Below are 55,258 nucleotides of genomic sequence, written 5' to 3'. Positions count from 1 at the left end.
GACGTGATGCGGCCAGGACCCCTTCTGTACGGACGCGCGCACGTGGACCTTCTGCGGACCGCCAGCGCCTGCTGTCCCAGCGTGTGAGCAGCGACGACACCACCGCTGCCGGCAGCCGCGCGGCTGCCGTCGGCTCTGCCACCGCTCGTACACCACAGAAGGACAACTCCATGACGGCCTCGCCCGACCTCGGCACGCCTCGCACCGCCACGCCCGAACTGCTGCGCTCCGTCTTCCGGCAGCACGCCGCCGGCGTCGCGGTGATCACCGCGCACGGCTCCCGTCCCGTCGGCTTCACCGCCACCTCCCTGACCTCCGTCGCCGCGGAACCCCCGCTGCTCTCGTTCGGTATCGGCACCGGCGCCTCCAGCTGGCCCGCCGTCGCGGCGGCCGAGCACATCGGCGTCCACATACTCGGCGAGCACCAGCAGGAGCTCGCGGCCACCTTCGCCCGCAGCGGCGCGGACCGCTTCGGCCCCGGAACCTCCTGGCGCACCGGCCCCGAGGGCGTGCCCCTCCTGGACGGTGTGCTGGCGTGGCTGGTGTGCAGGGTGGTGGCCAAGGTCCCGGCCGGCGACCACCGCCTCGTGCTCGCCCAGCCGGTCGTCGGCGACCCCGCCGGCCCCGGCCGTCCGCTCCTCTACCACCAGGGCCGCTTCAACGCGCTGCGGGACTGACGGGTTCCCGTACGGCTTCGTCATCATCCGGTCAGGGCCGTTGGCAACGTCACATTTCAACGGCCTTGATTCGGGGCACCAGACTGTATGTACTGGCGAGTAATATGAGGGTCGGCGCGGGGATCCGTATCCGACCCGGAGCCGCCCCAACAGGCGCCTATGCTGCCAGCACAAGGCAGTTCTGAAGAGACGAAGCAGGTAGGAGAGCCGGCGTGAGCTTGAGGATCGTTGTCTGTGTGAAGTACGTGCCCGACGCCACCGGCGACCGGCACTTCGCCGAGGACCTGACCGTCGACCGCGACGACGTGGACGGTCTGCTCTCGGAGCTCGACGAGTACGCCGTCGAGCAGGCCCTGCAGATCAAGGAAGCCGCCGACGACGCGGAGATCACGGTCCTGACCGTCGGCCCCGAGGACGCCAACGACGCCCTGCGCAAGGCGCTGTCGATGGGCGCCGACAAGGGTGTCCACGTCGAGGACGACGACCTGCACGGCACCGACGCGCTGGGCACCTCGCTCGTGCTCGCCAAGGCCATCGAGAAGACCGGCTACGACCTGGTCGTCTGCGGTATGGCCTCCACCGACGGCACGATGGGTGTGCTGCCCGCGCTCCTCGCCGAGCGGCTCGACGTCCCGCAGGTGACCCAGCTCTCCGAGGTCGCGGTGGCCGACGGCAAGGTGACCGGTCGCCGTGACGGCGACACCGCCAGCGAGCAGCTGGAGGCCGCGCTGCCGGCCGTCGTCTCCGTCACCGACCAGTCGGGCGAGGCGCGTTACCCCTCCTTCAAGGGCATCATGGCCGCCAAGAAGAAGCCGGTGGAGTCCCTGGACCTGGAGGACCTGGAGATCGAGGCGGACGAGGTCGGTCTCGAAGGCGCCTGGACCAAGGTCGAGGACGCCTCCGAGCGCCCGGCGCGCACGGCGGGCACCATCGTCAAGGACGAGGGCGAGGGCGGCAAGCAGCTCGCCGAGTTCCTCGCGGGCCAGAAGTTCATCTGAGCCGCGCCGTCACGCCAACCGCCGTCATTCTTCCCGCAGGAGAGCAATCCCATGGCTGAAGTTCTTGTCTACGTCGACCACGTGGACGGTGCCGTCCGCAAGCCCACCCTCGAGCTGCTCACCCTCGCCCGCCGCATCGGCGAGCCGGTGGCCGTCCACCTCGGTGCGAACGCCGAGGAGGCCGCGAAGGTCCTCGCCGAGCACGGCGCCGTGAAGGTGCTGGCCGCCGACGCGCCCGAGTTCGCCGAGTACCTCGTCGCCCCCAAGGTCGACGCGCTGCAGGCCGCCTACGACGCGGTCTCGCCGGCCGCCGTGCTGCTGCCGTCCTCCGCCGAGGGCAAGGAGATCGCGGCCCGCCTGGCGCTGCGCATCGGCTCCGGCATCATCACCGACGCCGTCGACGTCGAGGCCGGCGACGAGGGCCCGGTGGCCACCCAGTCCGTCTTCGCGGCGTCCTTCACCACCAAGTCCCGGATCAGCAAGGGCACCCCGGTCATCACCGTCAAGCCCAACTCCGCCGCCCCGGAGGCCGCGCCGGCCGCCGGCACGGTCGAGCAGCTCACGGTGACCGTCGCGGACTCCTCCAAGGGCACCAAGATCGTCTCGCGTACCCCGCGCGAGTCGACCGGCCGCCCGGACCTGACCGAGGCCGCGATCGTGGTTTCCGGTGGTCGCGGCGTCAACGGCGCCGAGAACTTCCCGGTCATCGAGGCGCTCGCCGACTCGCTCGGTGCGGCCGTCGGCGCCTCGCGTGCCGCCGTGGACGCGGGCTGGTACCCGCACACCAACCAGGTCGGCCAGACCGGTAAGTCCGTTTCGCCGCAGCTGTACATCGCGGCGGGCATCTCCGGCGCGATCCAGCACCGCGCCGGCATGCAGACCTCGAAGACCATCGTCGCCATCAACAAGGACTCCGAGGCGCCGATCTTCGATCTGGTCGACTACGGCGTGGTCGGCGACCTCTTCGACGTCGTCCCGGCGCTCACCGACGAGGTCAAGACCCGCAAGGGCTGAGCCCGTCGGTCCCGCCGCGCCCGTCCCGCGGCAGGGCCACGAGGCCCCGTACGCGTGCCGCGTACGGGGCCTCGGCCGTTCTCGGCGCCTCCCGGTCAGTCGCCCGTCGCGCCGTCGATCCGCTCGCGCAGCAGATCCGCGTGACCGTTGTGGCGCGCGTACTCCTCGATGAGGTGGACGTACGCCCAGCGCAGGTTCAGTGTGCGGCCGCGGGGTGCCAGGAAGGTCTCGTCCAGGCTGCGGCCCTTGACCGCCGCGTCGACGGTCTCGATCTCGGCGCGGAAGGTGGCGAAGTCCGTCTCCGCCCCGGCGGGGTCGGCGTCGTCGAAGTCGGCGTCCTCGTTCCGTTCGAGGTCGTAGAGATCCTCGAGCCGCTCACCGGCGAAGCGCTCGCGGAACCAGGAGCGCTCGACCAGTGTCATGTGGCGCACCAGGCCGAGCAGGGTGAGGGTGGAGGGCGGGGTGCTCGCCTCGACGAGCTGCTCCGGAGTGAGTCCGGTGCACTTGCCGAGCAGTGTGTCGCGGTGCCAGTCGAGCCAGCCCTGCAGCATGTCCCGTTCGCCGGCGGCGGTGGGCATCTCCCGGCGGGTGATCTGTGGTGCGGTCCAAGTCATGGGGGAATTCTGGCGTGGGCGGCGCCGCGGTGCCACAGGGTTATGGGAGCCGCGTGGGCCCGTGACCTGCGTCGGCGCCGGCGGGGGTGTTGACCTCGATACCCACCCCCGATAACTTCACTATACGGATTATTGATTCCGTTAAGCGGAAAGTGCTCGACCGTTGAGGTCGGGCTCACATATCGGGAGGGCAACGAATGGGGCAGCAGGAGACCGCGGCGACGAGCCTCGCGCACACCGTACGCGAGGAGATCGGCGCTTCCCTCGCCGCGGTGGACGCCGATCTGGCACGGCGCTACCCAGGCGACCCCGGCACCCGCCAGCCCGTCCACACGGTCTACGTCCCCGGCGACGCCTTCGCCGCCGACACCCTGCGCTCCTGGGGCGACCAGGCGCTCGCCGCCCTCGACGCGCACGCCCCGGACGCCGACGCACTCGCCGCCGTCCTCGGCATCCCCGACGAGCTCGCCGGCGACGTCCACGAGCGGGTGCGCGCGAAGCTGGAGCGCGAGCCGATCGAGGACCTGCGCATCGACTTCGAGGACGGCTACGGCCCCCGCCCGGACGCCGAGGAGGACGCGGCCGCCGCCCGCGCCGCCGCCCTCGTCGCCGCCGCCTACCAGGACGGCACGGCCGCGCCGTACATGGGCATCCGGATGAAGTGCATGGAGGCCGCCGTCCGCGACCGCGGCATCCGCACCCTGGACATCTTCCTCACCGGCCTGATGGAGGCCGGCGGACTGCCCGACGGCCTGGTCCTCACACTGCCCAAGGTGACCTATGCCGAGCAGGTCACCGCCATGGTCCGGCTGCTGGAGAGCTTCGAGAGGACCCGCGGCCTGGAGAGCGGCCGGATCGGCTTCGAGATCCAGATCGAGACCACCCAGTCGATCCTGGGGGCCGACGGCCGTGCCACCGTCGCCAGGATGATCGAGGCCGCCGAAGGGCGCGCCACCTCTCTGCACTACGGCACCTTCGACTACAGCGCCTCCTGCGGCGTCAGTGCCGCCCACCAGTCGCTCGACCACCCGGTGGCCGACCACGCCAAGGCCGTGATGCAGGTGGCCGCCGCGGGCACCGGAGTGCGCCTCTCGGACGGCTCGACCAACGTCCTCCCGGTCGGTTCCACGGACCGCGTGCACGACGCCTGGCGGCTGCACCACGGCCTCGTCCGGCGCTCGCTGGCCCGCGCCTACTACCAGGGCTGGGACATGCACCCCGCGCACCTCCCGACCCGCTACGCCGCGGTCTACGCCTTCTACCGCGAGGGCCTGGAGCAGGCCGCGGCCCGGCTCGCGGCGTATGTCGCCAAGGCCGGCGGCGACGTCATGGACGAGCCCGCGACCGCGAAGGCGCTCAGCGGCTACCTGCTGCGCGGCCTGGACTGCGGCGCCGTCGACACCGCCGAGGTCGCCCGACTGACCGGCCTGACCCGCGCCGACCTCGACGCCCTCGCGGGCCGCCCGGCGAAGACCGCCTGACCCGCGTCGCACGCCACGGGAGCGTTCCGGCCACACCGGCCGGAACGCTCCCGCTCGGCTTCCGCCCGCCGCCGCGAACTCCCGGCCGCGGGGACCGGTCAGCTGCCGTCCGGCCGGATCTCCCCCGTACCGCGGGCTATCAGGCGGGTGGGCACGACCACCTGCCGTGGCGGCTCGTCGATGCCGTCCAGGCGACGGAAGAGCAGCCCGGCGGCGGTCCGACCCAGCCGCGCCGCGTCCTGGGCGACGACGGTGATCGCGGGCCGTATGAGATCGGCCAGCTCGAAGTCGTCGAAGCCGACCAGGGCGACCGGGCGCGGGCGTTCGCCCAGCACGCGCACCGCGGTGACGGTGACCCGGTTGTTGCCCGCGAACAGCGCGGTGACCGGCTCGGGGGCGTCCAGCATGGCGGTGGCCGCGGCACGCACCCGCTCGGGGGCGGTGGAGCCCAGCGCCACCCAGGACTCGTCGACCGGCAGCCCGGCGGCGGCCATCGCGGTGCGGTAGCCGCGCAGCCGCTCCTTCGCGGTGTGGATCCGCGGCTGGTCACCGATGAAGCCGATCCGGCGGTGGCCGTGCGCGATGAGATGGGCGACCGCGTCCCGGGATCCGCCGAAGCTGTCGGAGAGCACCGCATCCGCGTCGATCCTGCCCGCCGGGCGGTCCACGAAGACCGTCGCGATGCCGGCCGCGATCTCCGGCTCCAGATAGCGGTGGTCGTCACCGGCCGGGATCACGACCAGCCCGTCCACCCGCCGCGCGCACAGCGCGAGCACCAACTCCTGCTCCCGCGCCGGGTCCTCGGCGCTGGAGCCGTTGATCAGCAGCGCGCCGTGGTCGCGGGCGACCTCTTCCACGGCGCGGTTGAGGGGCCCGTAGAAGGGGTCGGCGAGATCCTCCAGGACCAGGCCGATGCTGGCCGTCCGGCCCTTGCGCAGGACGCGGGCGGAGTCGTTGCGGCGGAACCCCAGGGCGGTGATGGCCTCCTGGACCCGTCGCTCGGTGTCCGGTGTGACCCCCGGTTCGCCGTTGACCACGCGGGAGACCGTCTTGAGGCCGACCCCGGCACGTGCCGCGACATCCTTCATCGTGGGCCGGGTGCCGTAGCGACGGGAGGTGCCCCGGGCGGTGTCGGTCACGGTGCGCGGTCCTGATTCTCTGGGGGGCGGTGGGTGCCGACGAGCATAGCCTCTGGACAACGTTGTCAGCTGCGGGAAGACTGGCGTTCTCACGCCCGGCCGACCTCCCCCTTGGCCCCGGTCCCACCAGGAGATTCGACACCGATGCAGACCGACCTCAGCGCAGCGCTCGACATTGGCGGCACCAAGATCGCCGGTGCTCTGGTGGACGGGCGCGGCAGGCTGATCGTACGGGCCGCCCGGCCCACCCCCGCCGACCAGGACGGGGCGACCGTCATGCGCGCGGTCGCCGAGGTGGTCCGGGAGCTGGCGGCGGGGCCCGAGTGGGCGCGGGTGGCGGCCGTGGGCATCGGCAGCGCGGGCCCGGTGGACGCCTCGGCGGGCACCGTCAGCCCCGTCAACATCCCCGGCTGGCGCGACTTCCCGCTGGTCGCCGGGGTGCGGGCGCTGGTCGGAGAGCGGCCGGTGGTGCTGGTCGGCGACGGTGTCGCGATGACCGCGGCCGAGCACTGGCAGGGCGCCGCGCGCGGGCACGCCAACGCCCTGTGCATGGTGGTCTCCACCGGAGTCGGCGGCGGACTCGTCCTGGACGGCCGCCTGCACACGGGCCCCACCGGCAACGCCGGACACATCGGCCACATCAGCGTCGACCTCGACGGCGATCCCTGCCCGTGCGGCGCCCGCGGCTGCGTCGAACGCATCGCCAGCGGACCGAACATCGCCCGCCGGGCGCTTGCCGACGGCTGGCTGCCGGGCCACGGTGACACCAGCGCCGCCGCCGTCGCCGCTTCGGCGCGCGCCGGAGACCCCGTCGCCGTACGGTCCTTCGAGCGTGCCGCCCAAGCGCTGGCCGCCGGGATCGCCGCCACCGCGACGCTGGTCGAGATCGACATCGCGGTCATCGGCGGGGGAGTGGCGGGCGCCGGGGACGTCCTGTTCGTCCCGTTGCGCAAGGCCCTGCGCGACTATGCGACGCTGTCGTTCGTCAGGGGCCTGACGGTCGTGCCCGCCCAAACGGGAACGGACGCCGGGGTGGTGGGTGCCGCCGCGGCCGCCGCGCAACAGTCCCGTCTCGATGCCTTCGTTCCCCTGCCCTGAAGCCACCACCCGCCCCCGCGCGCCCCTTAGTCTGTTGGCGACCGCGCCGGGCGCCGCGAGACATGCGGCGGACGGGCAGACGCACGGGTATCGAGGGGATCGGCGACGATGACACCGGGGGAGCGTGAGCTGCGCGGACCGGACGAACCGGGGGAGCCCAGCGGGGCGAGCGGCGAGGCGGCCGCGGCGCCGCCCGGCAACGGCGCATCCGGCCATGGAGCGCCCGGCGGCGCCGCATCCGCGGACGGCACGCCGGGCAACGGAGCCGACGGAGCGCCGGCCGCGGCCGCGAAGAGCGGCCCCCGGCGCGGCACGGACGCGGATCTGACCGGCCGGCTGCTCGGCGGCCGCTACCGCGTCACCGGCCGGCTCGGCCGCGGCGGCATGGGCGTGGTCTGCCGGGCCGTCGACGAGGTGCTGGGCCGCGAGGTCGCCGTCAAGGTCCTGCGCGCGTACACCGACGCCTCCGCCCCGGAGCTCGCCGATCTGCGCACCCGCATGCAGCGCGAGGCGCGGGCCGCCGCTCGTATCCGGCACTCCGGCGTGGTCACCGTCCATGACGTCATCGACGAGGACGGCCGCCCCGTCATCGTGATGGAACTGGTCGACGGACCTTCCCTGGACGACGCCATCCAGCAGCAGGGCGGCCTCGACCCCCGGGAGATGGCCCGCATCGGCGCCCAGGTGATGGACGCCCTGGACGCCGCCCACCAGGTGGGAGTCCTGCACCGCGACGTGAAGCCCGGCAACGTGCTGCTGGATCGCACCGGCCGGGTGGTGCTCACCGACTTCGGTATCGCCAGCATCGAGGCCCCGGGCGACGGCGCCACCACCAACATCACCCGCAGCGGCGAGCTGGTCGGCTCGCTCGACTACCTGCCGCCCGAGCGGGCCCAGGGCCAGGACCCCACCCCCGCCTCGGACATCTGGTCGCTGGGGATGACGCTGTACGCGGCCGTCGAGGGCAGCGGCGCGCCGTTCCGCCGGACGTCGGTCTGGTCCACGCTCACCGCGATCGTCACCGAGCCGCTCCCGGAGCCGCAGCGGGCCGGGCCGCTCACGCCCGTACTGCACGCCCTGATGGCCAAGAACCCTGCCGACCGGCCGTCCGCCGCCCAGGCGCGGAGCATGCTGAAGGCGGTGGCCGACGGGCAGGAACCGGGGACGGTGCCGACGCCCGGTGCGCCGCACCTGCCGACCGCGACGGACATCCGGGCGGTCCCACCGCCCCCTCCGCCCCAGGACTTCGGGCCGGCGGCGGCCGGCCAGGGCGGCGCCGCCCCCGTCGGAGCGGCCAACGCCGGTTCCCCGCCCGCCAGTTGGCTGGCCGGGGGCCCGGGTGCGGCGAACGCCGCCGCACCCCCCGGTGCGCACGACGTTCCCACGTCCGCCTCCGCCATCGGCCCCGGCTTCGACCCGCCCGGGGTGGTGAGCGGCCCGGCCGTCGGCAGCACGGGTACCCAACCGCATCTGGCGAACCCGTCGCAGGCGGACACCGAGCGGCTGCCCGCCCGGCGTCGCCGCCGGGTGCTGCTCACCGTGGCGGCCGTGCTCGCGGTGCTCGCCACCGGTGGCGGCGTGACCTACGCACTGGTCGGCGGCGGGCCGAGCGACACCGTCGCGGGCGGCGGGCGGCAGTCGGCGGCACCGGCCGGGAAGCCGGGCCCGGCCGCCGACCCGAGCCCGGCCGGCAGCGAGGACGCCGGCAAGGGCGAGGGCAAGGGTGAGAGCAAGGGCAAGGGGAAGGGCGAGAGCGAGGGGAAGGGCGCGGGCAAGGGCGGAGATCCGTCGGCGCCGGCCTCCGAGGACCCCTCCGGCGGCCCGACCAGGACTCCCGAGCCCGGTGCCGCGGGCGGGAGTTCGGGCGATCAGACCGCCGGCGGGGCCACCGGGGGCGGTGGCGGCGGCACCGACGGTGGCGGCGGCACCTCCGGGACGTCCGGTGGCGGCGGTGGCGGTGGCCACACCTCGGGGCCGGCGTGCACGGCCGCCGGCGGCGGCAAGGCCAACTGCGACGTCTGGCGCACCGCCACCTCGTACACCGCCTCCTTCCAGCAGGCCGGCACGCTCAACATGGGCACCAACTACTTCTACTGCCAGGCGAAGCTGGGCCGCCGCGAGACGTACGGGAAGTGGACGAACGTCTGGTGGGCGAAGACCGATGACGACAGCGGGAACACCGGGGTCTACGTCAGCGTCGTCTACCTCACGGGCGGCGAGAACGACCAGCCGGTGCCGGGGCTGCCCACCTGCTGATGCCCTTCGGGCGGTGCTTCAGCTCCGGTCGACGGAGATGCGGTAGACGGTGGTGCCGTGGGCCGGGACGGTCGCCGAGACGGTGCCGGTGGTGCGGGAGTCGCGGTGCTGCCACAGGTCGCGCAGGACGTAGCCGTCCGCCTGGGGCAGGCCGGCGTCCCGGGCGCTGGTGGTGATCTGCTGAGGTCGGTCGGTCTCGTTGAAGAGGGCGACCGCGCGGTCACCGTCGGCGAGCTCCTTGACCAGCGTCCAGCGCCCGGAGTCGGAGTGCAGCACGGTGGCCTGTTTGCCCAGCGCGTCCTGGTCGAGGGCGATCACGTCCTTGTTGTCGAGGATCGTGAAGGTCTCCTCCGTCGCCTTGCGCAGATCGGAGCCGATCAGCAGCGGGGCCGACATCATCGACCAGAGGGAGAAGTGGCTGCGGTATTCGGTGTCCGTCATACCGCCGTTGCCGACCTCCAGCATGTCCGGATCGTTCCAGTGGCCGGGGCCCGCGTACGGGGCCAGGGGCAGATTCTGCTTGACGATCCCGAGCATGCTCGACCAGCTGTCGTTGATGTCCCCCGTGGTCCGCCACAGATGCCCTACGTCCGATGCCCACTCCCAGGGCTTGTTCTCGCCCCATTCGCAGATGCTGTAGACGATGGGGCGCCCGGTGGCCTTGAGCGCGTCCCGCATCGTGCGGTAGCGCTGTTCGGCGTCCGTCCCTTGGTTGTTGCAGTTGTCGTACTTGAGGTAGTCCACGCCCCAGTCCGCGAACTGCTGCGCGTCGGACGCCTCGTGTCCGAGGCCGCCCGGGAACCCGTTGTCGTTGCAGGTCTTGGTACCCGCGCTGGTGTAGATGCCGAACTTCAGCCCCTTGGCGTGGACGTGGTCCGCGACGGCCTTGATGCCGTGGGGGAAGCGCTGGGGGTCCGGCACGAGCTTGCCGTTCGCGTCCCGCTCGGGCAGCGCCCAGCAGTCGTCGAGATTGACGTACCGGTAGCCCGCGTCTTTGAGGCCCTTGGTGACGAAGAGGTCGGCGATGCGCTCGACCATCTCCTCGTTGAACTCCGCGCGGCAGTTGGTGGAGTTCCAGTTGTTGAAGCCCATCGGGGGCGTTTTGGCGAGCCCGTCGGGGAGCCGCGGGGCGGGCGTGTCGGCCGCGGCCGGCGGGGCACCCAGCGCCGCCGCACAGAGCAGCGCGGCGGACAGCGCTCCGACGATTCTTCCGTGACCGTGACCGTGACCGTGACTGCTGCCGTGACCTCGGCTGTGCCGGTGGGTGGTGCGGATGTCGTGCATGCGCATGGTTCGCGTCCTCCGTCTTCGGGCGGGTGGGGGGTGTGCGAGCGTCATGTATCCGTCACTGGCGAGCCCTTACGGTAGAGCTTGTTGGAGTATGTTGAAAGAGGGTGGTGTGGGTTGCTCGGTTTCCCTCAACTCTCCGAGGAGAGGCCAAGGTTCGGGGGTGCGGTCCCCTCATCGACGTTCGTTTCTGTTTGGTTCCTTACTCGGCCACCGAAGCGGTTCCCGACGCCGAAAGCGAAGGTCGGGCGCCTCCTCCGACGGGTCCGAAGCGAGGCGGAGCGGCCGGGCGTCTCCTGGCACCACTCGCCCGTGCCGACGGCTCGTTCACCTCTTCCGCCGCCGTACGAAGGGACCGCGGAATACGGGCATTCACCGGCGCCGCCACTTCCTCGCATCGCGGTATTTCCCTCGAGCGGCAACGAACTCCCGTCACTTCGATCCCCGGCAATCCGCGTGGCCGGTTCTCCGCCGACCCCACCTGCTCTCCTCACCGACTCCCGTCCTCCGTGCACTCCGCGCGCCGCGGTGAATCCCGCTTCCGCAGGGGAATTTCCTCGCCGACCTACCGGGACGGGGCGGGGAAGGCATGGCGCAACAGGCGGAGGGAGGTGACGAGAACCGGCCGCGGGCCGCTCGATGGGCCGCCGTCATATGCGCCAGGGGCCGCTGTCCAGGTGAGGGTTTCGGTACTGGAGGGGCGGGGGAGCGCTTGTTTGCCGGGGGCTTCGCGGCGGGGGATGCGGTGACCGGCATCCGCCTTCCCGAGCGTTTCCGTGGCAGGGTGTTGCGGGCAACTCACCTGGGTCTAGGGAAGAGGGGAAACCGTGATCGTCTGGCTGAACGGCACGTTCGGTGCGGGCAAGACCACTGCGGCTCAAGAATTGCTCGACCTGCTTCCCGGAAGCACGCTCTACGACCCCGAACTTCTCGGCAGCGGACTGCGGTTGATGCTGCCGGCCAAACGGTTCGAGGAGATCGACGACTATCAGGACCTGCCGGCCTGGCGGCGGATGGTCGTGGACACCGCGGCGGCGCTGCTCACCGAAGTGCCGGGCCCGCTGGTGACGCCGATGACGCTGCTGCGCCAGGAATACCGCGATGAGATCTTCGGCTCCCTCGCAGCCCGCCGGATTCCCGTGCGGCATGTTCTGCTGCATGCGGAGGAAACGATCCTGCGCGAGCGCATAGCCCAGCGCACGGAGCCGGGGAACGTCCCCGAGGCCGACGCGTCCGTACGCCACTGGTGTCTGGAGCACCTCGGCCCGTACGCCCGTGCGCTGAACTGGATCGAAGGTGACGCGCACGTCGTCGACACCACTCGGCTCACCCCCCGGCAGACCGCCGAACGGGTCGCCGAGGCGGTCCGCACCGGAGCCGGCGCCTGCGACATCGTGCAGACCCCGGAGCCCAGCGCCGAGACTCTCGCGGCCGGGGTGCTGCTCTTCGACGACCAGGACCGGGTGCTGCTCGTCGACCCGACCTACAAGCCCGGCTGGGAATTCCCCGGCGGCGTCGTCGAACCGGGCGAGGCGCCCGCACACGCCGGAGTGCGCGAGGTCGCCGAGGAATTGGGCCTCCAGCTGTCCCGCGCGCTCCGGCTGCTGGTGGTGGACTGGGAGGCGCCCAAGCCGCCGGGGTTCGGCGGTATGCGGCTGCTCTTCGACGGCGGCACGCTCACCGACGAACGGATACGGCAACTGCTGCTGCCCGGCGCCGAGCTGCGCGACTGGCGCTTCGCCACCGAGGCCGAGGCCGAGACGATGCTGCCGCCGGTGCGCTGGAACCGGCTGCGCTGGGCGCTGCGCGCCCGTGAGCGCGGCCGTCCGCTCCACCTGGAGGCGGGCGTCCCGATGGGCTGAGGGTCACGAGCGGAGCGCCGCCGGCGGGCGGCGCCCCCTCGTCTCAGGCCCCTCGTCTCAGGCCCCCTCGCCTCGGGCCCGGTCGTCTCAGGCCCGGCCCGCCGCGTACTTCTGCAGGAACAGCGCCTCGGCCAGCGACAGCCGCTCCAGCTCCTGAGGCGAGACGCTCTCGTTGACCGCGTGGATCTGGGCCTCCGGCTCGCTCAGCCCGATCAGCAGGATCTCCGCCTCCGGGTAGAGCCCGGCCAGGGCGTTGCACAGCGGGATCGAGCCGCCCATGCCGGAGGTCTGCATCTCCTGACCGTCGTACGCCTCCCGCATCGCCGCGGCCATCGACGCGTACGCCGGGCTGCCGGTGTCCGCCCGGAACGGCTGACCCTGGCCGATCTGCTCGACCGAGACCCGTGCACCCCACGGAGCGGCGCCCTCCAGATGTGCGGCGAGCAGCTTCGTCGCCTCCACCGCGTCCGTGCCCGGCGGCACCCGGAGGCTCACCAGCGCCCGCGCGCCCGCATGGACGGACGGGGTGGCGCCGATCACCGGCGGGCAGTCGATGCCGAGAACGGTGACGGCGGGACGCGCCCAGACCCGGTCCGCGACCGTGCCGTTGCCGATCAGCCCGACGCCGTCCAGGACCCTTGCGTCCTTGCGGAAGTCCTCCTCCGGGTACTGCAGGCCCTCCCAGCTCGCGTCCGAGGCCAGCCCCTGGACGGTCGTCGAGCCGTCCTCGGCGCGCAGCGAGTCCAGGATCCGGATCAGCGCGGCCAGCGCGTCCGGGGCCGCGCCGCCGAACTGGCCGGAGTGCAGGTTGCCTTCCAGCGCGTCGACCCGCACCCGTACCAGCGTCATCCCGCGCAGCGTGGCGGTCACCGTCGGCAGCCCCACCCGGAAGTTGCCCGTGTCGCCGATGACGATGGCGTCGGCGGCCAGCAGCTCCGGGTGCGCCTCGGCGTACCGCTCCAGGCCACCCGTGCCCTGCTCCTCGGAACCCTCCACGATCACCTTGACGTTGACCGGCAGGCCGCCGTGCTCCTTCAGGGCGCGCAGCGCCGTCAGATGCATGACCAGGCCGCCCTTGCAGTCCGCGGCGCCGCGCCCGTACCAGCGTCCGTCGCGCTCGGTCAGCTCGAACGGCGGCGAGACCCAGGCGGTCTCGTCCAGCGGCGGCTGCACGTCGTAGTGCGCATACAGCAGCACCGTCGGCGCGCCGGCCGGACCGGGCAGGAAGCCGTACACGGACTGGCTGCCGTCCGGGGTGTCGAGGAGGGCCACGTCCTGGAACCCGTCCGCCCGCAGTGCGTCGACGATCCAGTTCGCGGCCGCCTCGCACTCGCTCTTGGGGAACTGCGCCGGGTCCGCGACCGACTTGAAGGCCACCAGCTCGGCCAGTTCGGTGAGGGCACGGGACTGTAGCGCGGCGACCGTGCGCGCGAGCGGGCTGTCAGACATGGAACGCTCCTTGTGGGCGCGACGTGGTGTACGCGGTCCGTCCGTCCTTGTGAGCCGGACGGGCCGGACGTACGGGGATGAGTGCTCCCGATCTTCCCACAGGCGGTTCGCGGAACGACGGCCCGTAGGATGCGGGCGGTACCGCAACCAGGCATCGAACGGGAGCGAACGCACAGGTGAGCAGCGAGCACGCAGCCGAGGACAACCAGCAGGTGTGGGACGTCGTGGTGGTGGGTGCGGGACCCGCGGGCGCCGCGGCCGCGCACGCCGCGGCCTGTACGGGACGCCGGGTGCTGCTCCTGGAGAAGGCGGAACTGCCGCGGTACAAAACCTGCGGCGGCGGCATCATCGGCCCCTCACGGGATTCCCTGCCGCCCGGCTTCGACCTGCCGCTGCGCGACCGGGTGCACGCGGTGACGTTCTCGATGAACGGCAAACTGACCCGCACCCGCCGTTCCAAGCACATGCTCTTCGGGCTCATCAACCGCCCCGAGTTCGACGCCGGACTGGTCGAGTCGGCCAAGGACGCGGGCGCCCGGGTCCGTACGGGCGTCACCGTCTCGCGGGTGGAACAACACGGCGCCGAGGTGCCCGACCGCCGGACCGTCGCGGTGGTGCTGGGCGACGGCGAAGTGGTGCTGGCGCGGGCCGTGGTCGGCGCCGACGGCAGCGCGGGCCGGATAGGCGCCCATGTCGGGGTCAAGGTGGAGCAGGTCGACCTCGGCCTGGAGGCGGAGATCCCGGTGCCGGAGACGGTCGCCGAGGACTGGGCGGGTCGGGTGCTCATCGACTGGGGCCCGATGCCCGGCAGCTATGGCTGGGTCTTCCCCAAGGGGGACACCCTCACCGTCGGCGTGATCTCCGCACGCGGCGAGGGCTCGGCGACCAAGCGCTACCTGGAGGACTTCATCGGCCGGCTGGGGCTGGCGGGCTTCGAGCCGAGCATCTCCTCCGGGCATCTGACGCGTTGTCGCGCCGACGACTCCCCGCTGTCCCGCGGCCGGGTGCTGGTGTGCGGCGACGCGGCGGGGCTCCTCGAGCCGTGGACCCGCGAGGGAATCTCGTTCGCGCTGCGCTCGGGCCGACTGGCGGGGGAGTGGGCGGTGCGGGTCTCCGAGGCCCACGACGCGGTGGACGCCCGTCGCCAGGCCCTCAACTACGCCTTCGCCATCAAGGCGGGACTGGGCGTGGAAATGGGCGTGGGGCGGCAGATGCTCAAGGCCTTCTCACGGCGTCCGGGCATGTTCCACGCGGTGATCACGGGCTTCCGGCCGGCCTGGAACGCCTTCGCGAAGATCACTCGCGGGACGACGACGCTGGGGGAGCTGGTGCGTACACATCCGATGGCGCGGCGGGCCCTGGAAGCGTTCGACCGGGGGTGATCCCGGCGCCGGGCGGGTGAGGTGGCAGGCGGGGGGCTTTCGGTCCGCCGGGCGCCCGCTGTTCGGCCGCCGTCGGCCAATCGGTCCGGCCGACCGGTCCGGCCGACCAACCCCGGACGGGCGGTGCCCGGGCCGTTGGCGTGCTCCGATCCCGTGCTCCGTTCCCGCGCTCCGATGCCGTGGTCGATTGCCGCCGCCCGTAGCCGCACGTGGCGTACGTGGCGTCCGTGCCGCCCGTCCGTTGCCGTGGTTCGGGTGCCGCCGTCCGTGGCCGTCAGCCGTCGTCGGGCTCAGCTTTCGGTGATGCGGAAGACGGGGTGTCGGGCGGCCGCCGCCAGGATCTCCTCGTCGGTGGAGTCGGCGGTGATGTCCCCGAAGTAGGACTTCACCTCCCAGCCCCAGCGCCGGAGATAGGCGCGCAGCAGCGCCGGCGTCTCGGCGGGCGGCAGCTCGACGGCGGTGAACGGGCGGGTGCGGCGGCCGACGCGGAGTTCGCCACCGCCCGCCGCGCGCATGTTGCGTACCCATTCGGAATGGCCGCGCGCCGAGACCAGGTAGCGGCTGCCCTGGTAGGTCATCGGATTCACCGGGACGCGCCGCCATGTGCCGCTCTTGCGGCCTCGCACGGAGAGATCCGCCGAGCCGGCGAGGCTGATGCCGCGACGGGCGAGCCAGCCGATCACGCCGTTGAGGCGGACGGCGAGCGGATTCGGCTTGAGGTAGTGCGAGTGCGACATGGGTGACCTCCGAGTTGCGGCGTCGTCGGCTGTGCGGTCGCCGACCGCTCCGTGAGCGCCTGTCCATAACGAGAGCACTGCTCTCACTTGTGAGCAGTGTGCATCAGAAGGTGAAGCTCTCGCAAGCGCACTGCTCTCTTTTTGCTCTACTGCTCTTGAATTCGTGCGGCGCTCCTCTCTGTACTCACCGATCTGACTTTGGTGCACTGCTCCCACAAGTGGCAGACTGCCGCCATGACTGCGATCCGAGGGGCCAGGGAACGGGCCCGTAGCGAAATCACCACGGCCATCAAGGACGAGGCCCGCAGACAGCTCGCCGAAGAGGGCGCCGTCAAGCTCTCGCTGCGCGCGGTGGCCCGCGAACTCGGCATGGTCTCCTCGGCGCTCTACCGCTACTTCCCCAGCCGCGACGATCTTCTGACCGCGCTGATCGTCGATGCCTACAACGCCGTCGGCCAAGCGGCCGAAGACGCGCGCGACGCCCTGACCGGGGCCGCCGCCAAGCGTCCCGCCGCCCGCTGGACCGCCGTGTGCACCGCCGCACGCACCTGGGCGCTGGACCACCCGCACGAGTACGCGCTGATCTACGGCTCCCCGGTGCCCGGCTACACCGCCCCCCGCACCACCGCCGGACCCGCCGCCCGGGTCGGCCTCGCGCTCATCGGCGTCGTCCGCGAGGCGCACGCCGCCGGCGCGCTGAGGGAACCCGCCGAACCCCTGCCCGACGCGGTGATCGGCGATGCCCTCGCGCTCGGTGCGGAATTGGGGGTGGAGCTCCCGGGCGCGGTGCTGGCGCGGATCGTCGGGGCCTGGGCCCAGTTGTTCGGCCTGGTGAGCTTCGAGGTGTTCGGCCAGTTCAACCGGGTCGTCGAGGCCCGTGACGCATTCTTCGAGCAGTCCGTCCTCCAGCTGGCCCGCGGCGTCGGCCTGACCACTCCTCACTAGGAGATGTCGCGCAGGCCCCGCCCGGTCACTACTCCCCGGGGAGTACGTCCGGCCACCGCGCCGGGCGGACGCCGGAGGCCGGGCGGCGGTCTAGCGTGGCGGGCATGGAGAACGCACGGCCGCCGTGGGCGCGGCGCTGCCTGGGGCCGGTGTGGGAGCGGTGGTCGCCGCTGCGGGAGGAGCCGCTGAGCTGGGCGGGCGCCCGGCTGCCCTGGGTCTCGACGGTCCTGGTGACGCTCTTCGTCACGATCGGCTCCGGCTTCGCGGCGCACGGCCAGCCCGACCGGGTGCCACTGGACGCCTTCGCACGGGCCCTGCTGGTCCTCGGTGGCGTCCTGCTGCTCCTGCGGCACCGCTTCCCGCGGACCGTCGCCCTCGGCACCGCTGCCTCGGCCGCGGTCTACTTCGCGGCCGGGTACCCGTACGGACCGGTCTTCCTCACCGTCGTGCTGGGCGCGTTCGGGGCGATCCTGGCCGGCTACCGCGTCGTCGCCTGGTGTGCGCTCGGCGGCCTGTGGGGCACTCATCTCCTCGTGGGCCACTGGCTCTACCGGTGGCTGCCGCCGCACGACGGGCCGGCACCCTGGGCCGACGAACTGTTCGTCGCCGCCTGGACGGCGGCGGTCCTCGCCGTGTCGGAGCTGGTGCGGGTGCGCCGCGAGCGGCTCGCGCGGGTGCGCGCCGAGCGGGCCGTCGCCGAACGGCGCAGGGCGGACGAGGAGCGGCTGCGGATCGCGCGGGAGCTCCACGACGTGCTGGCGCACAGCATCTCCGTCATCAACGTCCAGGCGGGCGTCGGCCTGGCGCTGCTCGACAGCGACCCCGAGCAGGCCCGGGCGGCGTTGACCACCATCAAGGCCGCGAGCAAGGAGGCGCTCGGTGAGGTGCGGCAGGTCCTGGACACCCTGCGCACCCGCGGTGACGCCCCGCGCTCCCCGGCCCCCGGCCTGGACCGGCTGCCCGAACTCACCGAACAGGCCGGGGGCGCGGGGCTCGCCGTGGACATCACCACCGAGGGCGACCGCGCCGCGCTGCCGCCCGGCACCGATCTCGCCGCCTTCCGCATCGTCCAGGAAGCCCTCACCAACATCGTCCGCCACTCCGGCTCCCGCACCGCCCGGGTCCGGCTCCGTCACACCCGCGCCGCCCTGGAGATCCGGGTCGACGACGACGGCCCGGCGACGGCCGTCACGGGAGATCCGGCGGGCGGCGGCAACGGCCTGGTCGGGATGCGGGAGCGGGCCGCGGCCCTCGGCGGGACCGTCGAGGCGGGCCCGCGCCCGGACGGCGGATTCCGGGTCCTGGCCCGTATCCCGCTGGCCGGGGCACCGGGTCGCGCCCCGGGTGCGGATACGGTGACGCCGACCACCATGGAGGAGGAGTCGTGATCCGGGTACTGCTCGCCGACGATCAGCTGCTGGTCCGGGCCGGCTTCAAGGTGCTGCTGGACGCCCAGCCCGACCTCACGGTGGTCGCGGAGGCGGCCGACGGGGAGGAGGCGCTCGCCGCCGTCGCCGAACATCACCCGGACGTCGTGCTGATGGACATCCGGATGCCCGTACTGGACGGGCTGGTGGCCACCCGCCGGATCACCGAGGACCCGCGGCTCGTCGGCGTCAAGGTCGTCATCCTGACCACGTTCGAGTTGGACGAGTACGTCTTCGAGGCGATCAGGTCCGGCGCCTCCGGGTTCCTCGTCAAGGACACCGAACCCGAGGAGCTGCTGCGGGCCGTGCGCGCGGTCGTCGACGGCGATGCGCTCCTGTCGCCCGGCGTCACCCGCCGCCTCATCGCCGAGTTCGCCGCCCGCTCCAAGGAACCGGCCGCGGCCGACGCCCTGTCCGGGCTGACCGAGCGGGAGCGCGAGGTGATGGCGCTGGTCGGCATCGGCCTGTCCAACGAGGAGATCGCCCGCCGCCTGGTCGTCAGCCCGCTGACGGCCAAGACCCATGTCAGCCGCACCATGGTCAAGCTGGCCGCCCGGGACCGCGCCCAACTGGTCGTGCTGGCCTACGAGTCGGGGTTGGTGCGTCCCGGCTGGCTGGGCTGAGGGCGCCGCAGCACCCGCACCACCCGGACGGCGAAGAGGGCCACCCCGACGACACCGCTCGCCGTCAGCCACGGGCCCGCCCAGGCCCGGTGTACCGGCACCCACACGACCGCGCCGGCCAGCGCCAGGAACCCGGCGACGCCCAGGAGGATCCCGGTGACCAGTGCGAAGGTGATCTCAACGGTGAGGGCGTCGCGCTCGGCCCGGGTACGCGTGGGGGACATGCCCCAAGTCTGCCAGGAGCGGGCGTACTTGGGGTGTGCCCGGGGTCTCTGCGACGGCCGGGCGGGGAGTCGCGGGTGGGGGCGGTGGAGCGGGGCGGCCACGCTGGGTACCGGCGGCCGGTGTGATGATGCCGGACGTCGTCGCGCACCGGACCGGCCGGACGTCGTCGCGCACCGGAGCGTCAACCGGCCGCGGCTGCGACAGCGTCCGGCGGCGGCTGTTGCAGCCGGCCGGCCCGCTGCCCCGCACACTCTTCGGGCGCTCCGTCGCGGCCTGCGCCGTCCCTCTGCCGAGGGTGCTCGGGCCCCGAGGGGACGCCCGGGAGCTCAGACCCCGCCGCGCTCCCGCCACAGGGCTGCCGGCGCGTCGTCGCCGGTGACCGTCAGGCCGTCCCAGGGCAGTCGATTCCACAGCGCGAGGTAGAGCTCCTCGGCGGGCCCCTCGACCGTGCAGTCCACCGCGGTCCCGGACTCGTCGGGCGCGGCCTCGGGAGTCGGACCGGCGGTGCGGACGGTGCGGGGCGGCGCCTCGGAGAGGTGCACCGTCCAGTCCGCGCCGAGGGTGTCCGTCGCGCGCAGCCGCATGGTCCTGGGCGCGTCCGTCCGTATGCGGCTGCGGCCTGTGGAGTGGAAGCCGGTCAGGAGTTCGTCGATGCCGTCGGCGGCGAAGGAGGGCGGCAGCGGCGTGAGTGCGTTCTTCGCGGCCTGCTGCGCGTCCACGCGGTGCACCGACGTCTCATGGGCCTGGCGCCGGGCCCAGAACGCCAGGGGGGACGGCGCGGGCAGGAACGTCCACGTCCGCAGGTCCTGCGGCGCGGTGTGCAGCGCCACCACCAGGCGGTGGTGGCCGTCCCGCAGCCACGGCACCAGCTCGTCGTCCGTCATCTCCGGGGCGGGGGCGGGGCCGCCGCCCGGCGTCTCGACGGGGTCCGTCACCGCGTCCGTCGCCCAGCGGTGCACCCGGCCGACGTGGATGACCAGATCCCGCATCTGCCAGTCGGGACAGGACGGAACCGGGGCGTCCGGCCCGGCCTGCTCGGCCGCGTCGGCCAGCAGTCCTCCGTCCAGCCGCAGCGTTTCGACGAACTCAGTGATCTCCATGCCGACGAGTGTGCCAGCCGTCTCCGACAGCGGCTCGACGCGGTCCCCGGCGACCGCCGGCCAGCGCACGGTGGACGAGCCCCAGAAGCAGCGCGTTGACCAGCGCCGCCACGACGGCCGCGGCCGTCAAGTAGCCGTCCGGCGCGGCCGATTCACCCCACAGCGCGTCCCCGGCGAGCCACAGCGGGAAGACCGTCGGGGCGGTGAGCAGCAGGGCCCATACACCGGAGAACGAGGCGTCGGGGTGGGCTCCGGCCAGGTGGTCGACCAGCACGAACAGGACGGCGGCGAGCACCAGCGCCAGATAGCCGAGCGAGACGGGGTTGCCGAAGGCCAGTCGGGCCGTCCCGCGCAGCCGGTGCGGCCCGGCCGGTCGGTCCGGGGTGCCGCCACAGTCGTCCGGGCCGTGCCTGTCGTCCGTGTCCCGCATGCCGGATCCCCCATCCGTCGGTGGGCGGTGGCGTCCGGGCGACGCCTACCCGGGGGCCCGCCCGTGAACCCCGCTTCGCGGCTCACGCCTGTCCGGCGTGATGCGCCCCGCGCGTACCGTAGGCGATGCCCGCCGCGACCGCCGCGAGCAGGGCGACCGTCGTCAGCGCGAGCGGCAGGGTGAACGCCTGCGCCAGGAAGCCGATGGCGGGCGGGCCGAGCAGCATGCCGCCGTAGCCGATGGTGGAGGCCGCGGCGACGCCGCCCGGGCCGCCGGCCTCGCCGGCGCGGGCGATGGCCACCGGGAAGATGTTGGCGAGTCCGAGGCCGGCGACCGCGAAGCCGAGGCAGGCCGCCCACACGGTGGGGGCCAGCGCGCCGAGCAGCATCCCGGCGGTCGCCGTCCCACCGCCCGCGACCAGTGCACGGGCCGGGCCGAAGCGCTGCACCACGGCGGTCCCCGAGAGCCGCCCGGCCGTCATGGCCAGCGCGAACACCGCGTATCCGGCGGCGGCCGGGCCGGGTCCCGCGGCCAGGTCCTGGGAGAGGTGCAGCGCGCCCCAGTCGGCCATCGCGCCCTCACCGTAGGCGGTGCAGAGCGCGAGCAGGCCGAATCCGAGGACCATCCGGCCGGGACGGCGCCGACCGCCCGGCAGCGCGCGGCCCTCGGCGGAGGGGAGCCGCTCCGGTACGACGGGGGCCGGGTGCGCCAGCAGCGAGCGTCCCGCGACGGCCGCCACCAGCAGGCCCGTGACGGCGAGCAGGGTCAGGTGGAGGGTCGGGGAGAGCCGGCCGGCGATCAGCCCGCCGAGACCCGCGCCGAGCATCCCGCCGAGGCTGAACGCGGCGTGGAAGCCCGGCATCACCGGGCGGCGCAGCGCGCCGATCAGGTCGACGGCGGCGCTGTTCATGGCGACGTTGAGCGAACCGTACGCGGCGCCGAAGACCAGCAGGACCAGGCCCAGCGCGGTCGCCGAGTGGGTGAGCGGCGGCAGGACGATGCTCAGCGCCATGGCGACGGCGGAGGCGACGGTGACGGCATGGCTGCCGAACCGGCGGCACAGCCGACCGGTGATCATCATGAAGGCGACGGCGCCGGCCGAGACGCCGAGCAGGGCGAGCCCGAGGGCGCCCGCGCCGGCGCCGGTCTGCGCCTTGATCGCGGGGATGCGGACGACCCAGCCGGCGAACAGGAAGCCGTCCATGGCGAAGAATGCGGTGATCGCGATGCGGAGCCGGACCAGCCGCGGATCGGTGAGAGAGTCAGGTGTGGGGCGCGTGTTACGGGTGCCGGCCCCCGAAAGGGCCGTCCGTATTTTGTTTAGCGTCGGCACAAAGCCAGAATAGGGGCGTGACCCAGACTCGGACAACCAGGCTGGAGCGGGGCCGCAGCGCCCTGGGACCCGCACTGGAGCTCGTACACACCGGACGCGCGCCCACCCGCGCCGTACTGACCTCCGAACTCGGCGTGACCCGCGCCACCGCCGGCGCCGTGGCCGCCGAGCTCGAAGCGCTCGGCCTGATCACCGTCGACTCCCGGCCGACGGCCGCCGCCGGATCCCAGGGGCGACCCTCCCACCGGCTCTTCGTCGACGAGCGCGGGCCCGTCGTGCTCGCCGCGCAGATCCACGCCGACGGCTTCCGCGTCGCCCTGGTCGGCCTCGGCGGACGCATCGTGGCGACGACCAGCGGGTGCGGCACCATCCCCGCCGACCCGGCGCACGTCCTCGCCGACGCCGTGGCCGCCGGCTCCGCCCTGCTGCACGAGACCGGGCGCCGCTGCCTGGGCGCGGGCCTGGCGGTGCCCTCGGCCGTCGCGGAACCCGATGGTGAGGCCCTCAACCCCCTGCACCTCGCCTGGCCTTCCGGCGCGCCCGTACGCGAACTCTTCCTGCGCGCACTCGCCGACGCCGCGATCCCCGGCGTCACCGAGGCGATCGGCTTCACCGGCAACGACGTCAACCTGATGGCGCTCGCCGAACACCGCCACGGCGCCGGCCGGGGGGCGCGCGACCTGCTCTGTGTGGCCTCCGGCCACCGCGGCGTCGGTGGGGCCCTGGTGCTCGACGGCCGCCTGCACAGCGGCAGTTCGGGTCTGGCCCTGGAGGTCGGCCATCTGACCGTCAACCCCGAGGGCGCGCCCTGCCACTGCGGCAGCCGCGGCTGCCTGGACGTCGAGGCGGACCCGCTCGCCTTCCTCGCCGCCGCCGGCCGCGAACCGGGCCCCGAGGTCTCCCTTCTCCAGCAGTCCGCCGACCTGCTCCGGGACGACCACGCCGACCCGGGCGTTCGTGCCGCGGCCGACCTCCTCATCGACCGGCTCGGCCTCGGCATCGCCGGCCTCGTCAACATCCTCAACCCCGACCGCATCATCCTCGGCGGTCTGCACCGCGCACTCCTGGAGGCCGACCCGGAGCGGCTGCGGGCCGTGGTCGCCGACCGCAGCCTGTGGGGCCGCAGTGGCGGCGTGCCGATCCTGCCGTGTTCCCTCGACCACAACAGCCTCGTCGGCGCGGCGGAGCTGGCCTGGCAGCCGGTGCTGGACGACCCCTTGGTGGTCGTCGTGCCGTAGATCGGTGACGCCGAAGTCCCGCCTGCCCCACCCTCCGTGCGGGCGGCGGGACTTCGGACCGGCTGAGATCCGTTGCGCCCGTTCCGGCCACGGCCACTGCGGGCTCCGGCCTGGAGGGCCTGCCCGACTGCCTCTAGGCTGCCGCCATGATCCCCGAGGTGCTCGCCCGCAGCCCGTACGTCAGCCTGGTCACCTACCGCAGGAACGGCACCCCGGTGGCCACCCCTGTCTGGGCGGTGGCCACCGGGGGCGAGCTCCTGGTGTGGACCCGGGACGACAGCTGGAAGGTGAAGCGGCTGCGCAACGACCCGCGGGTGAGCGTCACCCCGTGCGATGTGCGCGGCCGCCTCGTCGAGGGAGCGTCGACCGTCGAAGGCACCGCCCGGCTGCTGGAGGGCGCCGGGGAGCTGCTGCGGGTACGGAAGGCGATGGCGGGCAAGTACGGCCTGCGCTTCCGGCTGATGGACCTGGGCGGTGCGCTGGTGCGCCTGGGGAAGCGGCCGCATGTGGGGATCTCGGTCACGCTGTAGACGGCGGGGCCACCGGGCCCGGCCAGTCGGCGGCGAAGGCGCGGGCGGGGTTGGCCGTCAGGAAGCGCGTCACCACATCCTCGCCCAGCGTGTGCGCGAGCCGTGCCCGGAGGCGGCGCAGCAGATACGGCATACCGGGGCCGCCGTTCACCGACCGGGCGGCGGCCGTCGTGGTGTCGCCGCCGAGCAGGATCCGGTCGCCGAAACCCGCGGCGGCGAGCGCGGCCAGCGCGTCGGGCAGCCGCCAGTCGGTCGCATGATGCGCCCGGGACGGGCCGTCGAACGCCAGATACGCCCCCGCCTCGGCGGCCATCCGGTGCACCGTCAGGTCCGGCGATCGGCTGAGATGACCGAGGATCACCCGGTCCGGCGCGACGCCCAACTCGCCGCAGAGCAGGTCGAGTACGTCCAGTGCGCCGGTGCCCAGCTCCAGATGGACGCCGATGGCCGCGCCGGTGGCGTGCTGGGCCTCGGCGGCTGCGGCCATGGTGTAGCGGGCATGCCGGTCCAGACCGTGGAACGCCCCGGCGACCTTGATCATTCCGGCCCGTACGCCGGTGTCGCCGATGCCCTCGGTCAGGTCGGCGACAAACACCCCGGCGAGATCGTCCCGCAGCCGTGCCGGCAGCTCGGGCGCGTAGTGAACCGCCTGGTGCAGCCCGGTGGCGGCGACGACGACCACTCCCGACTCCCGTGCCAGCCGCGGCAGTTCGGCGGCGCACCGGCCCATGCCGTACGGCGTCCATTGGATCACCGAGGCGCCGCCGGCCGCCCGGAAGGCGGCGAGCTCGGCGGCCGCGGCCGCCGCGTCGGCCAGCTCCTGGCCCGGTAGCCGGGGGCTGCGCAGGAAGAGATGGTCGTGGGCGTTGCAGACGCCGAGTCCGGCGGGGGCGATGTCGCCCAGGACCGTACGCACGGCGGGGCGCGCGGGACGGTCCGCCGCGGCCGCGCTCACCATCGCCGGCCCGCCGGCAGCGCGTCGGCGCCCGGCGCGGACAGATGCAGTACCCGATAGCTCTCGCCCGCGCCTTCGGGGACGGCGTCGGCCCAGAGGGTGAAGTGGACCAGCTCCCAGCGGAAGGGGTCGAACGCCAGGGAGGTGGTGAACACGCCGTCGTCGGTGGCCAGTTCCTCGTGCCGGGCCAGTGCGTCCGCGATGCAGCCGCCCGGATCGGCGCCCTCGGGGACGGTCTCGGTGCGCCGTGAGAAGAAGCCCGGGGGACGCCCTGAGGCCGGGCCCGCACGGTGGAACAGGCCCTGCCAGTGCCGGACCGCCGGCCGCCCGAAGTCGCGGATCACCCCGCGGAAGCCGTCGCCGGTCAGGAAGCGGTTCATGGCCTCCGGGTCGACCCAGAGGTAGAACGGCGCGTACTCGTTGACCGGCGACCTGTCGGCCCCGCGCTCGCGGACGCCGTACGCCTTGAGGCCGAGCCCCGGGAAGCCGTCCATGAGGTGGCCCTTGGACTGCACACGGTGCCGGATGATCCGCATGTCGTAGTCGGCGGGGAGGGTGATCGCGTACTGCATGGCCTGGAGGGCGGGCACGGTTGCTCCGTACGGGGGAGAAGGGGCTGGTCCGGTCGTGGGGTGGCGGTCAGGCACCCGGGTACTCCGCGGCGGCGACCTGCTCCGCCCACTCGGCCGTACGGCCGTCGGCGGCGGCCTCGACCGTCGCGAGGTGGGTCATGAACGCGTCCGGTGTCGCGCCGTGCCAGTGACGCTCGCCCGGCGCGATCCACACGGTGTCCCCGGCGCGGATCGGCTCGACGGGCCCGCCCGCCCGCTGCACCAGCCCCGCGCCCTCGGTGACGTGCAGGACCTGGCCGTGCGGATGGCTGTGCCAGGCGGTGCGGGCGCCCGGCGCGAAGTGCACGCTGAACATCCGCAGTCGGGACGGCGCCGGCGGGGCGGCGATCTCGTCGAGCCAGACACTGCCGGTGAAGTGTTCGGCCGCGCCCTGCCGGCTGATCCGGCGTCGGGTGATCTCCATGCGGAACTCCTAATGGTCGGTGGGGGCGGTCGTGCCTGTCCCGGCATGCGCCGCGAGCAGGGACAGGGCGCCGCGTACGGCCGCATCGAACGGCGCGGGGTCGTCGGCCGCCCGCGCGAGGACATAGCCGCCCTGCACGACGGCCGCGACGGTGGCCGCCGTGTCCGCCGGATCCAGGTCCGCGGACAGTTCGCCGCGGCTCCGGCCCTCGGCGAGCACCTCGGCGAGCCGGCCCCGCAGCCAGCCGAACATCTCGTCCAGCGGCTGCCTCAGCTCCGGATCCCGCACCATGTCGCGGTCCTGCGTCATCCGGCCGATCGGGCAGCCGCGCAGCACCTGCCGCTCGTGCTGCAGATAGGCGGCGACCCGTTCGTACGCCGTTCCCGGCCCGGCCAGGCACTCCTCGGCGGACTCCGCCAGGGTGTCCGCGGTGCGCCGGATCGCCGCCAGCGCGAGCTCGGACTTGCCCGCGAAGTGGTGGTACATGCTGCCCTGGCCGACCTCTGCGCGCTCCAGGATGGCTTTGGGGCTGGTGCCGACGTAGCCGCGCTCCCACAGGAGTTCCTGGGCGCTGCGGACCAGTCGTTCCCGGGTGCCGGGGCGTCGCTCCTGAGTACTGCTCATGAAGGGACTGTACATACTAGTAGTTACAGAGATCAAGAGCCGGGGCGCCGCCGCCGACCGACGACCGTGGCGTTGGCCCGGAGCGGTGCCGTGCGGCCCGTCTGCTCCCCTCGCCGTACGCGCGAAGCCGCCGGCCGTACGACGACTCGGGGAGCGCCGCGGGCGAGCCTCGAAGGAGACAGCAACAATCCGTTCCACCGAGGAGCTGAGTCCCGTGTTCGAACTCGCGAACCCCTGGTCCGGAGGCGGCCCCGGCCCCTGGGTCCTCCTTGTCCCGGCCCTCTGGGCCCTGGCCGTCGTCGGCGTGGTCACCCTGCTGCGCCGCACGTTGTGGCGGCGCGGCGGCCCGGGGTGGGGTTCGGGTGGCCCGCGGCCGGGCGACCGCACCGACGCGCCCTCACCCCTGGCCGTACTCGGCCGCCGGTTCGCAGCCGGTGAGATCGACGAGGAGGAGTACTGGCGTCGGCTGTCCGTCCTGGAGGAGCACTTCGGCACCGGCGCCAAGGGGCGCGCGGCCTGACCGACCTGGGCGGAGCGACCGGCCGGAAGCCCGGTGCGGTGGTCGGGGGAGTGCGCCGTCGCCGCCGGCCGGTGCGCCGCCGCGCGGTGTTCGTGGCCTCAGCCGACCTTCGTGCCCCCGGTCCGGGGCCCGGTGTCGGCCGGGGAGGTGGCCGCCGTGGCGGGTGGCAGCGGCAGGGGCTGCCAGTGTGCGGGCGCGGTGCCGGCCTCGAGGGTGGCGATCGGCGCGGGGAGGGTGAACCAGACGACCTTGCCCCGGCCGTCCGTGTCCGGATGCATCCCCCAGCTCGCGCTGAGCGCCGAGATCAGCGACAGGCCGCGTCCGCAGGTCTCCCAGGTGTCGGCGGTCCGGATCGCCGGCAGCCGCGGGTCCAGATCGTGCACCGAAACCGTCAACTGTCCGAACAGTGCGTACAGTTCGACCGTGCACTGCTTGCTCGGCCGGGCGTGCCGGTGCACGTTGGCGAGCAGTTCCGTCACTCCCAGCGCCGCCGGATCTATCAGCGCATCGAGGTGCCAGCAGCGCAATTGCGCCGAGACGATCCTGCGCACATGTCCGATGCGCGCCGGGAGGGCGTGGAGCTCCACTGTGCAGTGCCTGCTGGGCTGCCTGATCACGACCGCGACTCCCTGATGAGGCCGGGCGCCCCCCGAACGCGGCAGGGGCGAAGATCGGATCCAGCGATGCCGGCCGAACCGCAGCGTCACCGCTGGTGAACCCTCAGTGATACGAGTTCAGGGTCCGGCAGCCGGTGCTGTCCCGCAACCGCACTCCCCGGTCGTCGCGGCCGGTCAGGGGCGGGGCGGACGCGCCGCCCGGACGGCCTTCAGGAAGCGGTCCGGGGCTCCGAGGGTGAGCGAGTAACGGTGTCCGTTGAGCGTGGCGAACGCCCGGTCACGCGCCGCGAACAGCGGCTTGTGGGCCTGTACGGCCTGCAGCGGGGCGCTGTCGATCTCCGTGCCGTAGCTGGTCAGCAGTGCCAGCCGGCCGTCTCTGATCACGACCTGCCCGGCGCGGGTCAGGGATCGCAGCCATCGCTCGATCCGTACGCCGGTCGCGTTGAACTCCGGCTCCACCATGGCCACCACGTCCTCGGTACGTCGGGCAGGTGCCCTTCACCGCCCCTTGGGAGGAGTTTGCCCCTAGGCCGCCCCGTACACCAGTGCCCCTGGCCGCCCGGCGGCCGCAACGGCCCTCTCCCAGGCCCTCCTTGGGGTCTCTCAAAGTGATGTTTATGCAGGTGAGAAGCGTACCGAGGGTGGTTATAGTCGGAAGTGGCCCGGCGCCCCGCACGGGCGTTCGCAAACCCCGAGGAGTGCGCCGGTGAGCACCGCACAGCAACCGCAGAGCCGGCCGGACGGTGGCATGGCCCCCATGGCGACCGTCGACGTCGACCGTAGCGATCCGGACTACCGCGACTGGCTGAAAGAGGCCGTCCGCAAGGTCCAGGCCGACGCCAACCGCACCGCCGACACCCACCTCCTGCGCTTCCCGCTGCCCGAGCAGTGGGGCATCGACCTGTACCTCAAGGACGAGTCGACGCACCCCACCGGAAGCCTCAAGCACCGGCTGGCCCGCTCGCTGTTCCTCTACGGGCTGTGCAACGGCTGGATCCGCCCCGGCAAGCCCGTCATAGAGTCCTCCAGCGGCTCCACGGCCGTCTCCGAGGCGTACTTCGCCTCGCTGATCGGGGTGCCGTTCATCGCGGTGATGCCGGCGACCACCAGTCCTGAGAAGACCCGGCTGATCGAGTTCCACGGCGGCAGCTGTCATCTGGTGCAGGACCCGCGGACCGTGTACGAGGTCTCCGCCCGGCTCGCGGCGGAGTCCGGCGGCCACTACATGGACCAGTTCACCTACGCCGAACGGGCCACCGACTGGCGCGGCAACAACAACATCGCCGAGTCGATCTACCAGCAGCTGCGCCTGGAGCGGTACCCCGAGCCCGCCTGGATCGTGGCCACCGCGGGCACCGGCGGCACCTCCGCGACCATCGCCCGCTATGTCCACTACATGCAGTACGACACCCGCATCTGCGTCCCCGACCCGGAGAACTCCTGCTTCTTCGACGGCTGGCGCTCCGGCGACGCCGGGACGGACTGTGCGACCGCCTCCCGCATCGAGGGCATCGGGCGGCCCCGGATGGAGCCGAGCTTCGTGCCCGGAGCCATCGACCGGATGATGAAGGTGCCGGACGCGGCCAGCGTCGCCGCGGTCCGCGCCCTGGAGGCGGCGATCGGCCGCAAGGCGGGCGGCTCGACCGGCACCGGACTGTGGAGCTCGTTGAAGATCGTTTCGGAGATGGTGGCCGAGGGCCGCACGGGATCCGTCGTCACCCTGCTCTGCGACCCCGGCGACCGCTACCTCGACAAGTACTACTCGGACGACTGGCTGGCCGCCCAGGGCCTGGACGTCGCGCCGTACGCGCGCACCATCGACACCTTCCTGGCCGACGGGTCCTGGCCGGCCTGAGCCCGGTCGTGGGTACGACTGCGGGTCCGGCCGTGGGCAGAGCTGCGGATGCCGGGGCGTCGCCGGCGGGCCGGGCGGGATCGTGCCGAGCCCGGCCGGTTCGTGCCGAGTCGGGCGGGTTCGTGCGAGTCGGACGGGTTCGCCTCAGGCGGTGGCGAGCCGGCGGTCCAGGGCGCGTGCGGAGTCCCGGAAGGCACGCCCCAGGCCCGGCCGGGCCAGCGTCATCGCCAACTGGAACGGCGCCGGGCCGGCGGCGGCGAACGTCCACCGCAGCCGGGTCCCACCGCCCGCGGGTGTCAGCCGCCAGTCCTCCAACAGGGCGCGCAGGCCAGGTGCGTTGGTGGTGTCGACCCGGTAGGCGTAGTGCGCTTCCGGCTCGGCCGCCAGGACCGTCTCGGTGAACCGGGTGCCGCCCGTCAGTCGCACCTCCCGGCCCCAGCCGTCGTCCGTGGGCGCCGACCGTGAGACGCCGGTGAACCAGCACGACCAGCCCGCCACGTCCTGCGCCAGAGCGGCGTACACGGCCTTCGGCGGTGCGGCCACCTCCGCGGTGAACACCAGCCGCAGTGGCGCGGACGCGACGAAGTCGAGCTCGACGGGGCGGAGTCGGCGTGCCATGGGCGCGCACCCCCTACGGGACGGTCGGCGGGCCCGTGCGGCCCGACCCGGGGCCGCACACCCTAGCTGACGTCGCGTCAGATGTCTGCGTCGCTCGGCTGTTCGCCCGCCACCAGCAGCTCGGGCGGCAGCTCCGCGAACTCCGCCCGCGCCGCCGCGGGCAGCCCGGCATCCGTCACCAGCACCGCCACCTCCTCCAGCGAAGCGAACGAACTCAGCCCGACCTTGCCCCACTTGGTGTGGTCGGCGACCACCACCACCCGCCGGGCGGATCGCACGAAATGCCGGTTGGTCTCCGCCTCCGCCAGATTCGGTGTGGACAGCCCCGCCTCCACCGATATGCCGTGCACCCCCAGGAACACCACATCGAAGTGGAGCGACCGGATCGCGGCATCCGCCACCGGGCCCACCAGGGTGTCCGACGGAGTCCGCACCCCGCCCGTCAGCACCACCGTCGCGGCCCCCGGGCGCGGTGCCGCCCCGCCGCTCGCGGCCGCCCGCTGGGCGTTGTAGAAGACATCGGCCACCCGTACCGAGTTCGTCACCACCGTCAGGTCCGGCACCTCCAGCAGCTGCTGCGCCAGCGCGAAGGCGGTCGTCCCACCCGCCAGGGCGATCGCACTGCCCGGTGCCGCCATCTCGGCCGCGGCCTTGGCGATGTCCTCCTTGGCGCTCAGCTCCAGGCCCGACTTGGCCTCGAACCCCGGCTCGTGCGCACTCGGCTCGCTGACCGGCACCGCGCCGCCGTGCACCTTCTCCACCAGGCCCTGACGGGCGAGCGCGTCCAGATCGCGGCGGACCGTCATGTCCGACACGCTCAGCTTGCGGGTCAGCTCATTGACCCGCACCCCGCCCCGCCGTCTGACCTCATCGAGAATCAGGGCACGCCGCTGCTCCGCGAGGAGATTCTGGTTGTCGCTCACCCCGGCCCGTCCCTTTCGCCCGACTCACACTTCCGGACCGCTCCGCGCCTGCCGCCGCCCGCGATCACCGTTCCCTCATCCTCGCACGAGGCACCGACAGTGTGACCGGACCGCCGGAGCGGAGACCTGGGCGGGACCGGGCACGTCCGCGACCGCGCCCGCCCGCTCGTGCCCCGGCCCGCCCGCGCATGCACCGGCCCGCCGCCCACCGCGCGCGCCCGTGGCCGCCACCCGCCGCACCACCCCACCGGCGCCGTCCCGCACACGACGACACGCCGCCACGGCCCCACTGCGCGAAACGGGTGCGCGCTCGCCGAAAAGAGAGAATCCTGAACGCAGGGGACCGCGCCGCACGGCGCCAACTGACAACGGGGGACACCGTGGAGACCGCGGACACGACACCGCACGCCCATTGCAACGGCCGGCACACCGCGGAAGTCGGGCCGCCGCCCGCCTCGTCCCAGCGGGTACTGGAACTGCTGGTCCACGGCGTCGGCGGCACCACCCCCGAGGAGATGCTCGGCGACCCGCGGATCCAGCGCATCACCGGTGACGACACCGCCGCCTGCTACCGCCGCACCGAGGACGCGGACGCCGAAGCGCGCCCCGACGCCTACCGCGACGAGCCGGTCCGCGAGGCGTACTGCTGGTCCAACCTCACCTCGGGCAACAGCGCCCGCGCCCTCTGGCTGATCCTGCTGCCCTTCATGGTGGCCAACCTCGCCCACTGGATGCGCCCCGCCGCGCCGCCGGAGCACCGGGCCCAGCGGATCTACGACGTCCTCGTCCGCGTCCTGGCGCTCACCCTCACCGTCCTGCTGGCCGCCGCGGCCTGCGAGATCGCACTCGACCTCACCGCCTGGCAGTGCGCCGGGACCCCCGTCTGCGCCGACGGCAAGTCCTGGCTGGGCTTCCTCAGCCCCGCCAACTCCGGCTGGTGGAGCACCCCCGGCCGGCGCCTCGCACTCGCCGCCGTGATGCCCGTCCTCATCATCGGCTTCCTCTGGTGGCTCTCGCACCGCACCTGGAGCGCCTACGAGTCCGCCTCCCCGCCGCCGCGCGACCCCGGCACCTCCCGCGACACCCCGACCCATCAGCGCACCGTGCTCAGCCTGCACGGCTTCTGGTACGGCCGGCGGCTGGTCGCCCGGCTGCGCGCCGCACACACCACGGCCGGCGTGCTCACCGTCGCCGCCGCCCTGCGCATCGCCACCGCGCAGCTCGACCGGCGCGGCGGGGCGGACCCCGCCCTCGTCGTGACCGGCCGGGCGCTGACGGCGCTGGTCGTCCTGCTCGCCGCCATCACCCTGGTGATCGTCTGGCGCACCGCGCGCAGCGAGGCCGCGCCCGACGACCGCTCCGACCGCCTGGTCGTACGCGCCCTGCCGTACGCCTCCCTCGGCGTCCTGGCCCTGGTCACCGTTCATACCGCCTGGTCGCGCCCCGGAGCCCACAGCCACGGCCCGCTGCCCGGCGCGTCCGCCTTCGGGGCCATCGCCGTCTTCCAGAGCCTGGTGGTCCTCGCGCTCGCGATCACCGCCTGGTTCCTCCAGCGCGCCGCCCGCGAGAAGGCCCGCAGCGCCCTCAACGGCATGGCAGGGCCCGCCGTCGCCCTGCTCTCCTGCGCCGTCGGCGGCGTCCTGTCCGGGGGAGTGGCCCAGCGGTTCGCCGACTGGATGGACGGCGACGCGACCCCGGGCCAGGCGCACGCCCCTGTTCCCGGCCCGCCGGTCCTGCTGTCCTGGCAGGCGTCCGTCCTCCCGGTCCTGCTGGTCGTGGTCGCCGTCGTGGTGCTGCTGGCCGCCGTCCGGGTGCTCGTCGTGCGCGGCCAGGTCACCAAGAACGTCCCCGGCCTCTACGACCCCCGGGAGCGCCCCGACGCGCGCCGCACCCAGCGGATCGCCGGGACCATCGCCCGCGCCGGACTGACCGACGCGGCACCCGTGCTGGTGGCGGCCATCGCCGCCGTCACGCTCGTCCTGGGAGCCGGCGCGGTGGCCGGCGCCTGGCTCACCGATCTCGCGCCCGGCCGCGCCACCGAGGGCGCGCCGCCCGTCGTGCACGCCGCCGCCGAGACCGCGGAGTCCCTCGGCTCCTGGCTGATGAGCGCCGGCATCATCCTCCTGCTCACCATGGGCCGCCGTGCCTACCGCGACCACTCCGCCCGCCGCACCATCGGCATCCTCTGGGACGTGGGCACCTTCTGGCCGCGCGCCGCGCACCCCTTCGCGCCGCCCTGCTACGCCGAGCGTGCCGTCCCCGACCTCACCTGGCGGATGGCCACCTGGACCGAGCGGTTCGACGGGCGGCTGGTGATCTCCGGGCACTCCCAGGGCAGCGTGCTGGCCGCGGCCGCCGTCTGGCAGCTGGACCTGGTCACCCGCAGCCGGGTGGCGCTGCTGACGTACGGCAGCCCCCTGGAGCGGCTCTACGGGCGCTGGTTCCCGGCCTACTTCGGTCCGGCCGTGCTCACCGGCCTGCACCGCGAGATGGACGACTGGCGCAATCTGTGGCGCTTCACCGACCCCATCGGCGGCCCGATCCGGCTCACCTGCGAGGACGGTCAGCGGATCGACGAGGGGCCGCTGCGCGACCCGCTCGCCTTCGGCCGCACCCTCCAGAACCCGCTCCCCGCCCAGATCCTGGGCCATGGCGACTATCAGGCGGACCCGGTCTTCGAGACCGTACGCGCCGAACTCGTCGCCCGGCTCGGCCCGGAGGTGCCGCTCCAGCGGCCCCAGACGCCTCAGGGCAGCTCGGGCAGATCCTCCGCGTAGAGCAGGGTGAGGTCGTCGGTGCTCGGGTCGGCCAGCTGCGCGACCCGGCCCGCGTGCCGCTCGACCATCGACTCGAACGTCTGCCGCGCCGTCCGGCCGTTGCCGAACGCCGGCCCCTTGGGCAGCGCCGTGAAGTACTTCAGCAGCGCCTCGCCGGCCCCGTCGGCGAGGTGGTACTCGTGCTCCTCGCCCTGCTGCTCGACGATCCGCAGCAGCTCCTCCGGCGCATAGTCGCCGAAGGTGATGGTGCGTGAGAAACGCGACGCCACACCGGGGTTGACCGCCAGGAAGCGCCGCATCTCCGCGGTGTAGCCCGCCACGATCACCACCACCGCCTCCCGGTGGTCCTCCATCAGCTTCACCAGGGTGTCGATGGCTTCCTTGCCGAAGTCCCGGCCGGAGTCCTCGGGGGAGAGCGCGTAGGCCTCGTCGATGAACAGCACCCCGCCGCGCGCCCGGTCGAACGCCTCCTGGGTACGGATCGCCGTCGAGCCGATGTGCTCGCCCACCAGGTCCACCCGCGAGACCTCGATCAGGTGCCCGCGCTCCAACACCCCCAGGGAGTGCAGGATCTCGCCGTAGAGCCGCGCCACGGTCGTCTTGCCGGTGCCGGGGGAGCCGGTGAAGACGAGGTGGCGGCGCACGGAAGCGGCCTTGAGGCCCGCCTGCCGGCGCCGGCGGCCCACCTCGATCATGTTGATCAGGCTGCGCACCTCGCGCTTGACGCTGTCCAGCCCCACCAGGGTGTCCAGTTCGCCCAGCACGTCGCCGGAGGGGCGGCTGACGACGGGCGGTTCGGCGGTGGGCGCGGAGCGCTGCGCGGGGACGACGGGGGCGGCCGGGACGTTGCCCAGCAGCCCGGCGGTCTGCGTCGCCTGCTGCACCGCGGGCGAGGTCACCGCACCGGCGCCCGGCGCCTGCGCCGCCCGGCTCTCGTCGCTGGTGCAGTCCTCGACCGTCGGACCGGAGCCGCCGCCGTCGCCGTGCCCGTCGGCGAACTCGTAGCCGCCGCGCGCGCACCGCTCCGTACGGCAGCGCGTCAGCGTCGTACGGCAGCCGTCGATCACATGGAAGCCGAAGCCCGAACTCCCGGTCACTCGGCAGCCGTTGAAGGTGCCGCGGCCCTCCGCCGACACATAGAACCCGGCCTCGGCCGGTGAGCTGACCGTGCAGCCCTCGATGGTGGGGTCCGCGCCCTTGGTGACGATCACGCCCGTCTGGGCGCCGTCGATGGTGCAGTTGGCGAGGGTGCCGCCGCTGCCGTGATCGCGGAACCAGGCGCCCGTCGCCGCCTCCCGGATCCGGCAGTCGTCCAGCTGCACCGTCGCTCCGTCGCTCACCGACACCGCGGTGTTGCGGACCTGGGAGATGTCGCTGTCGACCACATCGGCGCGCGAGCCCCGGTCCAGTACGAACAGGGCGTCCGGTACGTCGTGCACCCGCGTCGAGTCCAGTATCGCGGTGGCACCGTCGCTCACCCACACCGCCGGATAGTCGCCCGTACTGTCGTGGATCTCGCACTGGTTGGCGTCCACCCGGGTGCCCGGATCCCAGACCGACAGACCGTTGCGGCCGAAGTGCCGCACCGTGCTGCGGGTCAGCGTCAGCACCGACCGCGACCGCAGATCGATGGCGTTCTCCGGGATGTCGTGGATGTCGCAGTCGGCGAGCGTGAGCACCGCGTCGGTGTCCAGCGTGACGCCGTCGGCGGAGGTGCGGTGCACCGTGCAGTCGGTGAGATGACCGGTGGCCCGCGAGGCCACCTGGATGCCGGCGCCCTTGATCTCGTAGAGCTCGCAGCCGACCGCCTCGACGGCACTGCCCTCGCCGTTCACCGCGAGCCCGGCGCCGGAGGCATGGTGGATCCGGCAGTTCTCCAGCCGCGGATGGGCCCCGCCGCGCACCGCGACACCGGCCTGCCCGGCGGCCACCACCTCGCACTCCTCGAAGACCCCGCCGGCGCCGTCCAGGACACTGATGCCCACCCCGCCCGCGTTGTCGACCGTGCACCGGCGGACCGTCGGGCGGGCGCCGCCGCGTACCTCGATGCCCGCCGCGGAGCGGGTCACCACCCGCAGGCCGGACAGTTCCGGGGCGCCGTCCTCCACCAGGAGGGCGGGGGAGGCGGAATCGGTCGCCTCCAGATGCAGATCGTGGACCACGGCCGAGGCACGTATGGTCAGCGCCACGCCGTCGGACGGGGCGATCCGCACCGAACCGCGCGCACCGTCGGGCCCGCGCAACGTCACCGCGCGCGCCAGCACGAGGTTCTCGCGGTACGTACCGGCCGGGACGGTGAGCACATCACCGTCCCCGGCGGCCTCCAGGGCGGCGGCGAGCGTGCTGTACTCCCCCGTGCGGCGCCGCCAACGCGACGTTCCGGAGTGCGTCACCTGGACCGAGCCCTGTGCCATGGCGCTGTCGTGCCCCCACCTCGTGCGGCTGTTGTCGGCAAGGCAGAATCCGTCCGCGGATGTCCGCATTCGGGTCTGCGAGGCCCCAGCCGAGAGGCTGGCTGCACCACCGTAGCGCGCCGGGCGAGCGGTAGTTGACATGGTCAGCCACCTCACCGGATACCGGAGTCAGCCGCCCGCCCCGGCCCGTCCCCAGTCCTGGCCCGCGCGCTCCCACTCCTGGTCCCAGCGGCGGAACCGACGCACCATCAGCCGCCAGACGAACAGCCGTCGGCCGCTCTCGACCAGCCCGCCGATGGCGGCCGCGGCGCCGAGACCGGCCAGCACCGCGTGGGTGCTCGCGGTGCTCGTGTCCATCGGCCGCGGCACCACCGCGCCGCGGTCGTCGGTCCAGATCCGGAATCTGTCGCCCGGATCCACGGGCCGCGGTGTGGAGACCTGCCCGAGGTGCTCGCTGCGGTCCCAGGCCCGCCACCGGGCGATGACCCGGCGGTGGGCGTCACGCTGCGAGGAGGTCTCCGGATCGGGGTCGAGCGGCGCCCGGGAGACCAGTCGGTCGACCGTGGCCCAGACCAGATGCCGCTGCTCGTGCTGTATTCGTACCGTCCCCAGGAGCGCGTCGTTGGCGGCGTGCCCGGTGAGCCAGCCCACCGTCGTCGCGCCGAGGGCGATCAGCAGCGCGGCGGCCAGCGCCACCCACGCCTCGAGCCGGTCCGTACGGCGCCGCAGCGGATTGTGCCGCCAGTGCCATATGCCTGTGATCGCCCGCACTCTCGCTCCCCCCTCTCCGTGTCCGTGAATACCTCATCAGGTGCCGCCTACGCCAGAGTTCTGCGGGGAGAGACCGACATCACGCCGGTGGTGCGGGTGGTCAGCGCAGCCGCACGGCCACCGTCACCACGGATCCCGCACCGTCCCCGTCCGCCGCTTCCGCCGCGGCCCCTCCGGGCGCCACCGCGAACCGGTCCGCCACCAGCCGCGCCAGCCACAGCCCGCGCCCCTTCGGCGCCCCGTCCAGCCCCGGCAGCAGCTCGGGAATCACGGCCTCGCTGAACCCGGGCCCCGCGTCGCTGATCCGGCACTCCAGCTCGTCGCCCACCCGCAGCAGCACCAGCCGCCCCGAGCCGCCCGCGTGCTCCACGGCGTTCCCGGCGATCTCGTCCACGGCCAGCACGAACTCGCCCCGCCGCGGCTCGCACAACCCCTCACGGGCCGCGCACTCCTCGACCAGGAGCCGCAGTTGGGGCAGCAGCCGGGCGCTGAAGCGGCGCTGCAGCAGCGGGCGGTCCGCCCGGGAGGCCGCCGTGGAACGGGCCGGATCTGGACTCACCACGGCCGTATCAGCTCCCTCGCCGCCAGCTGCGGCACCTCGTCGGCACCGAGCCGCCGCAGCAGCCGGTGCTGCGCCTGCGCGCACCGCACCTCGACCAGATCGTGGCCCGTCGCGCCCCGGACCAGGGTGAGCAGAGCGGTGGCGCAGCCGACCGACAGGAAGTGCAGCCGGGTCAGATCGACGGCCAGCCGCCGGGCCGCTGCCGTACGGGCCAGCGCGATCTCCAAGGACCTCCTGAACCCTTCCTCGTTGGCGCTGTCCGCCTCGCCCACGAAGCGCAGCGCGTCGTCCGGCTGCCCGCACACCGCCCACAGGCTGCCCAGCCGCTCCAGGAGCACCCGCGGATGCGCGCTCTCCATGGCGGCGACCATCGCGGGCGTGAACCGGCGGCGGTCGTACGCGCAGATCTCGGTGTACGGCCGTCCCGTGAACAGTGCGTCCGCATGGGTCTCACGGTGCGCCACCACGGCGGTGTCCGTGCCGAGCGCGGCCACCCAGCCCATGTCGATGAAGGCCCGCAGGCCCGCATAGCCCTCGGCCGTCGCCCGCTCGGTCTCGGCGCGCAGCCGGCCCATCTGGCGCGCGGCGGTGAACTCCGTGTCCGGCCGGATCACCGTCCGCATGCTGCTGAGCACCAGCTGGCCGCGCTCGCGCGCCAGCGCGGTGCTGCGGCTGGGGAAGTCGATCCGGGCCAGCACCTCTTCCTCGGGCACCTCCGGGCAGGGCAGCACGATCACCTTCTCGCCGCGGGCCAGTCCGAGCCGTACGAAGGCGGTGACGACGTCCCAGCGGACCTCGTCATCGGCGTAGCTCACACACGCGTGGTCCCCGGGCCGCAGTTGCTGGACGGGGAGGAGACGGCCGCTCCTGACGTCTTTCGCAGGCATCGACACGCAGTTCTCGGTCTCCCCCCGTTGCCCGGCCGCCCGTCGCGCGCCCCGGCGGGGCCGCGCCCGACCCGTCAGTCGAGTATCTCGAACGGGTCGCCGATACGGATCGTGCCGGACCCGCGCGGGATCAGATTCTGGCCGAAGAGCAGCCGGTCGCCGAAGCGGCGGTGCCGCCCGAGCGTGCGCAGCGGCTCCTTCCCCCGCTCGGCGGTGTGCTGGTCGGTGGTGGTGACCACGCAGCGTGCGCTCGGTTTGGCCACCTGGAAGATCACCTCGCCGATGCGCACCCGGTGCCAGTCGTCCTCCGCCCAGGGCGCGGTGCCGTCCACGACCACATTGGGCCGGAAACGGTTCATGGGCAGCGGGCCCTCATCGGCGTGGTCGCCCTGGGCGATGAGGGAGTTGAGGGCGTCCAGCGACGAGGTGGCCGTCAGCAGCAAGGGGTAGCCGTCGGCGAAGGTCACCGTGTCGCCGGGCCGGGAGTACGCCGGGTCGACGGGCCGGCGGATCTCCGGGGCGTCGAGATGCACCAATTCGGCCTCGACGCCCAGATATTCGCGGAACCACGCCGCCGCCTCCGGGGCCGCGGGCACCGCTTCGATCTTCTCCCGGAAGTGCTGGACCGGGACGGTCGCACCCGGCGCGGGCACCTCGACGGTCAGCGGTGCCATGCCGGGCGCGGTCAGCCTGAGGCCGCCCGTCGCCAGCCCCTCGGCGTGCGCCGACGCCATCTTCGCCTGCTGCCGCTGGGTCAGCAGCTTGCGCCCCGCGTCCACCACCATCCAGCGTCGGTCCCCGGCGAGCCCCCACGGCTCCACGACCGCCTCGCCGGGACCGGACCCCGCAATGGACTTGATCGGATAAAGGTGGATCGCTCGGAGTGCAGGCTTGGGCATGGATCCATCCTGCCAGCCGCCTCCGACAGCGGAACGGACGGCCGGGTCGGCACCCGCTGCGCCTCCGCCCGGCGCCGGTCGTTCAGTAGCCGCGCGGGTACTGGCGGCCGCCGTACGGGTCGTCGTAGGGAGAGGGCGGGCGAGGCGCCGCGGGGCGAGGGGCGACGGGGGCCGCCGGGCGCATCGCTTCGTATCCCGTGCTGTTGCCCGGGGCGGGGCGCTGGGGCTGCTGCTGTTGGTGCTGCGAGGGGTAGCCGCGGACACCCGCCTGCTGCGGAATGTACGGCGCAGGTGCCTGTTGCAGCGGGGCGACCGGCTGTGCGGCGGCGCCGGGGTAACCCTGGGCCGGCGATGGGTGGGAGGGCGCCGCCGGGAGCGCGGGCAGGGCCGAAGGGAGCGCCGGCAAATACGACGAACCCGTGTCATAGGGAGAGGGATTGACCCGGATCGGGGCGATCTGCGGAGTGCCGCGCTCGGCGACGAGGCTGTCGTAGATCGGGGTGTCCGGGAACGACGGCGAAGCGTAGTAGCCGCCGTAGGTCGAGCGGGGGGAGGTCATGCCTCATAAGTTAAGCCCACGATGTGCCGATTGGGGAGCCTGAAAAGAGGGTTGTTTTACGTGTTGTGAGCGGTCCTCGATCCTCAATGCGAGCGAACTTGCGGAAATCGGTCGCGATTGACCGTAGGAATCGTGTAAAGACCCGCCTTCCCGCAGGTGGACGAGGGGCGTTCGGGAGGGCCCGGGCCAAGTAGGTTGGGAGGCGCCACCACTGAAGGGGCGCGGAGGACGAGAGGAAGTCACGGCGATGTCGATGCTCAAGGGCGGCAATGTTCCGGTTCCGGCCTCTGCGGTCCGGGTGGAACTGGGCTGGCAGGCCCCTCCCGGCACTCCGGATGTGGACGCCTCCGCCCTGCTGCTGGTGTCCGGAAGAGTCCGTGACGACGCGGACTTCGTCTTCTACAACCAGCCGGCGCACGCCTCGGGCGCCGTACGCCACGAGGGCAAGCGGCCGGCCGGCGGCGCCATGGCGGACGGTCTCACCGTGGACCTGGCCGCCGTCGAGCCAGCCGTCGACAAGGTGGTGCTGGCCGCCTCGGCGGACGGCGGCGCCTTCGGCGGCGTCCCCGGCCTGCACATCCGGGTGCTGGACGCGGCGAGCGGCGCGGAGCTGGCCCGCTTCGACAGCCAGGACGCCACCACCGAGAGCGCCTTTGTCCTCGGCGAGCTCTACCGCCGCCAGGGCGCGTGGAAGTTCCGCGCGGTGGGCCAGGGGTACGACACCGGGCTCGCGGGCCTGGCCACCGACTTCGGTATCAGCGTGGCGGCGGAGGCGCCGGCCCCGCCGGCGCCGCAGCCTCCCCGGACACCGCCCGCGGCCCAGGCGCCTCCCGCGGCCCCGCCCGCTCCGCCGACGGCCCCGCCGCCCGCCGCGCCCCCGCTGCCGACCGGTCAACCGGCGGCGTCAATCCCCCCGCCCCCGGGACAGCCTGTTCCGCCGCCCGCACCCGCTCCCGTTCGTCTGACGAAAGTCACCCTCACGAAGGACGCACCGGCCGTCTCCTTGACGAAGCAGGGCGGCACCTCGGGCGCGATGCGCGTGAACCTCAACTGGACCAGCGCCAAGGCGGGCAAGCGCCTGACCAAGAAGCTCGGCCGCAAGGCGTTGGAGGCCATGGGCGCCCGCGGCGCGCTGCTGCCGCAGTCCGGCGAGCTCGATCTCGACCTGTGCGCGCTCTACCAGCTCACCGACGGGGCGGCGGGCGTGGTCCACCCCCTGGGCGGCAACTTCGGCGCCCTGCACGCCCCGCCGTACATCCAGCTCGACGGTGACGACCGCACCGGCGCCGTCGCGGCCGGCGAGAACATGACCATCAACCTCGACCACCAGGCCCGCATCAAGCGCATCCTGATCTTCGTCACGGTCTACGCCGGCGCCCGCAGCTTCGAGGGCCTGGACGCGACGGTCACCCTCCAGCCGCAGCACGGCGCGCCCGTGGACTTCGCGCTCGACGAGTGCCGGGTTCCCTCCACCGTCTGCGCGCTGGCCCTGATCACCAACACCGGCAGCGAACTCGTCGTCCAGCGCGAGGCCCGCTACCTCGTCCCCGAGCCCGGCGTCAGCCCCCAGCGCACCATCGATCACGCCTATGGATGGGGCCTGGACTGGTCCCCGGCCCGCAAGTGACGCCCGCCGCCGGGCGGCCCGCTCACGGTGCCCCGTAGGTCCGGCCCTTCCACGCCGCCCCGCGGCCGCGGTAGTGCTGGACCGCCGAGTCCAGGGTCATCAGCAAATAGAGCAGCGCGGTGAACGGCAGCAGCGGGGCGGTCCACGGCTGCTGGCGGTAGTAACGCAGCATCGGCAGATAGGTTCCGCACATCACCGCCCAGGCGGCGCCGCCCAACGCGGCCGCCGTCGCCCGCCCGGTGGCCAGTCCCGCCACCAGCGTGACGGGCGGCGCGAGATACACCAGCGCCAGGCCGAGGACCGTGCCCAGCAGTACCGCCGGCCGGTGCCGCAGCTGGGCGTAGGCGCTGCGCGAGACCATCCGCCACAGCTCGGCCAGCCCCGGATACGGCCGCACGCTGTCGACCCGGTCCGCCAGCCCCAGCCAGATCCGGCCGCCGGACCGCTGCACGGCCCGCGCCAGCGACACATCGTCGATCACCGCGTGCCGGATCGCCTCCGGGACGCCCGCGCGCACCGCGGCCTCGTCCCGCAGCAGCACGCACCCGCCGGCCGCCGCTGCGGTCCGCGCCCCGGGCCGGTTGACCCACCGGAACGGATACAGCTGCCCGAAGAAGTACACGAAGGCCGGCACGATCAGCCGCTCCCAGAACGTCACCACCCGCAGCCGCGCCATCTGCGAGACCAGGTCCAGCTCCGCCGACCGGGCCGCCGCCACCAACTCCCGCAGGCTGTCCGGTTCGTGGGCGATATCGGCATCGGTCAGCACCAGATACTCCGGCGCCACCCGCTCCCGCGCCAGCGCGATCCCGTGCCGGACGGCCCACAGCTTGCCCGTCCACCCCGGTTCGGGTTCGCCGGGCGAGGTGACGCACAGCGGCAGCCCGCCCCCGCCCGCCGCCAGCTCCCGGGCCACCGCGCCTGTCCCGTCCGAGCTGCCGTCGTCGACGAGGAACACCGTGGCGCGCCCCGGATACTTCTGCGCGAGCAGCGACGGGAGACTCTGCGGCAGCACCGCGGCCTCGTCCCGCGCCGGAACCACCACCGCGACCGACGGCCAGCGCTCCGGATCCCGGCGGCACGGCAGCCGTACGTCCGTCCGCCAGAAGAAGCCCTGCCCCAACAACAGCCACACCCAGGCCAGCAGCGACCCGGCGCCGATCCACTCCATCGCTTGCACGGCCGCAGTCTGCCGCACGACCCCGCCGCCCGCCCGGATACCGGCCCGCGGGCCGGTATGACTAGTCGGGAGCGGGGGACGGTAAAGTGTCCGGGTGAAGATCGCGCTCATGGACTCCGGTAACGGTCTGCTCGCCGCGTCCGCCGCGGTGCGGCGACTGCGGCCGGACGCCGACATCGTGCTCTCGTCCGACCCCGACGGCATGCCCTGGGGCCCGCGCACCCCCGATGACGTCACCGCGCACGCGCTCGACGTCGCCCGCGCCGCAGCCGCGCACGAGCCCGAGGCGTTGATCGTCGCCTGCAACACCGCGTCGGTGCACGCCCTGCCCGCCCTCCGAGCCGAACTCGAACCGGCCATCCCGGTCATCGGCACCGTCCCCGCCATCAAGCCCGCCGCGGCCGGCGGCGGCCCGGTCGCCATCTGGGCCACCCCCGCGACCACCGGCAGCCCCTATCAGCGCGATCTGATCGGGCGCTTCGCCCAGGGCGTGGACGTCGCCCAAGTGCCCTGCCCCGGCCTCGCCGAGGGCGTACAGGAGGCGGACGGCGCCGCGATCGACGCCGCCGTCGCCGCCGCCGCTCGCCGCACCCCCCGCGAGGTCCGCGCGGTCGTCCTGGGCTGCACCCACTACGAACTGGTCGCCGAACGCATCCGTGCCGCCCTCCAGCAGCCCGGCGCCCCTGCCCTCGTCCTGCACGGCTCCGCGGAGGCCGTCGCCGCACAGGCGCTGCGCCGTATCGGCGTCGACCCCGCACCGGCGGCCGCCCCGACCGGCGGCCTGCACGTCATCCTCAGCGGCCGGCCGTCGGCACTCCCGGCCGTGGCACTCGCGTACCCGGAGGGCCGGCTGCTGGCGGAGAGCGGCGGCCCGGCGGAGTCCGGCGCCTCCTTGGTGGCGGACGCGGCCGTCCGCCGCTGACCCGGCCACGGCAGCCGCCGGCGGACCGCACACACGCTGCGCGAAAGACGCTGTCGGCGCACTGCCGCGACGTGCGAAGGCGCGTACGCTGCCTCCCATGAGGGACCACCCCCACGAGGGGGCAGCCGCCCCCGAGGACGACCTGAGTGCCGACGGCGCCGACAGCGGCGCGCGTCCCTTGAACGGCGCCCACGCGGACATTCCCGAGGTCTGGCACGGCAGCGCCACCAACCGCGTCCAGTGGCTCCTGGCCGCCGTCGGTGCCGGCTGCCTGGCCCTGGGCATCGAGCTGGCCGTCGACAGCCCCTGGACCTCGGGCCTGACGCCCCTGGTGATGTCGGTGGTCGGCTGTGTCGCGGCCGGTCTGCTGGTGCTGTTCGGCACGCTCCCCTTCGTCCATGTCGCGGTGCGTGTCGAGCGGGACTACCTGGAAGTGCGGTGCGGCCACATAGGAGTGCCCCGCCGCCGGATCTCCCTCGACCTGGTGGTCGGCGCCGATTTCGACCCCCGGATCACGCCCCGCCACTGGGGCGGCTGGGGTCATCGCTGGCGCCCCGAACAGGGCACCGCCGTGGTGGTCCGCCGCGGTGAGGGCCTGGTCCTCCGGCTCGGCGACGGCTGCACCTTCACCGTCACCGTCGACGACGCCGAGGGCGCCGTCCGCTGCATCCGCCGTCGTCTGAGCCTGCGCAAGGGGACCCCGGCCGGAGCCTGAGCCGCCGGGGGCGCGTACCCGCGCCGCACCGCTTCCGTCCCGTAGGGTCGATGCATGGCAACCCCCGACTTCATCCGTGACATCCGCGCCGCCGTCGGCCGGCAGCTTCTGTGGCTGCCCGGTGTGAGCGCGATCGTGTTCGACGACGAGGGCCGGGTTCTGCTGGGCAAGCGGGCGGACACCGGGAGCTGGGCGGTGATCGGCGGCATCCCCGAGCCCGGTGAGCAGCCTGCCGAGACCGCGGTGCGCGAGGTGTACGAGGAGACGGCGGTACGGGTGGTGCCCGAGAGCGTCGTCCTGGTGGAGGCGATGCCGCCGACGCACTACCCCAACGGCGATGTGTGCCAGTTCATGGATGTCACGCTGCGGTGCCGGGCGATCGGCGGCGAGGCGAAGGTCAACGACGACGAGTCGCTGGCGGTCGGCTGGTTCGCGCTGGACGCACTGCCGTCGCTCGACGACTACGCGATGACCCGCATCAAGCGGGCGGTGGAGGCCGGGCCGACGTGGTTCCAGGGGATGGGGGAGGAGCCGCGGGAGTAGCTCCCGGCCCCGGCCGACAAGGGCGCCGTTCCCGGCCCCCGCCCGGAGCCGCTCAGAGCTCCTCGTTCGACGGTTCGTCCATCGGGTCGCCCGTCTCCTCGGGAAGGCTCGGCAGCTGGGACCCCTCCGGCACTCCCGGATCGTCCGGGCCCTGGGGCCCGGTGTCCGCACCGGACGGCTCCTCGGTGTGCATCTCCCGCCGGTCCTTGCCGCAGGTGCTGATCCAGGTGCCGGTCGGCCCGCTCTCGTACCGGCAGAACCAGCCTCGTACGGCCACCGACCCCGGGCTCTCCCCGTCCTGCTGCGGCGCCCGCAGAAAGAACTCCGCCATCACGTCGTGGGCCTCTTCGCAGCCCACCGTGCCGCCCGCCCCCGGGTCCGCGAAGAGCGCGACGCTCTTGGCCTTGCCCAGCGCATCGGGTATCTCGCCGCAGCTGACCGGCTGGCCCGGGACACCCGCGGACGGTTCGGACGAAGGGGAACCCGTCCGGGAACCTCCGGGAGCGGTCCCGCCGGCCGGCTGCTCCCCACGCTCGTCGGGGCCCGCGCATCCGGCGGCGAGCGCGAGCAACACGGTCGGCACGGCGAAGAGCCTACGCATGATCGGACTCCCTTGGGTCGCTCGCCCGGAACCCCCTGGCCGGACTCCCTTGCGGCGGTGATCCGCTGACGGTGCGCTGCGTCGTCTGACGCTAGGAGCCCCATGAGGGCACGGCGATCCGGGACGACTGTTCGGGTGACCGGGGTGCTGCGGAGGCCGGGAGTGGAGGGTGCGGCGGGGCAGGGGCCGTCCGAGGATCGGTCATGATCATGGCCGCCGGCCACCTGGCGCGTCGTCGCCCAGGCCGTACGGTCCCGGCCGCCGGAGCCGACAGAGAGCCCCGCGCCCCGTCTCCGACGGGCGGACCCGCGAGCAGGGGCGACGGTCTCACCTGTCCGGTCGGCGGCCGGGCGGGTGAAAACCGGCCGCAGGCTGTGATCCGTGGGGGTCCGGGCGCCTTAGACACACCGATGGCACCTGTGACCCGCTCGTCGTCGGCGGCGGACGGTGATCCGAGGCCGTCTCCCGCGCCGCACCTTTCCAGGAGTCCCGTATGCCGCACGCCCCGCACGGCCTTCCCCGCCCGGTACGCAGCCCACCCGGCACCGGGCTGTCGTCGCGCCGGCGGCCCCGCCCCGTTCCGTGGCCGGGGCGCGGCGAGCCGAATCGTCCGGCGGCAGCGTCCGTACCCTCCGGGCCCACCCCGCTTCCTTCCCTCCAGAACAGAGCCGCATGACCTCCTCCTCCACCCCCTCGGCCCCTACCCCCGCACAGCTGTGCGCGGATCTCCCCGACCCGGCGGCGCTCGGCCTGATCACGTCGGGGAGCGATGCCGGCGCCCCGGTGGTCAGCGCCTTCACCGGCCGGTACCTCACCACCGTTCCGGCGTCCGTCCCCGCCGATGTCCACCGGGCCGTCGGCCGGGCCCGCGACGCCCAACAGCAGTGGCGTACCGTCCCGTTGCCGCGCAGGATCGGCATCCTCAGGGAGCTGCGGTCCCGCTTCCGGGCGGAGCGGGACCTGCTGTCGCCCGCCCTGGTGCACGGCTGCGGGCTGAGCGGGGCGGACACCGCGGCCGAACTCCACGCGGCCGACCGCTACTTCCCGTCCTGCGAGACCGCGGCCCGTGCGCACTTCCGCCGCTACCGGCTGACCCGGCCGCAGCTGACCGGCCGCGTCGCGGGGCGCCCGCCGGTCCCGGGACACGCGGTGGTGACGTCCTGCACCGATGACGCCCGCCCCCTGACGTCCCTGCTGGAGGGCGTCCTCCCCGCCCTGCTGTGCGGCACCTCCGTCATCACCAGGCTGAGCGCCCGTACCGCGGTCGCCGCGCTGCGGGTGGCGCAGCACGCCCGCGCCGCCGGACTCCCGGACGGCGTCTGGCAGTTCGTGCTGCCGCAGAGCGCGGACGCGGTCTGGGCCCTGCACGCCGTCCTCGCCGAACACACGGACGCCCGGGCCCCGCAGTGCTGCCCGTCCGCCGCCGGGCCGCAGGAGGACGTCCTGGCCCCGCCCGGGCTGCTGGCGGTGCGGCATGACGCCTCCGTGCCCGCCGCCGTCCGGGCGGCCGTGCCGGCCTGCTTCGGACGGGCCGGCCGGCTCTGCGCGTCCACCTCGCTCGTCGCCGTGCACCAGAGTGCCTGGACGTACTTCGAGAGCGCCTTCACCGCGGCCGCACTCCACTACGCGGCCCATCCCGCCAGCCGCACCGCGCTGCCCGCCACCGACGGCGAACGCGGCGCGGCCTGGGTCCGGGCCGCCCGGGTCTGCGGGGCGCGCCCGGTGCTCGGCCATCCCCGACAGTTGGCACCCCGTCCGGACGGGCTCTGGCACCCCGTGGTCCTGGCGGCCACCTCCTGGGACGGTGCGCCGGTCCCCGCCGTCCCGCGTGCCCCGGTCGCCCTACTGCTGCGCTACACGGCCTGGGCCGAGGTCCTGGACCTGGCCCGGCACACCAACCGTCACCTGGGCATCTTCACCCGCACCCGGTTCTCACCGCTTCCCGCGCATGTGTCGGGCCTGCCGGCCGAGCACATCACGCTCAACGCCGCACCCGGCTCCGGGCTGTCGCCCCGGCAGGCGCTGCACATCCTGCAGCGGCCGGCCGGCGTGTACGGATGATCGGGTGGCGTCCGCCACGGGGACCGGGGCCACCGTGCGTCGATCGGGCCCGGGACCGGGCGCGACCACCTGTCGCGACCATCCGTCGCGACGGGATCCGCACCGCGGTCCGTCGGCCCGTGTCCGGCTCTCCGGCCGGCTCGTCTACAGTGATGTAGACCTTGGGGCCGCCGGAGTCGGCCCTCGGCCTCGCAGCCGTGCGATTCTTCGGCCGTCGCCGCAGGTGCCACCGGCCCGTACCGCAGGGCGGCCGCCGGCGCCCGCGCGACGCACCCACGCCCACCCGCCCCCCTTCCCGGAAGTGGACTCCATGAGCGCGATCACCATCGGCCAAGCCCTCGTCCTCGGAGCCGTCGAGGGGGTCACGGAATTCCTCCCCGTCTCCTCCACCGGCCACCTCAAGATCGCCGAGGGGCTGATGGGGATCCCCGTCGACGACACCTCCGTCGTGGGCTTCTCCGCGGTCATCCAGGTGGGCGCGATCGCGGCGGCGCTCGCCTACTTCTTCAAGGACATCGTGCGGATCATGGGCGCGTGGTTCCGCGGTCTGCGCGATCGTGAGGAGCGCTACCACCACGACTACAAATTCGCCTGGTGGGTCATCTACGCCACCATCCCGATCGTCGTCGTCGGGCTGGCCGCCAAGCCGCTGATCGAAGGGCCGCTCGCCTCCCTGTGGGTGGTGGCGGGCTCGCTGATCGTCGGCAGCGGCGTGATGTGGGCGGCGGACCAGATGGGGCGGCACAAGCGCGGCGAGGACGACACCTCCCTCAAGGACGCGATGTGGGTCGGGTGTTCACAGATCCTGGCTCTCCTCTTCCCCGGCTTCTCCCGCTCCGGCGCGACCATGTCCACCGCCCTCATCCTCGACCTGGAGCGGGTCGCGGCCACCCGTCTGTCCTTCTTCCTGGGTATCCCCGCCCTGACCGGCGCCGGCATCTACGAGCTCAAGGACGCCGTCGGGTCCGGCGCCGCCGTCGCCCCGCTGGCCATCGGCACGGTCGTCTCGTTCGGCGTCGCCTACGCCTCGATCGCCTGGCTGCTGAAGTTCGTGGCGAAGCACTCCTTCAACTCGTTCGTGATCTACCGGATCGTGATCGGCGTGCTCCTGTTCGGGCTGCTGGGCGCGGGGATCGTGGGCTGACGCCCGCTCGGGCCGCCCCGGGCCGGCGCCCGGCACGCCGGACGGTCGCCGGCCCGGGCGACGGGCATGCGCCGGCCGGTGGGGTCCCGGCGCGCCCCCGTGCCGCGAGGGTTACGCGGGCACCCCGGCCGGCGCCGACCAGGCGGCCGGGAGGCGGCTCAGGCTCTGGGTGCGCAGCCCCGCATAGCCGGGGCGGATGGTCTGGTGGATCAGGGCGAGGCGTTCGTCGAAGGGGAGGAAGGCGGACTTCATCGCGTTCACGGTGAACCACTCCATCTCGTCCAGGCCGTAGCCGAACGTGTCGGCCAGGTGCCGGAACTCCTGCGTCATCGTGGTACCGCTGACCAGACGGTTGTCGGTGTTGACGCAGACCCGGAACTTCAGCCGGCGCAGCAGGTCGATGGGGTGGTCGGCGTACGAGGAGGCCGCGCCCGTCTGGAGGTTGGAGGTCGGGCAGACCTCCAGCGCGATGCGGTGGTCGCGTACGTAGGAGGCGAGCCGGCCGAGCGTGACCGAGCCGTCGGCGGCGACGGTGATGTCGTCGGTGATCCGGACGCCGTGGCCGAGCCGGTGGGCTCCGCAGCGCTGCACCGCCTCCTGGATGGACGGCAGACCGACGACCTCGCCGGCGTGGATGGTGACGTGCGCCCCGGCGGACCTGAGGTGGTCGAAGGCGTCTGCGTGGCGCTCGGGCGGGTTGCCCGCCTCGGCCCCGGCGATGTCGAAGCCGACGACGCCGAAGTCGCGGTAGGCAAGGGCCAGTTCGGCGATCTCACGGGAGCGGTCGGCGTGCCGCATGGCGGTCAGCAGGGTGCCGACGCGGATGGCGTGGCCGTTCTCCGCTGCCCGCCGCTCGCCGTCGCGGAAACCGTCGTTGACCGCCTCGACGACCTCTTCGAGGCTCAGCCCGGCAGTCAGGTGCTGTTCGGGCGCGTAGCGGATCTCGGCATAGACGACGCCGTCGGCGGCCAGGTCCTCGGCGGCCTCGGCGGCTACGCGGTGCAGCGCCTCGCGGGTCTGCAGTACGGCGCAGGTGTGCGCGAAGGTCTCCAGGTAGCGCTCCAGGGAGCCGGAGTCGGCGGCATCGCGGAACCAGCTGCCGAGCGCTGCGGCGTCGGTGGTCGGCAGCCCCTCGTACCCCGCTTCGCGGGCGAGTTCGACGATGGTGGCGGGGCGCAGGCCCCCGTCCAGGTGGTCGTGGAGAAGGACCTTCGGCGCCTGCCGGATCTGCTCCTGGTCGAGGCTGCCGGTGCTGACGGTGTGCGCGGTGCTGGGGGAGATCTTGTCTGACAAGTACATGAGGGGGGAGTGTAGTCGCGGCGTTTCGGCACCGGAACGCGGGCCGCCCCGAGGCGCGGGCGGCCCTGGTCGCGGGGGCCCGGTGGGTCAGCGGGACTGGGTCAGCGGGACTGCCACACCGGCAGGGCCGGCGCCCCGGTCGGCAGCATGTACTTGGCCGCCAGGACGGGAGTCCGCCCGGTGTGGACCACCTGGGTCACCAGGACGGCCGGGGTGTCCGCGGGCCGGCCGAACTGCGCGCCGCGGCGACGGCCGAGCATCGTGGCGACCATGGTGGAGGAGCCCTTCAGCGCCATGCCGCGCCCCGATTCCAGCAGCATCCGGAGCATGGTCGAGGGTGCGCCCCGTGCGGCGTCGAGGGCGCGGGCCGGTGCGAGGCCGAGACCGGTGAGCGTCTCGTCGGGGGCCGCCCACTCGTGGGCGAGGCAGGACGGCAGGGCGTTGACCTCGATCATGCTCTCCCAGAACCGGACCTCGCCGTGGGCGGGGAGCAGCAGGTGCTGCGCGGAGAAGTCGGTCGGCTCCTCCATGGTCTGCGCCAGCCGGACGGTGCGGACCGCCTGCCCCGCGCCGAGCAGGTCCTCCATGGGCTTCAGGTTCTCGAAGCCGCGCTGCGGCGGGTGGTGGTTCACGGTGCGGCCCACTCCGCGCCGCACCGTGATGACCCCGTCCTCCTGGAGCAGGATCAGCGCCTCGCGCAGCGCGGGCCGGCTGACACCCAGGTCGGCGGCGAGCCGGGGCTCGGTCGGCAGCTGCGATCCGGGCGGATAGACGTCCTGCTGAATCGCTTCCACGATCCGCTCGTACAGCACGACGACCGGGCGCCGCTGCTGTTGTCTGTCAGCCATGACCGTCTCCTGGGTTGTCATCGCGCCGTCCCGGCTGTCGCCGGCCGGCCGCCCAGCCTACGCATTGCGGCCGCTGGGTGGGGTGTTGCCCACCGGCGAGGGAGCCGGCGCGGCGGGGCGGGCGGCGCGGGAGCGATCTTGACAGTCCTTCGAGTGCACAGGTAGACCAGAGCCTCACCACGTCTTGTCTGACAAGTAAACGTCATGATGTGCAACGGCGCTCCGGGCGCGGCGGTGCCGCCGCCCTGGGCGCGCCCCGAGCCGTACCGCCGCACACATCGGCGCAATCGGCCGGCAGCCGCGGACGCATGGGTCGACCCGCCCCCGTCACCGGCCTCGGGGCCGCCCCGACGCCCCGGGGCCGCCTCGTACCCCCGCCCCGATCCCTCTCCTCCTAGGAGCCGCCATGCCGATGTGCGCCGACCGTCCTGAAAGGCCACGGTCCGACCGTCGTCCCGGCATGCTGCCGGCGATGGTGCTGGCCGTGCTCGGCTATCAGCTCAACGCCACCATGCTCAGTCCGGCCCTCCCCGACGTCATGCACCGCCTGCACACCACCAGCGGGCTCGTCGGACTCTCACAGACCCTGTTCTTCCTGTTCGCGGCGGTCGGGCAGGTCACCCTGGCCCGGCTCAGCGACTACCGCGGCCGCAAGCCGATGATGCTCCTGGGCTGTCTGCTGGTCATCGCGGGCGACATCGCCTGCGCCGCGGCTCCCGGAATCGGGGTGTTCCTCGCGGGGCGCGTCCTCCAGGGCTTCTCCGCCGCACTGTTCACCCTGTCCTTCCTGACCCTGAGCGACACCCTCTCGCCCAGGGGCTTCGGCCGTGCGGCGGGCATCATCACCGCCGTGAACGGCGGGTTCGCGGGGGTGGACGCCGTCTTCGGCGGCCGCCTGGCGGTCACCGTCGGCTTCCGCGGCATCTTCCTCGCCGGACTCGCGGTGTCGGCGGCCGGGGCCCTCGCCGTGTACCGGACCGTCCCCGCCGCGCCGCCGACCGCGACGGGCCGCATGGACTGGCGGGGCACCGCCTTCCTCGGCCTCGGACTGACCGGCGTACTGATCGGCCTGGCGCAGGGGGAGTCGTGGGGCCGGCTGTCCGCGCCCACCGCGGGCTGTGTGGTGGCCGGACTCGCCTGCCTGGTCGCGTTCGCGCTGTCCGGCCGGGGCAACCGGGACGCCGTCATCGACACCGGGCTGCTCGCCTCGCGCCGTGCCTGGCCGCTGCTGGCCACGACCGTGCTGACCCTGGCAGGAGCCTTCGGGGCGCTCACGCTCACCGTGCCGCTGTTCGCCCAGGACCCGCAGGCCGGTTACGGCATGAGCGCGACCCACTCGGCGCTGCTGTTCGCCACCCCGGCCCAGGCCCTCGGTGTGATCGGCGCTCCCCTCGCCGGCATCCTCGGACCGCGGATCGGCTGGCGGCGCAGCGTGGTCATCGGCTCCGCGGGCTCACTGGCCGCCTTCGCCGTCGCGGTGCCGTTCATGACCTCCCAGTGGATCCTGGTGGCCGCGCTCGCGGTGCTCGGGATCACGTACAACGGGCTGAGCATCACCGCGGTCAACGGCCTGGCCGTCGTCTCGTCCCCGGCGGACCAGAAGGGCGCGCTGCCCGGCCTGAACGGCGCCTGCTTCGGCATCGGCGCGTCGCTGGGGACGGCCCTCGCCTCCGCCCTGATCACGGCGGCAGGGAGCGGGGGCGCGCACGGCGCGGACCGGTACGCGCCCGCCATGTGGGCCTCGTTGGGACTGCTCGCGGCGGCGATGGTGGCGACGGCGGCGATCAGGGCCGTGCCGAAGGTGGAGACGGGGGCGCAGGGGGCCGGTGCGGCCGTGCCCGCCCTGCACGGGTGAGCGCTCCGGCCCGCCCCGCCCGGCCCGCCACGCCTTGCGGGCCCCGCCGGGCGGGGCGGGGCGGAGGAGGGTGTCCGTCCCCGCAGATCTCCGCTACAGCCGCACCGGAAGGGCCTTCAGCCGCCAGGAGCCGGGCAGGGCGGCGCGCTGGAGATCATCGGGCCGGACGGCCAGCGACAGATCCGGATAGCGGGTGAACAGTGTGCCCAGAGCCACCTCGCCCTCCTGGCGGGCGAGGGTGGCGCCGAGGCAGTAGTGCATGCCGTGGCCGAAGCCGACGTGGTTCTCGGCCTGGCCGGCCGGATGGCGGGTGAGGTCCAGGCGCTCCGGGTCGTCGTAGTGACGGGGGTCGAAGTTGGCGGAGACCAGCAGGAGTTGGACGGCGTCGCCCTTGCGGACGGGCGTGCCCGCGAGGTCGATGTCCTCGGAGGCGTAGCGCAGCTGGGTCATCTGGACCGGGCCGCACCAGCGCATCAGTTCGTGGACGGCGCGGGGGAGCAGGCCCGGATCCGCCTGCAGCAGCCGCCGCTGGTCGGGGTGGGTGAGTAAGGCGGCGGTGCCGTTGCCGATGAGGTGGGCGGTGGTTTCGTGCCCGGCGATGACCAGGGTGAGGACCAAGGTGACCATCTCGACGTCGCTGAGCCGGCCGCCGTCGTCGTCGTGTGCCCGGGTCAGCTCGCTCAACAGGTCGTCGGTGAGCGCGCCCCGCCGCAGCCGGATCAGTTCGTGGATGTGGTCGATCATGGCGGGGAGCGACCGGCCGAAGGCATCGGGGGTCAGCGAGACGAGATCCGCGCCCCAGGCACGCCACTGCGGGCGGTCCGCCTCCGGTATGCCGACCAGTTCGCAGATGACGGTGATGGGCAGGGGGTAGGCGAAGTGCTCGATGAGGTCGACGACGCCGTCCTCGGCGTGCTCGGGGAGCCGGGCCAGCAGCTCGGTGGTGATCTCCTGCACGCGCGGGCGCAGGTCGGTGATCTTACGTGCGGTGAACGCGCGGGACACCAGGCGGCGCAGGCGGGTGTGGTCGGGGGCGTCGGAGTTGAGGATCGACCCGAGGAGATAGGGACGCATCTCCTCGGGCAGCCCCATGGTCTCCATCAGCCGGCCCACCGGGCCGTCGTCCGCGGCGTCCAGGGCGGACGTGCTGTTCACGAAACGCTGGTCGCGCAGCACCTCGCGGACGTCGTCGAAGCGGGTGACGAACCATACCGGTGAGTCGTCCAGGAACCGCCCGCGGACCACACGGCCCTGTTCGCGGAGGGCGCCGTAGCCCTTGACGGGTTCGGCGAGCAGCGCCGGCTCCATCACGTTGGGCTCGCCGGGGTGTTTGCCGACGTGCTCGCCAAGGGGGGTGGTGGGCGATGCGGCCATCGTGTGTTCTCCTCAGGTCGGGTGTCGGTCTCCGTCACGCAGCTGCCGGCGCATTTCCTGTGAGCTGAGCTCTTCCAGGTGCTCGTAGAGGCCGATGACCTCGGGGGCGGCTGCGGTCGCTGCCGTGAGCGCGCGGTGGGCGGCGGGGGCGGCGGGGTCGGGCTCCGGGAAGGCCGGGATTTCCAGTGTGCTCCGGAGCGTGTGGGCCAGGATGTCGATCCGTGCCTCCGGGGCGACCGGGGGGCCGGCGTCGAGTGCTTCGAGGGTGAAGAACCCGACGGTCACCGCCGTCAGGGCGTAGTGCTGGTGACGGACGTCGATGTCGTCGCGCACCAGGCCGTGCGTGCGCAGCACTTCGAGGTGGCGGCGCAGTATCCGCTCGCCGTGCGCCACCAGCTCCGCGAGCTCCTGCTTGGCGGTGTCGTTGAGGCGGCCGAGGACGTCGGAGTCGCCGCTCTGGACGGCACGCAGTACCGGGTCGCCCAGGTAGTCGAGGTAGAGCCCGCACATCATGCGGCTCGGCAGGACCTCCAGCGGGTCGGCACGCATATGCGCCAACCGACGCCGCAGGCTCTGCGTCTTGGCGTCGAGCACGACGGCCAGCAGAAGCGCGTCCTTGGTCTTCCAGTGGAGGTAGACCGTGCCCTTGCCGACCTTGGCCCGGCGGGCGATCTCGTCGATCGTCACTCGCCGGTAGCCCCAGGCGACCAGCAGCTCACCGGCGACCTCGAGGATGCGTGCACCACGTTGTGTCTCTACCACGACCTGCGTCTCTCCGGGTTCCTTCTCGGCGTCGTGACCAGATTTCAAATCTGGTCATCGAGTCAAAAGTAGCCGAGGCGGGGGGAGTCGGAAAGCGCTTTTCCGGCCACGAGCGGACGCGGCCGTGGGCAGGTACGGGGCGGGTGCGGGGCGGCTGCGGGACGGGCGCGGCGTGCAGCGCGCGGCATCGTCCGCGTTCCTGATCCCCCGCCCGGTGGCGAGCCCGGCAGCCCGGCAGCCCGGGAGCCCGGCCCCGGGCGGGCCCGGTCGAAGAGCGTGGACGCGCCCGCGGGCACATCCGCACCCCTCGACGCGCTTGGAGGCTCCTCGACGACGGCGCTCCTCAACCCCCGTGCACGCGCCGCGAGTTCGGCCCGTGAGGCCCTCTGGACCGGCACCGCCGCACTGCCCTAGCGTCGGACGGCACTGCCCGCGGCACGTGCCGCCCGATTTCGCCCAGGGAAGC

General features: G+C 73.5%; 52 protein-coding genes and 1 pseudogene (1 of these 53 cut by a window edge). 24 read left to right on the top strand and 29 right to left on the bottom strand.

The features are described from left to right. The 4 genes from ACGFML_RS06790 to ACGFML_RS06775 form a co-directional block, all read left to right on the top strand. Positions 1-87, top strand: partial view of a putative leader peptide gene (locus ACGFML_RS06790; protein ID WP_393540801.1) — the 3' end only. 90 nt of this gene lie to the left of the window's left edge; only the last 87 of its 177 coding nucleotides appear in the window; its start codon lies beyond the left edge, outside the window; it ends in the stop codon at positions 85-87. A gap of 83 nt (positions 88-170) precedes the next feature. Further along, positions 171-677, top strand: a complete 507-nt coding sequence (locus ACGFML_RS06785) for a flavin reductase family protein (protein WP_393541665.1) — start codon at positions 171-173, stop codon at positions 675-677. A 212-nt stretch (positions 678-889) separates the two neighbouring features. After that, positions 890-1,675 carry an electron transfer flavoprotein subunit beta/FixA family protein gene (locus ACGFML_RS06780; protein ID WP_393540799.1) on the top strand — a complete coding sequence of 262 codons (786 nt, stop codon included), beginning with the start codon at positions 890-892 and terminating at the stop codon, positions 1,673-1,675. Positions 1,676-1,726: 51 nt separating this feature from the next. Beyond that, positions 1,727-2,689, top strand: coding sequence for an electron transfer flavoprotein subunit alpha/FixB family protein (locus tag ACGFML_RS06775; RefSeq protein WP_393540797.1), 963 nt, complete (start codon positions 1,727-1,729; stop codon positions 2,687-2,689). Between the two features lie 95 nt (positions 2,690-2,784). On the opposite strand, the gene ACGFML_RS06770 is transcribed toward ACGFML_RS06775, so the two are convergent. Next, a complete protein-coding gene (locus ACGFML_RS06770; protein ID WP_393540795.1) occupies positions 2,785-3,303 on the bottom strand; it encodes a DinB family protein in 519 nt (172 codons plus the stop codon). 197 nt (positions 3,304-3,500) lie between these two features. On the opposite strand from ACGFML_RS06770, the gene ACGFML_RS06765 reads away from it, so the two are divergent. Continuing rightward, positions 3,501-4,784 carry a DUF6986 family protein gene (locus ACGFML_RS06765; RefSeq protein WP_393540794.1) on the top strand — a complete coding sequence of 428 codons (1,284 nt, stop codon included), beginning with the start codon at positions 3,501-3,503 and terminating at the stop codon, positions 4,782-4,784. Between the two features lie 98 nt (positions 4,785-4,882). On the opposite strand, the gene ACGFML_RS06760 is transcribed toward ACGFML_RS06765, so the two are convergent. Continuing rightward, positions 4,883-5,923 carry a LacI family DNA-binding transcriptional regulator gene (locus tag ACGFML_RS06760; protein WP_393540792.1) on the bottom strand — a complete coding sequence of 347 codons (1,041 nt, stop codon included), beginning with the start codon at positions 5,921-5,923 and terminating at the stop codon, positions 4,883-4,885. A 144-nt stretch (positions 5,924-6,067) separates the two neighbouring features. Here ACGFML_RS06760 and ACGFML_RS06755 point away from each other — a divergent pair, with 144 nt between their 5' ends. Together ACGFML_RS06755 and ACGFML_RS06750 are read left to right on the top strand one after the other, a co-directional pair. After that, positions 6,068-7,021, top strand: a complete 954-nt coding sequence (locus tag ACGFML_RS06755) for an ROK family protein (protein ID WP_393540790.1) — start codon at positions 6,068-6,070, stop codon at positions 7,019-7,021. A 108-nt stretch (positions 7,022-7,129) separates the two neighbouring features. Beyond that, positions 7,130-9,277, top strand: a complete 2,148-nt coding sequence (locus tag ACGFML_RS06750; RefSeq protein WP_393540788.1) for a serine/threonine-protein kinase — start codon at positions 7,130-7,132, stop codon at positions 9,275-9,277. A gap of 24 nt (positions 9,278-9,301) precedes the next feature. Here ACGFML_RS06750 and ACGFML_RS06745 read toward each other — a convergent pair. Next, positions 9,302-10,483 (bottom strand): annotated as a pseudogene (locus ACGFML_RS06745) (glycoside hydrolase family 27 protein); the annotation flags it as partial. A gap of 908 nt (positions 10,484-11,391) precedes the next feature. Here ACGFML_RS06745 and ACGFML_RS06740 point away from each other — a divergent pair. Continuing rightward, a complete protein-coding gene (locus tag ACGFML_RS06740) occupies positions 11,392-12,426 on the top strand; it encodes an NUDIX domain-containing protein (protein ID WP_393540786.1) in 1,035 nt (344 codons plus the stop codon). An 87-nt stretch (positions 12,427-12,513) separates the two neighbouring features. On the opposite strand, the gene ACGFML_RS06735 is transcribed toward ACGFML_RS06740, so the two are convergent. Further along, positions 12,514-13,875, bottom strand: coding sequence for a dipeptidase (locus ACGFML_RS06735; protein WP_393540784.1), 1,362 nt, complete (start codon positions 13,873-13,875; stop codon positions 12,514-12,516). Between the two features lie 176 nt (positions 13,876-14,051). On the opposite strand from ACGFML_RS06735, the gene ACGFML_RS06730 reads away from it, so the two are divergent. Beyond that, positions 14,052-15,257, top strand: coding sequence for a geranylgeranyl reductase family protein (locus ACGFML_RS06730; protein WP_393540782.1), 1,206 nt, complete (start codon positions 14,052-14,054; stop codon positions 15,255-15,257). Between the two features lie 290 nt (positions 15,258-15,547). Here the strand turns inward: ACGFML_RS06730 and ACGFML_RS06725 are convergent, their stop codons facing one another. Then, entirely contained in the window at positions 15,548-15,994 is a 447-nt protein-coding gene (locus tag ACGFML_RS06725; protein ID WP_393540780.1) for a nitroreductase family deazaflavin-dependent oxidoreductase, read from the bottom strand. A gap of 234 nt (positions 15,995-16,228) precedes the next feature. Between ACGFML_RS06725 and ACGFML_RS06720 the strand changes: the two genes are divergently transcribed. The 3 genes from ACGFML_RS06720 to ACGFML_RS06710 all read left to right on the top strand — a co-directional run bounded on the left by ACGFML_RS06720 (position 16,229) and on the right by ACGFML_RS06710 (position 18,989). Continuing rightward, positions 16,229-16,939: a TetR/AcrR family transcriptional regulator gene (locus ACGFML_RS06720; protein WP_393540778.1), complete on the top strand. Its 711-nt coding sequence runs from the start codon at positions 16,229-16,231 to the stop codon at positions 16,937-16,939. Between the two features lie 104 nt (positions 16,940-17,043). Then, positions 17,044-18,327, top strand: coding sequence for a sensor histidine kinase (locus tag ACGFML_RS06715; RefSeq protein ID WP_393540776.1), 1,284 nt, complete (start codon positions 17,044-17,046; stop codon positions 18,325-18,327). Continuing rightward, positions 18,324-18,989, top strand: coding sequence for a response regulator (locus ACGFML_RS06710; protein ID WP_393540774.1), 666 nt, complete (start codon positions 18,324-18,326; stop codon positions 18,987-18,989). Before ACGFML_RS06715 ends, ACGFML_RS06710 begins: the two co-directional genes overlap by 4 nt. Here ACGFML_RS06710 and ACGFML_RS06705 read toward each other — a convergent pair. From ACGFML_RS06705 to ACGFML_RS06690, 4 genes are all read right to left on the bottom strand, one after another. Further along, on the bottom strand, positions 18,950-19,213 hold the full coding sequence (locus ACGFML_RS06705) for a DUF6332 family protein (RefSeq protein ID WP_393540771.1): 264 nt from the start codon (positions 19,211-19,213) through the stop codon (positions 18,950-18,952). The two genes, ACGFML_RS06710 and ACGFML_RS06705, sit on opposite strands and share 40 nt — an antisense overlap. Before the next feature lie 327 nt (positions 19,214-19,540). Then, entirely contained in the window at positions 19,541-20,314 is a 774-nt protein-coding gene (locus tag ACGFML_RS06700) for a maleylpyruvate isomerase family mycothiol-dependent enzyme (protein ID WP_393540770.1), read from the bottom strand. Continuing rightward, entirely contained in the window at positions 20,301-20,744 is a 444-nt protein-coding gene (locus tag ACGFML_RS06695; protein WP_393540768.1) for an SCO4225 family membrane protein, read from the bottom strand. The genes ACGFML_RS06700 and ACGFML_RS06695 overlap by 14 nt, the downstream gene beginning before the upstream one ends. Before the next feature lie 82 nt (positions 20,745-20,826). After that, the gene (locus tag ACGFML_RS06690; protein ID WP_393540766.1) at positions 20,827-22,077 is read right to left on the bottom strand and encodes an MFS transporter; all 1,251 of its coding nucleotides are present in this window, start codon (positions 22,075-22,077) and stop codon (positions 20,827-20,829) included. Positions 22,078-22,094: 17 nt separating this feature from the next. Between ACGFML_RS06690 and ACGFML_RS06685 the strand changes: the two genes are divergently transcribed. Both ACGFML_RS06685 and ACGFML_RS06680 read left to right on the top strand, forming a co-directional pair. Next, a complete protein-coding gene (locus tag ACGFML_RS06685) occupies positions 22,095-23,315 on the top strand; it encodes an ROK family protein (protein WP_393540764.1) in 1,221 nt (406 codons plus the stop codon). Positions 23,316-23,461: 146 nt separating this feature from the next. Next, positions 23,462-23,845, top strand: coding sequence for a PPOX class F420-dependent oxidoreductase (locus ACGFML_RS06680; protein ID WP_393540762.1), 384 nt, complete (start codon positions 23,462-23,464; stop codon positions 23,843-23,845). Here the strand turns inward: ACGFML_RS06680 and ACGFML_RS06675 are convergent. The 4 genes from ACGFML_RS06675 to ACGFML_RS06660 all read right to left on the bottom strand — a co-directional run bounded on the left by ACGFML_RS06675 (position 23,835) and on the right by ACGFML_RS06660 (position 26,459). Beyond that, entirely contained in the window at positions 23,835-24,803 is a 969-nt protein-coding gene (locus ACGFML_RS06675; protein WP_393540760.1) for a phosphotriesterase, read from the bottom strand. The two genes, ACGFML_RS06680 and ACGFML_RS06675, sit on opposite strands and share 11 nt — an antisense overlap. Next, positions 24,797-25,372: a DUF4865 family protein gene (locus ACGFML_RS06670; protein WP_393541663.1), complete on the bottom strand. Its 576-nt coding sequence runs from the start codon at positions 25,370-25,372 to the stop codon at positions 24,797-24,799. The genes ACGFML_RS06675 and ACGFML_RS06670 overlap by 7 nt, the downstream gene beginning before the upstream one ends. Before the next feature lie 67 nt (positions 25,373-25,439). Continuing rightward, positions 25,440-25,835, bottom strand: coding sequence for a cupin domain-containing protein (locus ACGFML_RS06665; RefSeq protein ID WP_393540758.1), 396 nt, complete (start codon positions 25,833-25,835; stop codon positions 25,440-25,442). Between the two features lie 9 nt (positions 25,836-25,844). Then, positions 25,845-26,459, bottom strand: coding sequence for a TetR/AcrR family transcriptional regulator (locus tag ACGFML_RS06660; RefSeq protein WP_393540756.1), 615 nt, complete (start codon positions 26,457-26,459; stop codon positions 25,845-25,847). Between the two features lie 214 nt (positions 26,460-26,673). On the opposite strand from ACGFML_RS06660, the gene ACGFML_RS06655 reads away from it, so the two are divergent. Then, positions 26,674-26,979 carry an SHOCT domain-containing protein gene (locus tag ACGFML_RS06655; protein ID WP_393540754.1) on the top strand — a complete coding sequence of 102 codons (306 nt, stop codon included), beginning with the start codon at positions 26,674-26,676 and terminating at the stop codon, positions 26,977-26,979. A 98-nt stretch (positions 26,980-27,077) separates the two neighbouring features. Here ACGFML_RS06655 and ACGFML_RS06650 read toward each other — a convergent pair whose 3' ends face one another. Together ACGFML_RS06650 and ACGFML_RS06645 are read right to left on the bottom strand one after the other, a co-directional pair. Beyond that, positions 27,078-27,596 carry an ATP-binding protein gene (locus ACGFML_RS06650; protein ID WP_393540752.1) on the bottom strand — a complete coding sequence of 173 codons (519 nt, stop codon included), beginning with the start codon at positions 27,594-27,596 and terminating at the stop codon, positions 27,078-27,080. 174 nt (positions 27,597-27,770) lie between these two features. After that, entirely contained in the window at positions 27,771-28,058 is a 288-nt protein-coding gene (locus ACGFML_RS06645; RefSeq protein ID WP_393540750.1) for a hypothetical protein, read from the bottom strand. Positions 28,059-28,344: 286 nt separating this feature from the next. Here ACGFML_RS06645 and ACGFML_RS06640 point away from each other — a divergent pair, with 286 nt between their 5' ends. Further along, the gene (locus ACGFML_RS06640; protein WP_393541662.1) at positions 28,345-29,451 is read left to right on the top strand and encodes a PLP-dependent cysteine synthase family protein; all 1,107 of its coding nucleotides are present in this window, start codon (positions 28,345-28,347) and stop codon (positions 29,449-29,451) included. A 144-nt stretch (positions 29,452-29,595) separates the two neighbouring features. Here ACGFML_RS06640 and ACGFML_RS06635 read toward each other — a convergent pair whose 3' ends face one another. Next, positions 29,596-30,069 carry an SRPBCC family protein gene (locus tag ACGFML_RS06635; protein ID WP_393540748.1) on the bottom strand — a complete coding sequence of 158 codons (474 nt, stop codon included), beginning with the start codon at positions 30,067-30,069 and terminating at the stop codon, positions 29,596-29,598. Positions 30,070-30,146: 77 nt separating this feature from the next. Continuing rightward, the gene (locus tag ACGFML_RS06630) at positions 30,147-30,992 is read right to left on the bottom strand and encodes a DeoR/GlpR family DNA-binding transcription regulator (protein ID WP_393540746.1); all 846 of its coding nucleotides are present in this window, start codon (positions 30,990-30,992) and stop codon (positions 30,147-30,149) included. A gap of 380 nt (positions 30,993-31,372) precedes the next feature. Here ACGFML_RS06630 and ACGFML_RS06625 point away from each other — a divergent pair, with 380 nt between their 5' ends. After that, positions 31,373-33,769, top strand: coding sequence for a hypothetical protein (locus tag ACGFML_RS06625; protein WP_393540744.1), 2,397 nt, complete (start codon positions 31,373-31,375; stop codon positions 33,767-33,769). On the opposite strand, the gene ACGFML_RS06620 is transcribed toward ACGFML_RS06625, so the two are convergent. The 6 genes from ACGFML_RS06620 to ACGFML_RS06595 all read right to left on the bottom strand — a co-directional run bounded on the left by ACGFML_RS06620 (position 33,739) and on the right by ACGFML_RS06595 (position 39,861). Beyond that, complete coding sequence (locus ACGFML_RS06620; protein ID WP_393540741.1) at positions 33,739-36,183, bottom strand: right-handed parallel beta-helix repeat-containing protein; 2,445 nt, start codon at positions 36,181-36,183, stop codon at positions 33,739-33,741. The genes ACGFML_RS06625 and ACGFML_RS06620 overlap by 31 nt on opposite strands. A gap of 168 nt (positions 36,184-36,351) precedes the next feature. Further along, positions 36,352-36,954, bottom strand: a complete 603-nt coding sequence (locus ACGFML_RS06615; RefSeq protein WP_393540739.1) for a hypothetical protein — start codon at positions 36,952-36,954, stop codon at positions 36,352-36,354. 100 nt (positions 36,955-37,054) lie between these two features. Next, entirely contained in the window at positions 37,055-37,516 is a 462-nt protein-coding gene (locus tag ACGFML_RS06610) for an ATP-binding protein (protein ID WP_393540737.1), read from the bottom strand. Continuing rightward, positions 37,510-38,331, bottom strand: a complete 822-nt coding sequence (locus ACGFML_RS06605) for an MEDS domain-containing protein (protein WP_393540735.1) — start codon at positions 38,329-38,331, stop codon at positions 37,510-37,512. The genes ACGFML_RS06610 and ACGFML_RS06605 overlap by 7 nt, the downstream gene beginning before the upstream one ends. A gap of 146 nt (positions 38,332-38,477) precedes the next feature. Beyond that, positions 38,478-39,302: an MOSC domain-containing protein gene (locus ACGFML_RS06600; protein ID WP_393540733.1), complete on the bottom strand. Its 825-nt coding sequence runs from the start codon at positions 39,300-39,302 to the stop codon at positions 38,478-38,480. An 82-nt stretch (positions 39,303-39,384) separates the two neighbouring features. After that, complete coding sequence (locus ACGFML_RS06595) at positions 39,385-39,861, bottom strand: DUF6643 family protein (protein ID WP_393540730.1); 477 nt, start codon at positions 39,859-39,861, stop codon at positions 39,385-39,387. Positions 39,862-40,108: 247 nt separating this feature from the next. On the opposite strand from ACGFML_RS06595, the gene ACGFML_RS06590 reads away from it, so the two are divergent. After that, entirely contained in the window at positions 40,109-41,488 is a 1,380-nt protein-coding gene (locus tag ACGFML_RS06590) for a TerD family protein (protein WP_393540728.1), read from the top strand. 22 nt (positions 41,489-41,510) lie between these two features. Here ACGFML_RS06590 and ACGFML_RS06585 read toward each other — a convergent pair whose 3' ends face one another. Continuing rightward, positions 41,511-42,659 carry a glycosyltransferase gene (locus tag ACGFML_RS06585; protein WP_393541660.1) on the bottom strand — a complete coding sequence of 383 codons (1,149 nt, stop codon included), beginning with the start codon at positions 42,657-42,659 and terminating at the stop codon, positions 41,511-41,513. Positions 42,660-42,762: 103 nt separating this feature from the next. Between ACGFML_RS06585 and ACGFML_RS06580 the strand changes: the two genes are divergently transcribed. The 3 genes from ACGFML_RS06580 to ACGFML_RS06570 all read left to right on the top strand — a co-directional run bounded on the left by ACGFML_RS06580 (position 42,763) and on the right by ACGFML_RS06570 (position 44,848). Continuing rightward, the gene (locus ACGFML_RS06580; protein WP_393540726.1) at positions 42,763-43,590 is read left to right on the top strand and encodes a glutamate racemase; all 828 of its coding nucleotides are present in this window, start codon (positions 42,763-42,765) and stop codon (positions 43,588-43,590) included. A gap of 97 nt (positions 43,591-43,687) precedes the next feature. After that, a complete protein-coding gene (locus ACGFML_RS06575) occupies positions 43,688-44,305 on the top strand; it encodes a hypothetical protein (RefSeq protein WP_393540723.1) in 618 nt (205 codons plus the stop codon). Positions 44,306-44,359: 54 nt separating this feature from the next. Continuing rightward, positions 44,360-44,848 (top strand): NUDIX domain-containing protein, encoded by a 489-nt coding sequence (locus ACGFML_RS06570; protein ID WP_393540721.1) that lies wholly within the window; start codon positions 44,360-44,362, stop codon positions 44,846-44,848. Between the two features lie 52 nt (positions 44,849-44,900). On the opposite strand, the gene ACGFML_RS06565 is transcribed toward ACGFML_RS06570, so the two are convergent. Beyond that, positions 44,901-45,449 (bottom strand): hypothetical protein, encoded by a 549-nt coding sequence (locus tag ACGFML_RS06565; RefSeq protein WP_393540719.1) that lies wholly within the window; start codon positions 45,447-45,449, stop codon positions 44,901-44,903. 672 nt (positions 45,450-46,121) lie between these two features. Here ACGFML_RS06565 and ACGFML_RS06560 point away from each other — a divergent pair. Beyond that, a complete protein-coding gene (locus tag ACGFML_RS06560; RefSeq protein WP_393540717.1) occupies positions 46,122-47,510 on the top strand; it encodes an aldehyde dehydrogenase family protein in 1,389 nt (462 codons plus the stop codon). 310 nt (positions 47,511-47,820) lie between these two features. Beyond that, positions 47,821-48,654, top strand: coding sequence for an undecaprenyl-diphosphate phosphatase (locus tag ACGFML_RS06555; RefSeq protein ID WP_393540715.1), 834 nt, complete (start codon positions 47,821-47,823; stop codon positions 48,652-48,654). Between the two features lie 111 nt (positions 48,655-48,765). Here ACGFML_RS06555 and ACGFML_RS06550 read toward each other — a convergent pair whose 3' ends face one another. After that, positions 48,766-49,953 (bottom strand): adenosine deaminase, encoded by a 1,188-nt coding sequence (locus ACGFML_RS06550; RefSeq protein ID WP_393540713.1) that lies wholly within the window; start codon positions 49,951-49,953, stop codon positions 48,766-48,768. 101 nt (positions 49,954-50,054) lie between these two features. Further along, a complete protein-coding gene (locus ACGFML_RS06545; protein ID WP_393540711.1) occupies positions 50,055-50,801 on the bottom strand; it encodes a GntR family transcriptional regulator in 747 nt (248 codons plus the stop codon). Positions 50,802-51,273: 472 nt separating this feature from the next. Between ACGFML_RS06545 and ACGFML_RS06540 the strand changes: the two genes are divergently transcribed. After that, complete coding sequence (locus ACGFML_RS06540) at positions 51,274-52,656, top strand: MFS transporter (protein WP_393540709.1); 1,383 nt, start codon at positions 51,274-51,276, stop codon at positions 52,654-52,656. A 93-nt stretch (positions 52,657-52,749) separates the two neighbouring features. Here the strand turns inward: ACGFML_RS06540 and ACGFML_RS06535 are convergent, their stop codons facing one another. Continuing rightward, the gene (locus ACGFML_RS06535; RefSeq protein ID WP_393540707.1) at positions 52,750-54,030 is read right to left on the bottom strand and encodes a cytochrome P450; all 1,281 of its coding nucleotides are present in this window, start codon (positions 54,028-54,030) and stop codon (positions 52,750-52,752) included. 12 nt (positions 54,031-54,042) lie between these two features. Further along, positions 54,043-54,792, bottom strand: coding sequence for a TetR/AcrR family transcriptional regulator (locus tag ACGFML_RS06530; RefSeq protein ID WP_393540705.1), 750 nt, complete (start codon positions 54,790-54,792; stop codon positions 54,043-54,045). Positions 54,793-55,258 lie beyond the last annotated feature (466 nt).

It is taken from the genome of Streptomyces sp. NPDC048650 (assembly GCF_043199095.1).
Taxonomy (GTDB): domain Bacteria; phylum Actinomycetota; class Actinomycetes; order Streptomycetales; family Streptomycetaceae; genus Streptomyces.
This window is presented reverse-complemented; position numbering and strand designations above follow the sequence as displayed.

Coding starts and splice junctions, on each gene's coding strand:
- ACGFML_RS06785 (WP_393541665.1), top strand. CDS start 171: ATGACGGCCTCGCCCGACCTCGGCACGCCTCGCACCGCCACGCCCGAA.
- ACGFML_RS06775 (WP_393540797.1), top strand. CDS start 1,727: ATGGCTGAAGTTCTTGTCTACGTCGACCACGTGGACGGTGCCGTCCGC.
- ACGFML_RS06770 (WP_393540795.1), bottom strand. CDS start 3,303: ATGACTTGGACCGCACCACAGATCACCCGCCGGGAGATGCCCACCGCC.
- ACGFML_RS06765 (WP_393540794.1), top strand. CDS start 3,501: ATGGGGCAGCAGGAGACCGCGGCGACGAGCCTCGCGCACACCGTACGC.
- ACGFML_RS06755 (WP_393540790.1), top strand. CDS start 6,068: ATGCAGACCGACCTCAGCGCAGCGCTCGACATTGGCGGCACCAAGATC.
- ACGFML_RS06750 (WP_393540788.1), top strand. CDS start 7,130: ATGACACCGGGGGAGCGTGAGCTGCGCGGACCGGACGAACCGGGGGAG.
- ACGFML_RS06735 (WP_393540784.1), bottom strand. CDS start 13,875: ATGTCTGACAGCCCGCTCGCGCGCACGGTCGCCGCGCTACAGTCCCGT.
- ACGFML_RS06725 (WP_393540780.1), bottom strand. CDS start 15,994: ATGTCGCACTCGCACTACCTCAAGCCGAATCCGCTCGCCGTCCGCCTC.
- ACGFML_RS06720 (WP_393540778.1), top strand. CDS start 16,229: ATGACTGCGATCCGAGGGGCCAGGGAACGGGCCCGTAGCGAAATCACC.
- ACGFML_RS06715 (WP_393540776.1), top strand. CDS start 17,044: ATGGAGAACGCACGGCCGCCGTGGGCGCGGCGCTGCCTGGGGCCGGTG.
- ACGFML_RS06705 (WP_393540771.1), bottom strand. CDS start 19,213: ATGTCCCCCACGCGTACCCGGGCCGAGCGCGACGCCCTCACCGTTGAG.
- ACGFML_RS06700 (WP_393540770.1), bottom strand. CDS start 20,314: ATGGAGATCACTGAGTTCGTCGAAACGCTGCGGCTGGACGGAGGACTG.
- ACGFML_RS06695 (WP_393540768.1), bottom strand. CDS start 20,744: ATGCGGGACACGGACGACAGGCACGGCCCGGACGACTGTGGCGGCACC.
- ACGFML_RS06680 (WP_393540762.1), top strand. CDS start 23,462: ATGATCCCCGAGGTGCTCGCCCGCAGCCCGTACGTCAGCCTGGTCACC.
- ACGFML_RS06675 (WP_393540760.1), bottom strand. CDS start 24,803: ATGGTGAGCGCGGCCGCGGCGGACCGTCCCGCGCGCCCCGCCGTGCGT.
- ACGFML_RS06670 (WP_393541663.1), bottom strand. CDS start 25,372: ATGCAGTACGCGATCACCCTCCCCGCCGACTACGACATGCGGATCATC.
- ACGFML_RS06665 (WP_393540758.1), bottom strand. CDS start 25,835: ATGGAGATCACCCGACGCCGGATCAGCCGGCAGGGCGCGGCCGAACAC.
- ACGFML_RS06660 (WP_393540756.1), bottom strand. CDS start 26,459: ATGAGCAGTACTCAGGAGCGACGCCCCGGCACCCGGGAACGACTGGTC.
- ACGFML_RS06645 (WP_393540750.1), bottom strand. CDS start 28,058: ATGGTGGAGCCGGAGTTCAACGCGACCGGCGTACGGATCGAGCGATGG.
- ACGFML_RS06640 (WP_393541662.1), top strand. CDS start 28,345: ATGGCCCCCATGGCGACCGTCGACGTCGACCGTAGCGATCCGGACTAC.
- ACGFML_RS06635 (WP_393540748.1), bottom strand. CDS start 30,069: ATGGCACGCCGACTCCGCCCCGTCGAGCTCGACTTCGTCGCGTCCGCG.
- ACGFML_RS06620 (WP_393540741.1), bottom strand. CDS start 36,183: ATGGCACAGGGCTCGGTCCAGGTGACGCACTCCGGAACGTCGCGTTGG.
- ACGFML_RS06600 (WP_393540733.1), bottom strand. CDS start 39,302: ATGCCCAAGCCTGCACTCCGAGCGATCCACCTTTATCCGATCAAGTCC.
- ACGFML_RS06595 (WP_393540730.1), bottom strand. CDS start 39,861: ATGACCTCCCCCCGCTCGACCTACGGCGGCTACTACGCTTCGCCGTCG.
- ACGFML_RS06590 (WP_393540728.1), top strand. CDS start 40,109: ATGTCGATGCTCAAGGGCGGCAATGTTCCGGTTCCGGCCTCTGCGGTC.
- ACGFML_RS06585 (WP_393541660.1), bottom strand. CDS start 42,659: ATGGAGTGGATCGGCGCCGGGTCGCTGCTGGCCTGGGTGTGGCTGTTG.
- ACGFML_RS06575 (WP_393540723.1), top strand. CDS start 43,688: ATGAGGGACCACCCCCACGAGGGGGCAGCCGCCCCCGAGGACGACCTG.
- ACGFML_RS06570 (WP_393540721.1), top strand. CDS start 44,360: ATGGCAACCCCCGACTTCATCCGTGACATCCGCGCCGCCGTCGGCCGG.
- ACGFML_RS06565 (WP_393540719.1), bottom strand. CDS start 45,449: ATGCGTAGGCTCTTCGCCGTGCCGACCGTGTTGCTCGCGCTCGCCGCC.
- ACGFML_RS06560 (WP_393540717.1), top strand. CDS start 46,122: ATGACCTCCTCCTCCACCCCCTCGGCCCCTACCCCCGCACAGCTGTGC.
- ACGFML_RS06555 (WP_393540715.1), top strand. CDS start 47,821: ATGAGCGCGATCACCATCGGCCAAGCCCTCGTCCTCGGAGCCGTCGAG.
- ACGFML_RS06550 (WP_393540713.1), bottom strand. CDS start 49,953: ATGTACTTGTCAGACAAGATCTCCCCCAGCACCGCGCACACCGTCAGC.
- ACGFML_RS06545 (WP_393540711.1), bottom strand. CDS start 50,801: ATGGCTGACAGACAACAGCAGCGGCGCCCGGTCGTCGTGCTGTACGAG.
- ACGFML_RS06540 (WP_393540709.1), top strand. CDS start 51,274: ATGGTGCTGGCCGTGCTCGGCTATCAGCTCAACGCCACCATGCTCAGT.
- ACGFML_RS06535 (WP_393540707.1), bottom strand. CDS start 54,030: ATGGCCGCATCGCCCACCACCCCCCTTGGCGAGCACGTCGGCAAACAC.